The following is a 57,671-nucleotide window of genomic DNA, read 5'->3' on the forward strand; positions in this document are numbered from 1 at the left end:
CCCATCCTTGCTCGTGTAACCATACACGCGTGGAACAAATCAGATCAACCATGCTGTCACTGGTTTTACTAGGCATGGTATGTGGTCGAGTTGACCTGGTTTTTACCGCGTTTAAACCATCCGAACGATAACGAGCAAGAAGTTTTCTGACCCATCTATCCGAAACATGAAACACGCTGGTCGCATCTTTGACGGACGCACCCGACTCAAGAACATAAAGAATAATAGCTATATTACGCGATGAATGATCCATACCCCATCATCACACGCGGAACGATGTCTTGACACACCCCCGAAAAAACCACACCCAAAAACAGCGGAACGATGTCCTGAAACCACACACCCCCGTGCGCACGGATAAATCTTCTCCCTAGCCTAGAGATACAGGCATCGAGGAGATTTCTTTTTTATTGCGTTAGAACAATACGCACCATGGCCACATATTGGCATTCCAAAATCCGGAAACATTAGAAGAGTAAACTCATATAGTGAGAAGGAGATGAATTTTGAGCAAGTATAAGTTTTCACATTGAGGTCAAAGCACTGTAGATGTCCATACATATCCAAATGGCGATAAATTATTAACCATTAAGCGAATAGGTTTGTTGAATTTCTTACTTTTCGGCACGCATAAAGAAACAAAGGTGCTCACCAACACCATCGATGCCGTCAAGTTCACACCATCGCATCACAAGCCTGGCTCTATGAAGTTTACGGTTAACGGCAAGAAAAATCATGACTCCGCTCTCTACTTCTACGGTTCTCAGGAGCAGTCCGATGCCCTCGCACTGTACGACGAGCTGAGCCATCTCATCCAAAAGTAAGTACAAGCACGAAGCAATCAATCACCCTCAATAACGGCGTCGAACTGCCACTGCTTGGTTTCGGAACTTTCCAACCGAGCTGAAGCCGAGCTGGATATCGACCGCGCAGATATTTTCGTTACGTCCAAGCTATGGGTGAGCGATACGAGCTACGACGGTGCGCGCCGCGCGTACGGGTTTGGATTATATCGACCTGTATCTGTTCACAATCCGATGAACGATGTGTTCAGCGCGTGGCGAGCGCTGTCCGAGCTGCTGCAAGACGGTGTTGTGCGCGCGATTGGCGTGAGCAATTTCTCTCGCGCGGCTCGAGGATTTCATCTCGTTTAACGAGGTCGTGCCGCAGGTTATTGAGCGGTGGCTGGTTCAGCGCGGTATTGCGTTGATTCCGAAGAGCACCACGGCCGAGCGTATCGTGCAGAACGCAGATATTTGGGATTTAGTTTGAGCGACGGCGAGATGGAGCTGTGCGCGCTTTGAATACAGCTACCAGTCAGTTCTTTGATTGGTCCGATCCGGCGGTATTTCGCCGGTTAGCACATTTGCCGTACGAAGACTAAAAGAAAGGGCTTCCCTAGGGAAGCCCTTTCTTAGTTTATTGCTTAGTCAGCAACCACACCTTCTTTATCGAAGTAGTAGGTAATTGGCTTAAGCTCTTCACCGTCGTAAGATGCGAAGAATTCTTCTACGCTATCTGGGTGAGTCAGCTTGCCGTTTGCGTTGTAACCAGGGTTAATGGTTTCTACGAACTTACCGTTTTCTACATGCAGTTCAAGCTCTTCTACAGGCAGACCGCGCTTACCGGTAACCTTGACGTCAATCAAGAACGGACGTCCTGCCTACGTTACTTCTACTGCCTTATCGAAAGCAGCTGGCAAATCGTCGGACTTGGTTACTGTTACAGCTTCTACGCCCATACCGCGCGCAATCATTGCGAAGTCCTGATCTTCAATAAAGATGCCTGAGTGTTCTGGGATTGGCAAATCATCTTGCTCAGACTTAATGAAGTTCAAGGATGCGTTCGAGGTAATAATATTAATCACAGGCAAGTTATACTTCTTCTGCGTAATAATATCCTGCATAACCATCGAGAACGCGCCATCGCCAGAAATATTAAAGATCTGACGCTCTGGGAAGCTCAAAGCACCTGCCAAGGAACCTGGCACACCATAACCCATCGAAGCGAACAGGGCGGAAATAGTCCACTTATTCTTTGGAGTTAAGTGCAGGTAGCGGAAGGAGTTAATAATGTTATCGCCAACATCGATGGAGAAGAGAGCATCTTCTTCTGCGATGCGGTTAATTTCCTTATACTGTCTCGAACTCAAGTGGATCGGATGGACGGTTAGTCATCTTGGTCATGTATTCTTGCCAGTTCTTGTTAGCAGCCACAACTGCACGGAAGGATGGCAATGATTCAGCTGGCTCAGACAGCTCCAAAGCCTTCTCAACAAAAGCAGCAGCATCGGACCATACGCCATAATCCAAGAAGCGATGCGAACCAAACTGACCAGAATCAGCGTCGATCTGAACAAACTTAAACTTATGCGTGAGGTAAACGAGGTTTGCAAATGGGAAGTTGGAGCCCAAAGCAATCACTAAATCAGCAGCAGCAGCAGCAAAGGCTTCACCGCAGCCTTGCATGCAGCACGGTTAGCATAACCCAAGTTTCCTTCATACTCTTCAGGAACTAATCCCTTTGCTAAACCAGTCAAAACCAAAGGAATCTGCAGCTCCTTAGACAGCTCAACGAGCTTCTCGCCGCCTGCACCAATACCGCGGCTCACGTGAATAACTGGACGCTTTGCAGCCTTAATAAGGTCGAGAACATTCTTTACTTCCTCATCGGTTGGCAAAGGAAGTGGAGCTGGCTTGCGGTCGGTTGGCGAGGAGCTGGAATATGGCTTATCTGGAATCTACACATAACCGAAATTGTTTGGAATAGCAACCACAGCTACGCCCTTGTGCTTGTAGGCCTCGCGCACAGCCTTATCGACGACGTATGGAAGGCTTTCGGCGGCCATAACAGTGCGGTTGTACACTGCAACATCTTCGAACATTGGGTTCTCAGCGAACTCCTGGAAGTAGTTGTAGTTCATGTTGGTGGTTGGCACCTGACCAATCAGCGCTACTACTGGCGCATGGTCTTCGCGCGCATCATACAAACCGGTCAGCAAGTTCGTAGCACCTGGACCTGCAGAGCCGAAGCACACCTGAACACGGCCGGTCAGCTTTGCATCTGCAGACGCCGCCAAAGCGCTCACCTGCTCGTGACGCACCTGAATGTACTGATACGCTCTTTTTCGGCGTCCAAAGCCGCCATCGTCGAGTTAAAAGAGCCGCCTGGGTAGCCGTATAAATATGCTTTACACCCCATGACTGCAAAACGCGAAGCATTGCTACGCTTGCTGGAACTGTTGCTTGGGTTTCTGGAGATGAAACTGCGTTATTCATTATTTCTCACTTTCGAACTTCATGTTCATACGGATCGTCAGCTTTGTCAATCTCTTACCTCATACGGTTGCACCGCTCGCGAAGTTAGTTCAAACCGCAAACTATTGATATACATCACGTGTGATGTAGTGCACAGGACTTGCTTGTGCGTGCGCTTGATACACTTGGTTTATGGCTGGATCAAAGACTGCACCACTGACCGAGCGAGGCCTCGCAACCCGTAAAAAGTTTACTCTCGCTTTGGCTGATTTATTGTGCTCCTACTCTGTTTCGGAGATTACTGTTAAAGAGATTGTTGTGCGCGCGCATAGTACGCGGCAAACTTTTTACCGCTACTTCACCTCGAAAGAGGATGTGCTGCACGCTTTGCTCGCTGATTTATATGATGAATGCTATGACCGCGTTTTAAACAGCAGTGGCACAACTTTCGAAGATTATTTGGTTGTGTATTTTAGTTTTTGGCGCGAACGCTACGGTCGGTTGCGCGCCATTATGCAACACAACCCGCACTGGCTTTTTAATGAAGTTGCCTACACCTACAATCGCCGTTTTTACCCGAAAATTAAGGGATTATGGGCCACCGAACTGCTTGATGAGCAGGGCGAACAGTATTTCCAAAACTTTATTTTTGGCGGCTTAGCCCACGTACACGCCACGTGGTTTGCGCAAGGCTGCGCGCAAAGCCCGGAAGACATGGCGCATTATGTGGCGCAGTGTTGGACGATTTATAAGCAACCCGAGGAATAAGCATAGAGAAGGCCCGATATCTCGAGAGAGATACCGAGCCTTTTATGAAGAATGTAGCTTCTACTGTTACTTCTACTACTTCCTCATACGACGCATTGCTACGAGGGATACACCTGCTGCGATAGCGAAGCCAGCGACAACAACCATTCCTACGATTGCGGCACCTGTGCTAGCCAACTTAGTCGAAGGCTTCTGAGCAGTTGGCTTTGTTGGCTTTGTTGGAACCTTTGGATCCTCAGGCTTAGGTTCCGGCGTCGGGTCAGCCTTGTACTTCACAGTGAAGTTAATGCCCTTAGGAGCCACAGCATCCGCTTCATCAGCCTGCTGAACGCCATTCCACTGGAATGCAAATGGAATAGTTCGGCTGCCGAGTGTCGCCTCAGAAGAGAACTCACCAGCAACAGTGCCTTCGATGGTGTAGTTGGTGTTTGGCTTGGAATCGGCAGTGAAGGCTACGCCGTGAACAGTAATCATAAAATCACCGTTCTCGTTGCCTGCTTCGTTCACCAGCTTCTTCAAATCACCATAGGTCTTAATATCCTCTGGCTTCGCGATATCGAAATGAACGGTGAGAACATTGCCTTTGAAAGAGCTCTTCTCTTTGTTTACTACAAATCCGTTAGCAACTAAGCCGAGCTTCTCAATATCGGTGTTGGTAAAGGTCATACCCTTTGGCAAAGTGAGCTTTGCATCAAAACCGAACTTGGTATTCTTGAGCACAATGCTATCGAAGGTACCTGCAGAAACACCCTCCCAGTTTTCAATGGACTTCATCTTGGCAAGAACAGCATCTTGAATGTGAAGAACGCCTGCTACGTCCAGAGTGGACTTGGACGAGTCTGCAACATAGACCTGCTCGTGTTCGGTATCCAAATCTTTACTGGTCTGTGCACCACGCAAATCAGCTGGCATATCGATACCTGGCTGAACAGTGAAGTTAATACCCGAGAAGAAGTAACGGTCTTCTTCGCCCTGCTTCTGCTTACCATTCCACTGGAAGGTGAATGGGTAAGTAGTAGTACCAAAGGTTGCGTAAGAGCTGAAGTTGCCAGAAGCGGTTCCCGAAATGGTAAACCATGGCAAGTCTGCCTTCTTCGCTTTTTCAGCGTCGAAACCAACACGAGGAATTGTAATCGTTAAATCAGCATCGAGCTTGTCAATAACCTTCTTCATATCAGCATAGGTCTTAATAGCTGCAGGATCCTTCAAAACAAAATCAACTACAGCTTCGTTGGACGTAAACGAAACCTCATAATCGAAGTCTGGAGCACCCTCAAGCTTCAGGTCGTCCTTATTGGTTGTCGTAAACTTCATACCTTCTGGCAACTTCAACGTAGATCGGAAGCCAACGCGTACGGCATCGAGCTTAATCTTCTCAAAATCAGATTCGTTCTTGCCGTACTTGTCTTCGATTTCCTTCATCTGAGTCTTTACGGATTCGCCCACATGAAGAACACCCTGAACATCAATCGTATCGTTCACGGAAGGAACACGGTAAATATCTCGTGCTGTTGTATCCCAAGCTTTCTGCTTGCCGTCAGCAACAGAGAGACGACCGCGTACGTCCGCAGGAAGATCGCTCTCGATTGGCTTCGCATAGTTTACTGTAAGCAGTAAGCCCGCTTCATTGGCAGCGGTGTACTCGAAGTTAAAGGCACGAGTCGTGCCACCTTTAGTAGCTTCAGAGCTGAAGCCGCCAGTAGCTTCTCCAGTAATGGAATAGTTGGTAGCTGGCTGAGCCGTGTCACTAAAAGTAATATTGTTTACGGTTACCGACAAATCCTTGTCGAGCTTATCGATAGCCTCCTTGAGCTTAGCGAAAGTTGTAATGTCCTCCGCCTTCTTGAAGCCCATAACAATGTTTGCTACCTTGCCCTTAACCTCTGCACTCTTTACCTCGAAGTCTTCAGCACCTGTAAGAGCTACATCGATTGGCGCACGGGTCTGTGCGTCAGCAAATTCAAGACCTTCAGGCAAAGTCAGCTTTGCTACAAACTGGAACTTCGTCTTGCTTAAGGAGATATCGGCGAAATCACTTGGCTTCTCATCGTACTTCTTAATAAGTTCAGCCATCTGATTTTTAGCAAGGTCGTTCACATGCAGTGTGCCGGTTACAGAGAAAACAGACTTTTTGCTCGCTGCAGTGAAAACGCCTGCGTTGGAGATTTTTTTATTTCCGTCGGCGGAGCCCGATAGATTAGCACTAATCGTGCCCTTAATAGTTCCTTCAGGAATAGCATCGGTAGGATTAGTGGACTTCTTCTTGAAGGTATACGTCTTGGTATTGCCATCTCCAGAAGTTGCTTCGCCTACGAACTCATAGCCGTCGATGGTTCCAGCAGCCTGGAAATCGTCGCCTACAACTGGATTTTTAAGAGATTCGCCAGTGTCTGCAACCCACTTTGTAGTCTTCTTCACTGGATCTGGGAAGCAATCCGACATACCTGAAGCCAAAGGCTGCGAAGCATCATCAGTTTTATAAGTTGTTGCACCATAACCAAATTGAGCCATCATGCCACTAGCGTAGAAGGAGAAAGATCCACGTCCAGTAACAGTGGCTGCTTCAAATTGCTGAGCTTGCTGCTTCGTCGTAGCCGTAACCGTGTACGGAATACTTAAGTTTACCGTGTGAGCACCTGGGTCTTGCTGATCGCGCTGGTAAGCGGCATAAACGCCTGCCCAGTTAGTATCAATCAGATACATCTTAAAGTTAACAGTCTGCCCATCTACTGTAGACACAATTCTGTTGCCATTAATAATGGACGATGTATTGCTCGTTGTAACTTGACCTATAGTTACATTCGCAGGGAAAGTGACCGCATACGAGATGTATGCGATTTTGTTTTTTCCTTCCAAACCGTGTGGATAATAGCCGTTTTTTGCAGCCGTTTTCATATCGTCATCATGCCCAGCCAACGCGGTACTCAACGGCACATTAATATTGACAGTACCGTTGTAGGTGGCGCTTGCTGGATTGGTTGCGCAGGTTGCGCTACCAGAAGTCTTAGCATACTGAGCAACCGCCAACGGAGCATCAGCTGCTTGTGCGCTCGCCATAGGGAACGCGGCGATGAGACCCGAAAACAGCATGGCCACGGCCACAACCATGCTTATGAGCCATCCTTTTCTCTTCATTTTTCCTCTTTTCAACGTTTTTCAAGCACAAAACGAGCGCTCAAAGAATACTTCTGTTCTATCGTACAATAGAGGGAGAACTAGCGAAAAACCTACTCTCCGTATACGCCCGTCTTAGCCAACTGCTCCATCAAAACATCGGACTTTACGAGCGGACGCGCAACAATCAAACCAATCAATAAAGCAGGAATCATAAAGAGCATAAACTGACCGAGCGCCACCCAATACTCATTGCCGTACGCGCCAGCAATGGCGGCGTGCATAGCCTTCATACCGTAGCGGAACGGAAGCAGCGGATAGACCCACTGGAAGAAGACCGGCATCAGCTCAACCGGGAAGGTGCCACCCGAACCAGCAATCTGCATAACCATAATAATCACGGCAATCGCCTTACCCACCGCGCCCAGCGCCAAAGTGAGCGCGTACATAAGCGTGGAGAAGAGCAGGCTCGCGCACCAAGCGGCCAGGAAAAGCAGGAGCGGATTATCACACTGAATTTTAAGGTACCATAAATCGCCCATCACCAGCAGCGTGGACTGCAGCAGCGAGAACACGAGGAAAGTAAGATAGCGTCCCCAATATTCGCTACCCAAACCGAGTCCGAACAAGCTGGCGTTACCCGCGGTATGCGGCCGCGAGTTTTTCGGCAGATGCTCATACAGTTCGTCCGTGCTCGCTAAGCCGAGAACACGCGCTTTGCGACGGTCAGACACAGAAATCTTCATCATGGAGACGAGGAAAACGCTGCCCACCCAAATCGCCAAAATCGTGTAGAACGCGGACATAGCGGTGCCGTAATTAGCCACTGCAAACACTGCATGACGCTTGAGCTTCACCGGCGAAGAAAGCATAGCAGCGAACTGTGTGGCGGTTAAATCGTTGCCGGCAATGTCGGAGAGTTTCTCATTCGTCTCATCTACACCGTTCTGCACAGAGGTTGCAATTGCTCGCAACGAGCTGGCCAAGGAGGTAAGAGCATCGCGAGTTTTCGAGAGCGCATCGCTCACCGTTTTTACCGTCGAACGAGCTTGCGTGCCTTCAGAGCGTAGCGAGCCCAGCACAGCGCGCACAGAGTTCGACGCAGTTTGCGCACGCTGGGACACCGTATTCATATCCGAAACAAGCACGGACAGCTGCGGCTTCACGTTCACATTAAACGAGTTTTTCGCGTCAGTCAGCGTTTTCTTTACCGCGCGAATCTGCTCGGCCAGCTGCTTTTTCTGCTGCCCCACCGTCTCCTTCGCCTTCGCCACGTTCGTGCCGGCCGCGCTCACCTGCGAACCGATCGCGGTCACATCGCTAGACGCTTGCTTGAGCTGTGCAATAAGCGCGTCGATATTGCTGATTGTTATCGGATCGCTCACCTGCGCCTTCACCTGCTCGAGAGCGCTACTAATTTGACTGTACGAGTCGGCAGATGATTGGATAGCACTGCCCACCGTCGTTAAGCGCGTGCTGAGCGTATCCACGTTGGCGCTAATCGGCGAGCTGAGCGCATCAAGCTGTGAGAGAACCGCATCGAGGCTCGTGCCTGCGGAGTCGAGCGCACTCGACAGCGAATCTCCTGCCGAGGATGCCGCGTCGCTGAGATTTTTCACCTTCTTTACCGCGTTATTGAGTTCCGCACGCGCATCTGCAGAACCGCTCGAACCGGCAGAAATAATGGTCTGCGAGGAGTTGACTAAATCCGCGCTGGCTTGGATAAGAGCTGCGTAACTGCCCATCTGCACGGCTGCCGCGTCCATATCGCCCGCCACGGTATTGAGGCGCTTCACGACCGTATCCACATACTCCTGGCCTTGCGCACTGCTGGAGAAATCGCTCACATGATGCGCCACGTCCAGCGCTATCGAGGCAATAGTTTGCGCGAAAGTTTCCGAGATTTGCGTAACGACTGTATCGGCTGCTTTTTCGGTGATTTTTGGCGCAATAGCATTCGATTTTTCGTTAATATAATATTCAATTTTCGCGGTAGAACTATTCGCCTCGAAAAAAGTGAGCATGTGCGCACTAAAATCTTCGGGAATAACGATAGCCGCATAATACGAACCAGAATGAACACCATCGATAGCTTTTTTCTTGGATACGAACTGCCAATCAAGCTTCGTATTCTTGCGCAGCGAGGACTCAACATTATTACCCATATTCACAGGCACAGAAATAAGATCCGAACTGTAACCCTTATCGGTGTTAGCTACTGCCACCCTGAGTTTGCTGGTGTTACCGTACGGATCCCAACTAGCGGCAATATTAAACCAGGCATACATGGACGGCACGATCACGAGACCCATAGCTACCACAATGCCAATAACACTGCGGAAGAGGTTGCGCTGGTCTTCGATAAAAATCTTAAACACATTCACAATCGGATGCTGACGGCGAATGGCCGGTTTCTTTTTGTTATTATTGCTCATCATCGCCCTCCTCATCACTCTCATCGCGGATCCAGCGGCGCGCTACTCGTGCCACAACTTGCGTGCGTAGCGCGGATTCAGACAGTTCACTCATACCCAGCTCGCGCTCATACACTTCGCGGATGTATTCGAGCGAAATCAGGTAGAAATCCAGCACCACAACAGACAGCAGCCACAGCATAAGGAAGACAATCTTAGCCTCAACAGTAAAAAGCAAGACGAGCAGGAGCAGCGGAACGGCAAAAATCGCCACCAAACCATAGCTCACCAAACGCGGATAGAGCGCTCCAAAACGAGCCGCTTTCCTTCGCAGAGAGCGCGCGAACTCATCGTGACGCATGAGCATCTGCACCACAGAACCCAAGCGGAAGCGTGCACCATCGTCTCGCGTTTCTTCGCTGAGCAGTAGATCGGTTTCTGCCAGACGACGGTCGAATAGCGCGTTCAAATTAAGCAAATACGGGCGAATAGCAAGTGCCAACACGAAAGCGCCGAGCAGATAGAGCGAGAGCATTCCGAGGTTTTTCGCGTATTCCATGCCGTAATAGCCGGCAACCGTCTCGCGCATGGCATTAATACTGTAGGTGAACGGCAGCCACGGTTCGAGGGCTTGGAAGAATGGCGGCATAATCTCAATCGGGTACGTGCCCGACGAGCCAGGCACCTGCATAACCACCAAAATAACTGCCATGGCCTTACCAATATGACGCAATGTTGCCGCCAGCGCCATAATCACGGTTACGTAGACCACCGAAGCAAACATTCCTGCACACACGAAAGCAACAGGATGTTCCATCTGAATACCGATGATGAGATCTCCCACCGTGGCCACAAAACCTTGAGCCGCACCTAAGAGCGCAAACAACAACCAGCGTCCCATAAAGGCCTCACTATTGCGCACACGAGTGTGCACAGCCGCGGCGAAACTCGATTTAGCCTGCTTATGCTTGCGCGCGCGGCGAGCTGCTTTAAGACTCGAGGCATCCACCTCGATTTTCATAACAGCAATAAGCACAAAACCGCCCACCCACAGTGCGATATTCGTAAAGAATGGTGCGATTGCCGAACCATAATTGTGCACTGGGTACACGCTTTTTTGCTCAAGTTCCACCGGCTTTTGCATAAAACTACCGATAGCATTCGCGTCGAGGTTGGTATCGCGTAATCTTTGGGCCAGAGCACTCGAGTCGAGGGCGGCAAAGTCTGTGCGCACGGTGTTAATATGCGTGCACACTTGCTCAATTGAGTTCTCACTAGCCTGAATTGTTGAGGACGTTTGTTGTAAAAGCGAGCGCAATTGTGCAATCACATTGTTCGACTGCTCAAGCGAGGAACTCACCTGCCCCAAAGAAGCGGCGGATACCGATGCCAGGGAACCTGCTGCATCAATACTGCCGGTTAATGAGGTGCTTAAGCTGCCGTTTAAGCTAGCGGACAGCGATTGGAAGGAGCTGGCCGAACTCAGTGCACTCGACGAGAGCGTGGACGACAAATTCGACACCGAATCTTGAGTCGAGCTTAAAGATTCCTGCGCTTTTTGGCTAAAGTTATTTACCGCATCGTGCTGCTGTTTGTTGAGCGTTTGTAAGTCGCTCAGCGTCGACTCGAGCTGCTTGTACGCATCCGAGTTCTTGTCGAGCGTCGAATTATCGAGCACGCTGCTCAACGCCGCGACAGCCGCATCGTTCTTGGCGAGCAACGTGTTCAGACGCGCGTTAACCGTAGCCACATCCGCACTCGCTGTAGAGAGCGAGGAGCTTATGGTCGTTCCCGCTTGACCCACTTGCACGCCCAGCAAAGACAGCGATGCCGAGCTGGACGCTAGGTTTCCGGCCGCGTTATTCGAAAAACCAGAGGCTGCCGTAGAGCTTGCAGACGCGGTACGCGCGGCCTGATCAGCGGCTTTTCGCGCCGAATCAACCGCGGCTTTCGTATCGTTTACCGCCTGCTGCACACTGTGCGTCTTATCCACTGTCTCATCGAGCGCGGTGCGAGCGCGCTCTAAGCCGTCTTTCGTCTCGCTCAGCGTCGTCATAAGGTCGTCGAGCTTGGAAATAGTCTTCGCATGCGCGCCCTCAATCAAGCTTTTGGCTTCATCGGTTGAGATGTTCAGCTGATCAGAGACAGCCGTGCTCGCCGTACCGATAAACGCGGCGTTGAGCAAGTTATCAAGAGCCGTTGCGCCCGAATCCGTGATTTTTGGCGCGATCGGGTTGAGTTTTTCGTTCACGTAATAGTTGAGCTCCGGCCTGCTGCCGCCGGAGGTGATCATACGCACGAGAGAGCGCGAAAAGTTCTTATCGATAACGACCGCGGCATAATAACGGCCTGACTCAACCCCCTCGACCGCTTCTTTCCTGGTCTTGACGAAGGTCCAGCCGAGCTGATCGTTCTCTTTGAGCTGCGAAACGACCTGCTCACCCACATTCACCTCGCCCGTCAGCTGCGAGCTAGCACCCGCGTCGAGGTTGGCGACGGCCACAGAAATGTGCCGCGTATTCGCGTACGGATCCCAGTTAGAAATAATGTTAAGCCATGCATAGGCAGACGGAAGAATTGTGATGCCAATGGTAATAATGATGGCCACAGGATTCGTGAAAATCTTCTTAAGATCATGCCACAGTATTGCCCACACGTGCGTCCTCTCTCACCGTTGCTCAGCGTTTCTGCGCGTTCTACGCCATACTACTCACAGCAGCGCAAAGCATTTGCTTGTTTTCTCGCGGCTAAAAGGCTCGCGCGACATGTAAAACAAGGCAAATCAAGCGGTCTGAGCGATTTCACAGAATCATCGCAAAGTGTCAGATTACTGGGAAGTGTCACGCTTTGTCGGCTTCCTTGTCGACCGTGAGGAACTCCAACATCGCTACGACCATATCGCGCACAACCTGCGCTTGCTCAGCCTCGAGCTCGTGACGCGCACCGTTCATGCGCACCTTCTTAATCGTCGTGTTCGTTGCGCCCGCAATGAACGCGTCCTGCTGTTCGTCGCTCACCCACGCATCGTTTTCGGCTTGGAACAGCAGCATAGGCGCGGTTATGCGCTCTCGGTTCTGCTGGTTCTGCAGGTAGGCGTTGAGCTTAAGGCTCTGCTTCACCCAGTTATACGAGGCTGCGTACATTTGATTCGTCTCCAGCATCAGGCGGCGCTTGTGCAGCCAGACCGCGCGCGCGTGGCTGAGCCCTTTAGCGTATTCCTCATCGAAAGTTTGATTGAATTCTTTATCCGGGTGCACGAAAATCTGCTTCTTGCTCGCAAAGAACGCGCCCAAGCTCGCGAAAAGCTTGGTAAGTGATGGAGACAGCGGACTAAGCGAGGCGATCATTGGTGCGGTGAGAACATACTTATCGACCAAATCTGGTGCGTGCTCAGCCAGTGCTGCCGCGATACCGCCTCCCATCGAATGGCCGTACACATATACTGGGGCTTCCTTGCTAAAGATAGATTGCGCATGAGGGTGCACAATGGTGCGGATTAACTTTTCGGCATCCGCAACGTAGCGACGGAAATCGTCAATCCAGATAAGGCCGAGATTTGCCACGTCGCGTGGCGAACGACCCTGACCGCGGTGTTCCAGAATGTAGATATCGAAACCCGCCTGCCAGTAGTAGTATGCCACTTCCATAAAATGATCAACCATTTCCGTAAAGCCCGGCAAAATGACGATGGTCGGCGTATTCTCTTGCGGATTTCGGCTCAGGTAGTGCACGTAATGTAGCTTGTTGCCGTTTTCTGCGACGACTGGGGTCGGGGCCGCAGCAAGACCGTTAAAGTCTTCTGAGGTCGCGACATCGAGCCACCCTTCGCGCGTAGACGCTTCGAGCACAGCTTCCACACCACGCATGCCGATACTGTAGGATTCGTCGGACGTGTCGTCCAGGAAAGTGACGCCAAACTTCGCAGCGCGTTCATCTAGTTGCACCATGGTCATCACTACTCCTTGTACTCCATCTCTTTGCGTCTTGTGTGCGTGCTTGCATGTGTTTGCGTACGCTTGCTTGGGCGCTTGCGACACTTGTACGCTTGTGGCGCTCCCACTTCCCTTATGCCTTTTATAATAGCCCGATTTCGATTACGCAATATAAATATTCCAACTATGCGCGTGTTTTTGGTGGATTTTGGTGTGTGAGTACTGGTTGTGTTGTGGTGAGCGTCGCATTACTCACGAGTTGCTCGCCACAGCTTTTCTGGTGGCGTGAAAAGTGAGCTGAAAAGAGAATCGTCTCTTACGGCTGCAAAAACGCGATTTTGGACCAAAATCATGGCGTGGAAAGTGATTGACTTTACGACTCGTCACCCGCGACCAAAAACAGCACCTCACACGGTCGTGGAAAAACGAGCTGTAAAGTCAATCACCCCTCACGCTATCCGCAGACAAACACCACCGCAAATCACCGCGCAACCCAGTAAGTTGTGTTGGGCGTGTAAGAATGCGCGCAAAAATCCCCAACCTCGCGCTTTTTGCACTACAAATGTAAGAAGTTGAGACAAAACGGTGGAGCAGTGCGCGCATAGCATGATAGCCGCAAGGCTCCGCAAACGCGAATAACGCACGCACACCGCGCACCGCATGCAAACGCGTAAGAACTCTATGAAGGGGACACGATGGGATTCCTTGATCGCTTGGAAAAGAGTGTTGAAGGCGCTGTTGAGGGCGCATTCTCTCGTTTCGGCTCCAAAGATTTGCAGCCAGTCGATTTATCCAGCGCCTTGGAGCGCGAAATTGATTCTCAAAGTATGAGTGTGGGTCGAGACCGCACGGTTGCTCCGAACGAGTACCGTATTAAGCTATCTACCCCAGACTTCGATAACATCGAGAAGTGGGGCAGCGAGACCTTAGCCAATGAATTGGCCGACAACCTCACGAAGTATGCAGAAAGTCAGCACTACGCTTTCGTTGGCCCAGTTGTGGTCATCTTCGAGGAAGACCTCACCTTGGCTAAGAGCGACTTCTCGGTGTCCTCCGAATCCGTGCAGGGTAACGCCGCACCTCTAACCACGAATAACAGCACCAAGGACTGCCCAGTACTCGAGATTAACGGCCGTCAGTACCTGCTCACCGCTCCAAAAACAGTTATCGGCCGCGGTTCTACCAGCGATATTGTTATTGATGATCCAGGTATCTCTCGCAATCATTTGGAAATCGATATTACCGATAGCGGCGTTGTTGCACGCGATATGGGCTCTACCAACGGCACATATGTTGAAGGACATCAGACTCCGGCTGCTACACTTCTGGATGGAAATACTATTACTATTGGTCGCACACGCATCCTGTTCTGGTCTAGTGCAGCCACGGAGTAGACTCTTTTAGTACTATGACTGATTTAACTTTTGCCATACTAAAGTACGGCTTTTTGATTGGCTTATGGCTTTTCGTATGGCTAGCCGTGCGTGCGATTAACCGCGATGTTGTGTCTTTAGCACCACATCGTTCGAAACGTCGTTCTAATCGCGAGCGCGATAAACACATGGTAGCGGTGGGAGCGAATGGTCCTGTGGTAGTTCCTGCACAAGATGGTGTGCCATCAAACACACAAACATTAGCAACTCCAGCCACCGCTCACATATCGAATCCAACGAACGCAACGAACGCGCCTGAGCCAGCAGTGCTCACCATTATTGATGGTCCACTGTCAGGCACTACCATGCCGTTAAGCGCTGGATCTATTTCCTTAGGGCGTGCAGCAGATAATAATATTGTGCTGGATGATGAATTTGTGTCCTCTCACCACGCTCGCATTTTCTTCGATACAGCTTCCAATCAGTGGGCTGTAGAAGATTTGAATTCCACTAATGGCACAAAAGTTGCAGATCAGCCGATTCACAGCGTATGTCTACTTCCGCCAGGAGTTCCTGTGCGCATTGGCGCTACCACGTTTGAATTGAGGTAGCCCGTGGCATTACACATGATTTCCACCACAGTCTCCGATATTGGTTTAGTACGCAAAGATAATCAAGATTCTACTTTTGCAGGCGCACGTCTGGTTGCTGTTTGCGACGGTATGGGCGGTCACGCTGGCGGAGACACTGCTTCCACAATTGCTATTCGTTCTTTAGCGCATATTGAGAATATTCCTCTTGTTACCAACCCGTCGAAGGCTGTGGACGATGTAGCAAGTATGCTCACCACCTCCATTATTGCTGCGCATGACGCTATTGTGGGCAAAGCACGCCGTGAAAAAGCCCTTTCTGGTATGGGCACTACTGTTACCGCTATTGCTCTGGTAGGAGAATATTGGGTTATTGCTCATATTGGCGATTCACGCGCTTACCTTGTGCGAGATAGCGAAATTGTGCGCGTTACTAAAGATCACTCTTATGTGCAGCATTTAATTGATGCTGGACGCATTACGATTGATGAAGCCAAATCCCATCCTCAGCGCAATGTTGTTATGCGCGTTTTAGGTGATTTCGATATTGATCCTCGTCCAGATATTTCCATCCGCCGCGCGCAACGGGGCGACCGCTGGCTGTTATGTTCTGACGGTTTAAGCGGCGTGGTCAGCGATGAATCTTTACGCGATATTCTTCTTACTCATCCTCACGCCCAAGAATGCGCGCAAACCTTAGTAGGTTTAGCGGAAAAAAGCGGTAGCACCGATAATATTTCTGTAGTTATTGCCGATTCCTATAGCGCCGATGACGAGAATATTCCTACAGCATTATCGAATTCTTCCGATGAAATGTGCTTAATTGCTGGCGCGGTAAGTACACAACCGCAGCCTATTGCAGATACTCTCAATATGCTCGTAGCCATTGCGCCTCGTTTCGTGCCAGACGATATTTTGCAATCTCCTGCTGTGCGAGCAGCTCAGCTCACCGCCAAAGCGCATGAATCCAAAGAGCAGAACTCCGAAGATGCCGATACCTTATTTGGCGTTGCCACAATTCATGAGCATGAACACAACGACTTAATTGCTGATGATTTCGATGCGCGCTATGAGATTGAGCGTATTGTACGCCCTAATACCATGCTGAATAACGAGAACGATGCCGATGGCATTATGGAAGCAACAGGCGAAATTCCAGTTGTTACGAAGCATGACGGCTCAGTGGTTGACGATCCTCATGATCCCGATGTAAGGGATGCTATGAAGGTGCAAAAAATCACGGATGCTCATAATCAGCATCGCTCTACCCGCATACGCCGTATTATCTGGTTTGTTATTACCGTTGCAGCCATTATTGCAGCAGGTATCGGTTGCTGGCTCACATATAACTGGAGTCAAAGCCGTTACTTTATTAAAGATTTCAACGGTCAAGTAGCCATTTATCAGGGCGTGAATACGGATGTTTTCGGATACTCCTTAAATCACGTTCTCGAAAAAACTAATGTAGACATGCGCGACCTTCCTCAAGGCTGGCAAGATCGCATTAGCAAGGGAATTGAGGCGCAGAACTACAAGGATGCGCGCAATACTATAACAAGCATTCAAAAGCAAGCGTCGAGCGCGAACGAAAACAGTACCGAAAAGAGTACCGAGAACAGTAAAGACACAGATAATAAGAGCAGCGAGCAGGCAGGCACAGATGAAAACTGATAAATCTGAGTTCTTCCATCGCTTAGTACTTCTTCTGCTCGTCACCGCTTTAAGCGTTATGGGCTTTATGCAGATGTTCGAAAAAGTTGCCGGACATATTCCATCGCGCTATGGCATCTCTTTAGCTATTGTCGCCGTGCTCTGCTTGGTGCTGTGGGTTGTGCTGCTTACGGTTAAACCGTACGCCAATCAGAACTTCTTCTTTGGCGTTGTTTTGCTAAGCCTTATTGGATGTATGGAAATCATCCGTATTGACTACGAAAACGTTACGTTAGACCGCGAAACTTCTGCCGGCGCGAACCAAGTTCTGTGGCTTATTTTGGCGCTCGGTTTAGCAAGCGTTCTGCTTTTTAGTATTAAAGACTATAGGGTCTTTAGAAAATTCAGTTATATTTCCATGATTATTGGCTTGTTCTTGCTATTTTCGCCGATGATTCCAGGTGTAGGAGCCTCTATTAATGGCGCTCGTATTTGGATTCGCGTAGCAGGACATAGCATTCAGCCAGCTGAATTTGCCAAGCTTTTTATGGCTATTTTCTTCGCCTCTTATTTGTTTGACCACCGCGACCAGCTTGCTGTGGGCGGTAAAAAGATTGGCGCTATGCATTTGCCTCGACTGCGCGATTTTGGTCCTATTATTGTGGTGTGGGCAGCTTGTATGGGCGTTCTTGTTCTGCAAAAAGATTTGGGAACGGGGCTGCTGTTCTTTGCTATGTTCGTGTGCATGCTGTATGTAGCAACAGGACGTATCAGTTGGATTATTATTGGTCTTATCTTCTTCCTCGCTGCCGCTTTTGCCGCAGTACATCTGTTTAGTCATGTGGAAAATCGTGTTGATGCATGGCTGAACCCCTTTAATCAGCGCGTCTATACAGCTCCTGGCGGCTCTCAACAGCTTGTTACTGGTATTTTTGGTTTAGCATCCGGCGGATTATTAGGCACTGGTTTAGGCGAGGGATATCCGGCATTGACTCCTTTAGCTAATTCTGATTTTATTTTCTCCTCTTTAGGCGAAGAACTTGGTTTAGTAGGTGTTTTTGCTATTTTTGTTATATATATTGCGATTATTGGCACAGGCATTATTACCGCTATAAAAGTTAAGGATGGCTTTGGCAAGCTTTTGGCTTCAGGCCTCGTCTTTACTATGGCTTTTCAAGTATTTACAGTAGTAGGTGGAATTACTTTAGTTATTCCACTGACTGGTTTAACACTGCCTTATATGGCAGCGGGTGGTTCCAGCCTTATTGCGAACTGGATTGTGGCAACTATGCTGCTCATTATTTCTCATCAAGGCAATAAACCTGAAGAAGAAATGGGATTCGATACCCTCTCGCTCGCCCTCGAAGCTGTAAACGAAAAGAAAACACGTGAACAGCAATCAGCGCCTCGCGCCCTAACTTCAGAAACAATCAGCGTTGTACAGAAAGGAGAAGAACAATGAACCGCACAGTGCGTCATATTTACTACGTTGTTATTTCTCTTTTCGTGGTTCTCGGTATCTCGTCAAGCATTCTTATGGTCGTACGATCAGAAGCGCTCAACGCTGATCCACGCAATACCCGCGCTCTATATCATGAATATGCTCAACCGCGCGGCTCTATCTTAGCTAGCGATGGCAGCGTTCTGAGCAGTTCGGCTAAGTCGCAAGATATTTTTAAGTATCAGCGTTCATACTCAAACGGTCCAGTTTATGCTCCTGTTACCGGTTATTTCTCTGTATCTGTACGTGCAGATCGCGGTTTAGAAGCTTCGCGTAATATCCAGCTTACGGGTGATTCAAGTTCGCTGTGGCTCTCTAAATTGCATAACTTGCTGACGGGCGCAAAAAACTCTGGCGCTATTATTACCACATCCATCAATCCTAAGCTACAAACTTTGGCATATAATCTGCTCGAACAAGGCGGTTATGATGGCGCAGTGGTTGCTATGGAGCCAACAACAGGACGTATTTTAGCAATGGCATCTACGCCAAGCTACGATCCGAATGCTCTAGCTAGCCACGACACATCTGCTGTATCCGATACCTATTCGTCGTTGACGCAGAGCGCTTTTAGTCCGCTGATTAATCGCGCTACCCGTCAGCTCTACTCTCCAGGATCAACTTTTAAGGTTGTGGTGGCTGCAGCAGCTTTGGAGTTAGGTGAATACAACCCAGATACCATGATTCCAGCTGGAGCTTCATACACACTTCCAGGAACAGAAACGAACTTGCCAAACGTAACGTATCAAGGTAATGGCGTGAACGGGCAAATTTCTTTGAATGATGCTCTCACCTACTCCTCTAATACTGCTTTTGCGCAGTTGGGAGTAAGTTTAGGTAAAGATAAAATCAACGCCATGGCTAAAAAGCTTGGCTATGGAAACACGATTAATATTGATGGTTCTGACAGCCTTGGCTTGCCTATGACGGCTGTAGCATCTCAATTCCCTACGAATTTGAGCCCTGACAAGCTGGCTTTAAGCTCTATTGGTCAGGCGGATGTAACAACAACTCCATTGCTTAACGCAATGATTGCTTCTACTGTGGCAAATAATGGCGTGATGGTGAAGCCTACTTTAGTTGATTCTGTGCGAGCCAGTGATTTATCGGTTATCTCAGAACGTAGCACCACTGTTTTGTCGAATGCTTTTAGCTCACAAACAGCCGCTAACCTGACTAGCATGATGCGCTCGGTAGTCGATAACGATACGCCAACTCTTAAAATGAATTCTGTACCTATTGCCGCGAAAACAGGAACCGCACAGCTAGGTAACGGAACTAATAATGGATGGATGATGGGCTTTGCTCCTGCTGATGGTAATCCAAAAATTGCTATTAGTGTTGTTTTGCACGGCATATCTGGCTATGGCATTCAAGAGGCGGGACCAATTATGCGTTCTCTTATCCAGGAGTACCTCGCATGAAACTAGTAGAAGGACAGTTAATTCATCGTCGCTACCGCTTAGACAAGCGGTTAGCTCAAGGCGGCATGGGCGAAGTATGGCGCGGTCAGGATATGGAAATTAACCGCGATGTGGCTATTAAAGCAATGCGCGCCGATTTAACCGTAGACGATTCCAAGCTTCGTCGTTTGCGCGCTGAGGCACGAAATTCCGCGAATTTGGCTCATCCTAATATTGCTGCGCTTTTTGAATATTACGAAGACAACGGCATTGGGTATTTGATTATGGAGTATGTGCCTAGCCCAAGTTTGTCGGAGATTTTTAAGAAGCGCGGAGCTATGCCTGCTACTGAGCTTTTGCCTATTTTGATTCAAACAGCTCGAGGATTATTCGTAGCTCATTCTCACGGTATTATTCACCGCGATGTGAAGCCTGCAAATATTATGGTTTCACGCACCGGAGAGGTAAAAATTACTGATTTTGGTGTCTCCTACTCCACTGATCAAGGTCAAATTACGCAAGATGGCATGGTTGTGGGAACTGCACAGTATATTTCTCCTGAGCAAGCTCAGGGACAGCAGGCTACCCCGCAATCTGACCTCTACTCTTTGGGAGTGGTTGCCTATGAAGGCTTGTGCGGACATCGCCCATTTACAGGTAAAACACCGGTTGATATTGCTGCCGCGCATGTGAATGAGCCTGTTCCTCCTTTGCCTGATTCTGTGGACTGGCAGCTGGGCGAATTTATTTTGAGTATGCTTGCGAAGAATCCTGCAGATCGTCCTGAGAATGCGTTAGTTATTTCGCGGACTTTAGCCAAAATTGAGCGTCGATTACTCGACCATGAGGCTTTGGAATCTTCGAAAGATTATGACCCGTATCCGTATGAAAGCTCGCACAAATGGCGCGAAACAACAGCTCCACAAGAGAAAGTACCGCCGCGCATCATACGTAGCGAAGAACATTATCCACGATTCATATATACAACAGACTTAATTCATACAGCAGACGCGAAGGAAGGCGAACGATGAGTATTTTTACACCATCGACTCTCTCCCATGGACGATACACCGTTGGCGATCTGATTGGACACGGTGGCATGGCAGAAGTGCGTAAGGGAATTGACACCCGATTGGGGCGTACTGTAGCCATCAAGATTATGCGCTCAGATTTGGCAAACGATCAGACCTTCCTTAAGCGTTTCCGCTTAGAAGCACGCTCGATTGCTCTTCTGAATAATCCGAATATCGTATCTATTTTCGATACTGATGAGGAAGAGATTACCGACCCTGATACTGGTCGTACCGTGCGTGTGCCGTATATTGTGATGGAATACGTGAAGGGACAAACCCTGCGCGATATTTTGAAAGTAAATGGCGCACTAAACCAGCGCGATGCCAGCCAGATTATGCTTGGTATGCTCAATGCTTTGGAATATTCGCACCGCATGGGCATTATTCACCGCGATATTAAGCCGGGCAATATTATGATTAGCGAGCAGGGCGCGGTTAAAGTGATGGACTTTGGCATTGCCCGTATGCTTGATGATTCCGCCACAACGCTGACTCAAAACCAAGGCGTTGTGGGAACTGCACAATATTTGAGCCCTGAACAGGCTCGCGGCGAAGTGGTAGATACCCGTTCTGACTTGTATTCCGCAGGCTGCGTGCTCTATGAAATGCTGACTGGTCGCCCACCATTTACGGGTGACTCCGCTGTGGCTATTGCTTACCAGCATGTGAGTGAAGTGGCTACGAAGCCAACCGAGGTTATTCCAGCGCTGGCTCCTATTTGGAATGATGTTTGTGCTAAAGCGATGGCGAAAGATCGCACACAACGTTACGGCACTGCAGCGCAGTTCCGTAAAGATATTGCCACTATTGCTGCTGGAGGAACGCCGGTTATTGAGGGTGTGAATACGGTTGCGCCGTTGGCTGCAGCTGGTGCTGGGGCAGCTGGAGTGGGCGCTGGTTCGGGCGCTGGTTCTGGAATGGGCGGCGCGAGCGATGTAAGCGCTACCCAGGCCTTGCCATCGACCCAAACAATCCCGATGAATGCTACATCTTCGTTTAATAGCGATGATATGGCTAATTTAGCGCACTCCACTGCTGCAGCCACCCCGCCTCAGAGCCGTGCACAGCAGAGGCAAGCAGCCCTTGCAGCTAAGCAGAAGAAGCGTAAGAAGCTTATTGCTATCTGGTCTACAATTACTGTTATTGCGCTTATTCTTGCCGGTTTGGGCGGATGGTGGTACGTTTGGTACAATGCACAGAGCATTGTACCAACCATTACGTCTTCTATGACTCAGGCACAGGCTCAAGAAGCGGTGGAGAAAGCTGGGTTCGTTTTCCAAGCTGAAACCGACAACGACTCCACAGCTGATGCGGGAACATTTACGAAACAGTCGCCAGAAGGTGGACAGTCCGCAGCTAGGGGAAGCACTGTTAAGGTGTGGTTCTCGGCAGGGCCGCAGTCTGTGGCTGTTCCAGACGTCACCTCCATGACCCAAGATGAAGCTCGTTCCACTCTGGAAAAGGCAGGGTTCAAGGTAGGCTCGACCTCTGGCGAAGATTCCGACAGCATTGAAAAAGACCATATAACGCGCACAGACCCTGCTGCGGGCACCAACGCTACTAAAGGCACCACAGTGAAGCTATTTGTTTCATCTGGTAATGCTGTGGTTCCAACGGGTTTGACCGGACAGACTCAGGATGCGGCTACGAAGATTTTGTCGGATCACCATTTCTCTGCTGTGGTGAAGGAAGGCGACTATAACGATACGGTTCCAGCCGGCTCGGTTTCCAGCGTAGACCCCGGTGAAGGAACTTCGGTTGCACAGGGATCTTCTGTAACCCTGATTATCTCTAAGGGGCCGAAGCCAGAAGAGAAGGTGAACATTAATCAGACTGACTATGTGGGGCAAACATTCAAGAATGCTAAGTGGGCGCTTGGTGTGGTTGGTCTGACCGGGAATGCGCAGACGGGGGAGAGTCCCGCAGATGATGCGAAGGTTACGCATATCTACTACAACGGTACGGAGATTACTCAAGCAACTGAAGTACCGAAGGGCGCTACTATAACTCTGAGCGCTAAATAAGTAGCATCAAGGAGAAGCTCCTCTTATTCTCAACATTATGAGTAAGAGGAGCTTCTCATATCTCGACCAGTGCACGGGATGTTATACCAAAGCAAGATTGAGGAAGGTCTTGTCGAGTTTTGTGTGCTGTATCTTTCACCGCTATCGATAGCGCTACTCGTTAAAGCTGTTCGGCCCATCAAATCGCAGCTGGTAAAAGCTTTACCTTTCACTGCTAAGCACAGCTATGAAAGATACGGTAGAAAACGCAGAGCGTGGAGGTGCAAGCATCCGCTCACAACCTCCACGCTCTGGCTAGAAATCAGCTTTTAACCTACCGCCACATAATTTGATGACACCTGCAAATACGGCACGTGCACAGATAACCATGGATATCCCCACTGGAACAGCGCAGCAGTAAGAGCCACCACAATCAAAAGTGCCAACACAATACGCACAGGAAGAATGCCCGGCTGAGCACGCATAAACCATCCAAAGAGGCTGAATACCTGGCGCGATTCCTCACGCTCACGATAGCTACGAATAGCAGGCCAGCGCCACGCCACAGCAGCAGCGATGGCAATAACTAAGTAAATAACAAGAATCCACAAGAAAACAGAACTTAGATCAGGAATGCGCGATGCTAAAGATCGCACGGAATCTGTAGTAAAGCTGACCTTACCAGACGCATCTTTCTGCGCCAAAACGCTCGGCACACCGTCAGATACCTTCGACCAGCTCACCAACTTGCCATATACAATCAAGCGATGTGTTGCGGTCGTATATTTTGGCTCACACGTGGTCAAAGTAATATAACGCTCAGTAGGTTCGGCATTAAAATGACCAGGAACTGCAGATAACACTTCTACGCTATCCGGAAGAACTATTTCTGTTTTATCGTATTTGTACACGTACCAGTAGTTTTCAGTACGCATCACAATAAAATCGCCGTTAGTCAGTTTATCCGCGTTACCCAAAGGCTCACCGTATCCAGCGCGGTGACCTGCCACAGCAAAATTACCTAACTGTCCAGGTTTTTGCGTTTCGGAGTAATGTCCCAAACCGTGACGTACCAGTTGAGCATTATCTGTGCCCTCTACTACCGTTCTGCTCCAATCCTGTCCAAAACGTGGCACATAGAGCTTTCCCAGCGTATCGCCATACTTCCAGTTGGTCTGCTCTACAGGCGCGGTATCCGGGGAATTATCAGGAGCAATGCTGACGCTACCGTTTTTGGACGCAGGAGCAGTCCACGAAGATGTCGTGGAATCATGAAGCTGAACTTTCTCCGCTTCAACTCCTGTCCACCATAATTGCCAAGCGATGTACAGCGCGCACACAGCAGCAAAAATAAGCAAAACTTCTCCCACAACACCGAAAATAGTATTCAGCGTGCTCGGCTTACTAGCGTTTTTCTGATTTCGTATATGACTACCGTTAGTTTTCGCCATAATAGGGGTACTCCTTAGGCGTTATTTTTCGTCACGAACAGCAACAGCATACTTCATAGGCTGCGTAGATGTGGTTACTTCAGGAAAATGCAGATTTTGCTTTTCTTCCAGTTGCCACCCCAAGCCGTCTACTTCCACATACTGCTTGTAAATTTTTATTGTCTCCGAATCATTTATTGTAGTGTGCAGTCGGTCTATGTTGCCAATAGCTGAAATTTTGTACGGCGGCGCAAAGTGCTTGCCATTAAGAAGCAAAACATTACCCACACATTTTATAGCTGAGGTCGGTAATAGTCTTTGGTCTTGCACAGTAATAGCTTCAGCACTGCCAGCCCACATTGCATTAACAACAGCTTCAATATCTTGCTGATGAACGACGTAATCATTCGGATTAGCATTTTTATCTTTCGAAGCAGTATCCCATTTAGGAGAATCATCAAGAGTAACTGTTACGCCTTTTCCTGATAAAGCTGGCAATTTATTGACTGCTGCATCAGGATCATTCGTCGTGTTCTCGGTGTCTGTATCGCCTACAACATTTTTGAGCGTTTCAAGTTGAGCAGTTTTTGTATCGATATCTTTTTGCAGTTTTGCAATTTTTTCCTGACGACTGGCAATAACCTCGTCTGTGTTTGAGCGATAAGTATTATCTGCGTTCTGCACGTTTGTGAGGATGATCCACCCGACAAGCGCAAAAGAAACGAAAGTAGCTATAGATCCGATAAGACCTGAACGTCGAGAATGACGACCGCGATGTTGAAAAACTTGATGACGAGGAGTTCTCATGATTAGCAGAACCTCCCATCATAAAGACTCGTTGGCGAATTCCCACGCTTTTACTACTATATCTATTAGCGTAAACTAAAGGAGAAGCTTTCATGGCTGAAAACGAAGAAACCGTAGACACTGTTGAGGAGCTGAACACCTCTGCACCTGAAGCAGCGGACAGCGAAGTTAACGATATTGATGTTGACGATGTTGCTGAGGAAGCAACAGAAGAAGTAGAAGAAGAATTATCTTCTGAGGAGCTTGCCGGTATTCGTGCTGCTGAAGCTCTCAAGAAGACCTTAGATCATCCTGAAACTTTGAGCCCTCGCGTGCAGGCTGCTGTAAAGCGCACCGAAGAGGAAACCCGTCGCGTGGAGAAGGCTGTGGAAGGAACGAAGTCGAATCCATCATGGTTCGTACCTCTGTTTAGCTTCTTCCTTGTTTTGGGACTTATCTGGGTGATTGTTTACTACATCACTCCAAATAATGGTTACCCAATCCCAGGCATTGGTTACTGGAACTTAGCTATTGGCTTTGCCATTATGATGGTTGGTTTTGTGCTCATGATGTCTTGGCACTAAAAAGTACTACGAATAAGCGCTGAACTCTTTGTCAGTTCAGCGCTTTTCTTTTTAGAAGAACAAAGCAAAAACCAAACGTGCAGACCATGCGATAAGCAGAAGAACAGTCATAAAAGTACCGTAAATCGCCATACGCTTGTTAATACTTGCTGAACGCCATATTGGTAAGCCGCGCATCATCAAAGTAGAGAGCGCTGCACCAGTTATAAATCCTCCAAGATGTGCCTGCCATGCTACATTGCCGAAGAAAATAGGCACGAAAAGCATAATAAACAAAAACAGTAACATGCCTTGAGAACGCGAACCTATGCGGTTGTATACGGTCATCATAGCACCAAACAGACCATAAATAGCGCCGGACGCACCCATCACAGCAGATATTGCAGCGCCATGCCATAGCACGTATGCCACGCTACCGCCTAAAGCACTAATCAAGTACATACTCAAGAAAGCCCTGTGCCCCAGTAACTTTTCTAACTCCTTGCCCACAAAATACAAGATGAGCATATTCATCAAAATATGCGTAAATCCTGTATGCATAAAAACTGAAGTGAGCAAAGTCCAAGGATAGAAAAGTGAATAACCAGAAATAAGTGCGGTATAACTCGTAAAAGTAGCACTTGCCACAGGGAAGAGTTTCAAAACCTCTTGCACTACAAAAACGAGTAGATTGAGCGCAACAATAGCTTGCGTAATATTTGGCCCGTTCAAACGCCAATTATTTGACCATACGCGGGTAAAACGCTGCCACCGTTGCGAAAAATTTTGCTGAGGTCTATGAGGGTTACGCGGATCCCACGGACCTGCAGGGCCCGATGCTCCAGGAGTAAAAGGATTTGCCATGTGACTATGGTAACTGGTGCACTTCGCCCTGAGCCGTAAAACACCGTCTTAAAAAAACACAAAAGCACACCACTTTCACAATTAGGGAGTAGAATGTAGAACATAAGTCACCGCTGATGGTGAGTCCTCGGACGGAAGGAGCACTCTATGGAGAACAATCAATCTGGTAATGGCTGGAAGTTCTTCGCGCTGCTTTTTGGCGCTTTGCTCGCAGGCGTCGTAGGTTTGTACATTTACAGGCAGCAGAATCCAGAGTATGACCCATGGGAAGAACCATGGGAGAACTCTTCTTCTCCTGTCGATTTAGGCAACGGCGCAGCTAAAGAAGTTGCTGCAGAATTTGATGAAGTTGCAGACGAAGATACAGACGAAGAGTAGCCAAGAAATCTAGTTGTTACTTTTTTCGGTAATGCGGAGGAGCCCCTCGCTTTTAATTCTTGAGAGCTTGAGATTTATTCGTGGAGGTGACTGAACCATTACCCCAGTCTCGTGAAGAGGGCATTCTGTTACCCAGATTGACGGGATAGTCTGTAAAGACATAAAGGTCGTGAGGTCACAAGGAGGCGTGCGAGCGCCTCCTTTTTGTATTGAGAAGATGTGCCACGACTTTATGCAGTTTAAAGATTTTAAAAATCTTATCTGAACGTCACATACAGCTGCACAATCACACAGCTAATTTTTAACACTAACCTGATAGCTTACACATAAAATGTTAGTTTTCCTGTATTTTTATCAATAATTATGCTATAATTTTTGCGACGTTTATATAAAACGTTACACCATTAACAACGATGTTAAGGAGTTACAAATGAAGAGATCAACAAAAAAGGCATTAAGCTCCGCCTTAATTTGTATGCTTATCTCTCTTATTCCTATATCCTCTGCTTCAGCGGCTGAAGCGTGGCCAAATGAAGGAGGACATTGGATTTATGGAGCGATTTTCCCACAAGCATATTCGAATTACTATCATGCTAATAGGTGTCACGGATCAACTGTAGCAGCTAGCAACAAGCGTCTGAGAACAGTCGATATTGCACCAGGAAAATGGGCTGAAGCCCACATTTGGTGGTATGAGGGAACTGCGCAGTATTACTACCGAGTCTGCTAGTTTCAGAACTTCCTCCATAATTCATTAAGCTTCGTTACATTGTCATATTAAAGAGATTATTATGTTAAAGCATTTTTTCAGATTTGCTGCAGTAATCATGGTTTTACTTATCGCTTTTCTCGGCACAGAAACCATATCCACAGATGAAAATACCTACCCACTCAATACACAGTATTCTGTAACAACTGTGCTTTCATCTACCACAGTAACAAAAGAAGAGATTGCACAACATATCTCTGAAATGTCAACGAAGCTTAATGAACCTATACTTCTTGTGAAAACCGATCCACAGAACCTAGCCCATGGTCTTAATGTCTATTATTTTGGTATTGCGCCTCAGAAATATAAAAATGAGCAAAATATCACATGGTTTACTTTTAATCGCACAGGAAAAATATATTCCTATAACGCTCAGAAGCATAAAACCTTGAATATTTCAGGAATTTATGCATTTAATACCAAACAGGCATGTGAGAATTTCTCACGGTATGCCAAAACGATTGATTCTACGATGCCCAGCTGCAAAGTTAAACCAGCATCTCGTTTAATTATTTTACCCGAGCAGAGCACCAGCGGCACATTAACTCTCTACTCTCTTCTTACGCTTATTATCATGTTGGTTTGGGGTTGGGTCGCTACCCGTAGGCAGTCGCATATTATTCGCTTTACCAATGGTGTAAGCACTGCAAATATTGCGTGGCATGATACTATTGACTTTATAAAAGTCTATGCTATCCCCGCATTCATAGCACTAACTATTGTGAGCATATATTATGCAATATGGCATAATACGCCATTTACTCTTAGCTTCATGCTCTCCTGTTCTATTTCCGTGTTAGCGGTAATAGTTCTTTTAGGGTTGCTTTGTTTCATATTTACAGTAGCCCTCTGCCCTACGATATCTCAAATTGCCCACAGAACAACCGCATATAAACAGACCCAGCTAGGCACCTCACTCATTAAGATCGTGGCACTATTCTTAGTCTTTTTGGCTGTGCCGCAATCCATAATTGCTGTTTCTTCGGCATATACTCAAATGGAAAGTGCAGCTCGATGGAGAAATTATAAAAATGCGGTTGCGGTTCAAGTTGGAGGCATTGAAGAAGATTACGAAAAAACAGTTCCTGCATTCACACGATTTCTCACATCAGCTGATTCTTCTGGGGATCTCAATCTTTCTTACAATGTCTCTTCAGCCCTTATGAGTAGCCAAAATCGCGGAAATATAGAGAATGCTATGTTGCGCGAATCACACAATCAGTTTGATAACATCATCGTAACCAGCCAATCTTTCCTCAATACTATGAAAATAGACAAATCTCATCTTGAGCAAATAACGGAACAAGATGTGGTGTCCCCCTCGCTCAAAAATAGCCTTAAAGGCTATGATTCCATCTGGATGAACAAAGCTAGTCATGATTCTCTTTTCAACCATATGTATGTCTGTAAAGGTTCACAAAAATTCCCAGCATTAGATTCCTCTCAGGGAACAACAGGACGCATTACCTCTAGCACAAAGCCACTCATACTAGTCTTTGATAAGCCTACTGACTACCTATCGGTATCATCTTTCCTGATTCCTGCACTTACTTCTGCCAATATTTTCTTCACGAATGAAAGCGTGGTCAATAAGCTCATTAATGATGCTCACCTGCAAAACCAGATTAGCTCGGTAGTCACTATAGCAGATAGCGCATTATATGAAGCACAAATGTTTGAACAGATGTTTGCTATGAGCCTTTGCACTCTCTTTGCTGGTATCATCGTAATTATTATTGCAGCTGCGCAATCCGCACGCATATGGAGTGCTCATAGGCGCAAAACTATCTTCCTGCTCATGAGTTCAGGTCATTCACGTCTAGAGATTATTTCTCATTCTGTGTGGGTATCAACTGTGCTCATCCTTGCAGTAGAAGGAGTAACCTATGCCATGCAGCAAGCATTCTGGCTCAGTATTCCATATTCCTACTTCATTCTTGCTGCAACTATTACTGCCTGCATTGCTCTCGAATCAATATTCTATCTGCGCGCATGCGCTAAAACCTTCACCAATATGTCGTTAAGGAAGTGGTAAACATGAGCATCATCGCCTCACATATTTCATACAGTATCGGACACAATACTATTCTTTCAGACATATCTCTCAATGCTCAAAGCGGCGATTTTATTGCACTCACGGGGCCGTCTGGATGTGGCAAAACAACACTGCTTAGTATTTTAGGTCTACTCATACGTCCTGAAAAAGGAGAGGTGAAAATTAACCATCGCGGCTCATGGTCTGCAGAAAATCGCAGAAGCTTTTGGAGAGACCGCGCAGCTTTTATTTACCAAGATTATGGCGTTATCGACGATGAAAGCATTGCTTATAACATTACTTTAAGTCATTCAAAGAAAGTACTCAATCCATCTACACCTACAGGTGCCAAACTGCATAAAATTCTTGGCTCTGTTGGTCTCGATAAGATGGCAACTCTGAAGGCCGCTGTACTCTCTGGCGGTGAAAAACAGCGGGTAGGAATTGCTCGCGCGCTGTGGAAAGATGCAAAGTATATTTTTGCGGACGAGCCAACAGCTTCCCTGGATTTAGCAAATAAAGAGCTGCTACTAGGACTTTTGCAAGAAGCAACTCGCAATGGTTCCTGTGTAATTGTTGCAACGCATGATGATTTTCTGATTCAGCACTGCACAAAACACCTCGACTTGAGCCAGAACACACATCTCGCGTAGCCTTAAAGTATGCCAGTTATTAAAGCCGATGACATTCTTGAAGGTGAACGCGCCCTCACAACATGGGCGCAGCAAGCTCGTGACGAAGCATCACAGAACACAGCATTAGAGCATCGCTTAGAGATTGCACCACGTTTAGACCGTCGTAGTATGGCTATGGCTGTGCGATACTCCCTCTATATGTTGGAATTGCGTGCTCCTGGGTCAGGCGTAGAAGTTCGCGTAGCACCTTTTGCCGCTGTCAAGATATTGGAAGGGCCTCAATCAGATCCTCATAATCTCACACCACCCGATGTGATTGAGCTTGATCCTGCTGTATGGTTACGTCTTGTGTGCGGCATTACCAGCTGGAGCGAGGAGAAAAATGCTGGACGTATTAGTGCAGTAGGCGAACGCGATGATTTAAGCGGTCTTCTCCCACTGCCTGTTGAGTAAAAGGCGCAGTGCTTGTTTGCTGTGGAGCGATCTGCGCTGTTTTAGCCTTTACGTATGGGCTTATGGGTGAAAGATACAACGTCCCGCAGCTCACAAGAGATAGTCGTCTGGCACTCACTCTCAACCCGCACATAAAAAGAGGAACTGCCCAGCGAGCAGTCCCTCCCTTGTTTGCGCTAAAAAGCTTTAGTACACCATTCCCATAGCCTCGCGCACTTCATCAAGTGTTTGGTTGGCAATCTCATTGGCTCGCTTATTGCCATCATGCAAAATATCGCGCACGATATCCATGTCTTTAGCCAGCTCAGCGCGACGTTCACGGTGCTCAGCCAGGAAAGTATTCACGGAATCAATCACGAAAGCCTTCAAAGCTCCGCCGCCGCCATTTCCAATCTCTTCAGCAATCTCTCGTGGATCGCGACCGGAAGTCAAGCCTGCAGTAGTCAGCAACGCAGAAACTTGTGGACGATTTACAGGATCAAAAGTAATCATGCGCTCAGAGTCAGTTGGGCTCTTCTTAATCAGTTTTGCAGTTTCTTCTGCAGTAGCACCCAACATAATGGAATTGCCGTACGATTTACTCATCTTACGACCATCCAAGCCTGGGATTTCTGGAGCATCAGACAAAATAGCTGCTGGCTCTGGGAACACAGGATTTTTCTTAGCATAACGCTCGTTAAAACGGCGAGCGATGGTGCGCGTAATTTCCACATGAGGTAAATTATCTTTACCGATTGGCACCACATTAGCTTTGCAGAAAAGAATATCGCATGCCTGATGAACTGGATACGTCAGCAACAAGCCAGTAAGCGCATGCCCGGATGCTTCCATCTCGGACTTTACCGTTGGATTACGATGCAGCTCAGCTTCAGTAACCAAAGAGAGAAATGGAAGCATCAACTGGTTTTCTGCTGCCACCGAAGAATGCGTAAAAATCATGGTCTTCGTTGGATCAATACCGGCAGCCATATAATCCAAAACTAAGTTGAGCACATTATCCTGAATGTTTTCGGTGGTATCGCGGTCGGTAATCACCTGATAATCAGCAATAATAATATTGGTATTAACGCCTTTGTTTTGCATAGCCACGCGCTCTTTAATAGAGCCGAAGTAGTGACCTAAATGTAAACGACCTGTTGGGCGGTCACCTGTAAGCATAGTAAAAGCGCTTGGATTAGCTTCAAGCTTTGCTGCAGTTTTATTGGAACGCTCTTGTGCAGCTAAGAAGCTTGCGCTCATTTCATTTCCAGCAGCAGTCAAATGCTGATCATCGGTCATTATGCCCTACTTTCTTTAGCTTCTAGCCATATTTTAATGCTTTTAGTCTAAAAGTTTTATCCGACATTAAGGGGATAAACTGCTCGCTTTTTGCTTGTTTTTATTTGGTATTATTGTCTTATGCTAGTCCGCGAGTGGGGTCTCGTGAGGGCTTAAAACTTCAAACCGTGTGGAAAATGTGTTACGAAAATACCATGCTAGCTGAGTTCGGTTGCACGTTCACTGGCATGATTCTCCATGACCCTAAGTATGAACAGATAGAGTGCGATGCGTGATAGCTGTGCTACGGGAGACATCATGATAGAAGCGGTCAAGGTTATGCTCGATCCTACTGCTAAGCAGGCGCGTATGCTTACCGAGCATACAGGTGTTGCACGCTTCGCGTATAATCAAGCGCTGAGCCATGTATTCGACCAGCTCAATAATGGGCAGAAACCTGAGTACTCGTGTTACGGATTGCGTAAATGGTGGAATCAGAACAAGAATACACTTGCAGTCGGTGCCGATGAGCGGGTATGGTGGTCGCGTAACAGTAAAGAAGCGTACAACACGGGACTAGAAAACCTTAGTCGTGCTCTACGTAATCATGCTGATAGTAAGCATGGTAAACGCAGGGGCAAGCGCATAGGTTTCCCTCGCTTTAAGAGTCGTTCTCGCTGTGTGTCCAGTATCCATTTCACTACTGGTTACCGTCTTGTGCCAGACGATTCGCATGCTATTCGTTTGCCTCGTATTGGGCGAGTGCATCGCATGGAAAATGTTATGCGTCGTATTGGTCACGCACATGTGTTGCGTATTATTGTTACGCGTAGCGCTGACCGTTGGTACGCGTCTATCGGCATAGAACATGAGACCTCCCCTATACATGCACGTTGTAAAAGGACGAGCATGGGTATTGACATGGGTGTGAAAAACCTTGTCACCTTTGTCGGACGGCACCGCGATACCTAATCCACATCCATTCAAACGAGTGGAAAAGCGTCTTGCTCGCGCACAACGTATGTTGAGTAGGCGAAAGAAAGGTTCACATCGTCGTGATAAAGCGCGTCTCTATGTGGCACGTTTACACCAGCGTATCTACCAGCTTCGGCAGGACGCACTGCACAAAATCACCACTGAGCCTACCCGTGCCTACGCGCATATCAGTATTGAAGACCTTAATGTGGCGGGAATGATCCGTAATCATCATCTAACCAAGAGTCTACGTGACGCTAGTTTTGGTGAGTTTCGCCGTCAAGTCGAATACAAGAGCATAAAAAACGAATGTACACTTCATGTCGTGGACAGGTTCTATCCAAGCAGCAAAAAGTGCTCGGACTGTAGGATGGTGAAAGCCAAACTCTCTCAGTGAGCGTACATACCATTGTGACTATTGTGGTATCAGCATGGATAGAGACTTAAACGCAGCTACCAATATTAATGTCGCGGGAAGTGCTCCCGAGACATTAAACGCACGTGGAGGGAGCGTAAGACCAGTCGGCAATATGTCGCTGGCAGACCCTGTGAAACGTGAACCAAGCCAGCATGATTATGCTGTAAGACTTGGAGCAGACAATCGCAAGACTGTCCTGTAGCAAGTGTTTCAACAAAACAACACATGTTACAACGGTAGTGGTACTCTATGAGAGATGAATTAGATATAGTTGCGCTTTAAGCGCTGATGAGCATGCGAAGGGGGTCAGATGGGCCGCGGACGCCAGAAGGCAAAACAGACAAAAATTGCCCGTAAGCTCAAATATCTGACAACTGATACAGATTACGACGAGCTCGCCAAGGAGCTGAGTCATCACGATGATGCTGCTGTAGAAGCTGAAACAGATGTAGATGTTGACGTTGATGTAGCAGATGACACTTCACAGGACGATTTGGACGATTACGCTGCATGGGCCGCTCAAGCGGCGAAACGTGCAGAGGGAAAGCCTGCAGCACAACCTGTTGCGCATAAACCTTTTCCTAAGATGCCAGTTCCTGGGATAAAGAAGAAGGATTAGTTTTATCTTTTATATAAGAGGCGCTGACCGTTTTTGGTCAACGCCTCTGCTTGTTACTGCTTGTTCTTGAGCAAATCTTCTTTTCTAAACTGTCTGATTGGCTTTTTAGGAGCTAACTTAGGTGCGCGCATAGGGGTTGCTGCAGCCATCGGTTCCTCGCATGGCAGCGAGAAGACATGGGTTGGATGATTAGCAGCTTCTACCTTGTTACCCTCGTCATCCCAGATATCGTCTGGAACTGTGATGACGTATGGCTGCACGCCCGGACGAACAAATTCCACGGTTTGACCAGGAATGATTTTATTTTTAGCTTTGAAAGTTACGCGACCGTCCTGCCAGCTGAGCACATCGCCCACCATCTGCCAGTCATTAATGTAGCCGCCCTTATGAGTTTCCTGACCAGCAGGGTTCTCAGGATAATAAAAAGCAGTGCAATATGGACGATGAACCACCTTAAATGGTTCATCTTTAAGCCACTGAGGAAGCTCAAGATGACTAAAATCGCCCGCTTCGCGCTTTTCTACATACATATTCGTAGCCATCTTGTAGGCGTTGGTGACTACTGCCGAGTACAGCGCGGACTTCGCGCGGCCTTCAATCTTAAGGCTCGTGGCGCCCGCATCAATCAAATCGTCGATGTGCTCGAGCATGTTCATATCTTGCGAATTAAATAGGTATGCGCCATGCTCGGTTTGCTCAATCGGATAGAACTCGCCTGGACGATGCTCTTCGACCACGCTCCACTTCCAACGGCATGACTGCGCGCAATCGCCGTGATTAGCATCACGACCGGTCATGTGCTGAGAAATAAGGCAACGACCAGAGAAAGCCATACACATAGAACCGTGCACAAAGCACTCAATATCGAGATCCGATGGCGTATTCTTGCGAATATCGCGCACAGCATCGAGGCTTAACTCGCGGGCCAAAACTACGCGCTTAGCACCCAATTCATACAGGGAATTCGCCGCCAAATAGTTAACCACACCCGCCTGCGTGGAAATGTGAATTTCCAACTGAGGCGCAATGCGGTGTGCCATCATCATCACGCCAATATCGGAAACAATAACAGCGTCTACGCCGATCTCAGCCAGCTCACCAATATACTTCTCGATACCCGTAATTTCTGGATTCGTTGGCAGTACGTTACAGGTAATAAAAATACGGGCGTTGCGAGCGTGCGCGTAACGCACAGCCTCTTCTAAGTCTTCGTGCGATAAGTTCTTGGGAGCAGTGCGCATACCGAACATTTTGCCGGCGCAATACACTGCATCGGCACCGTAATCAATAGCAAGCTTTACGGTTTGCAAATTGCCTGCAGGAGCTAAAACTTCAGGACGATGACGGCGCATCATCGGATGGCCCATGCTATACGGCGCTTCGTAATCAAAAAGCGTTTCGCTCACACGCACGGCGGGGTCGCCGAATGCGTCACTATTACTTATTTCAGTCATAGTCTTATTGTGCCTGAACCGCCACGACAAGGAGCACTCTGAAACAATCTAGCGGTCGTAGCGCCAGGTCTTATCGGTCAAAATGCGCGCAAAAGCTAAACCAATCGGCAAGCAGACAATCACGAGCATCGCCTTAAAGATCCAATCCATCGCGTTTACGGTTTGCAGGTTACCGAGCTCATACACAGCGCGGTACATATACAAACCTGGAACCATAATAACGATCGACGGCACAGTTAAGCTGATGCGCGGGAAGCCCAAACTGGCGGGTAGTAAGCCCTTACGCACAGAAATGCGCCACGCGGAAGCCAGCAAACCGGCAATCAGAGCGCCAGTAAAAGCGCCAATCTCCAAACTCGCATGACCATAATTAACCATCAGCAAGCGGGCGGTATCCGCGGTCGCTCCAATCGCGGCAGCTACCAAAGCCATGCGCCACGGTGAGTTAAACAGAACCGAGAAGCCCCACACGCCGCCAATCGCGGTAATAAAAATAAGCAGAACGTTAAGCCACACCGGAATATGCGGCGCTTCGAAACCGTTCGGACTCAGGCCCACCATCGTGGCCACGAACCACGCGGCGAGCGTGCCCATGCCCACAATGCAGAGGAAGTACGTGATGCGCTGCAAGCCGGACGGAAAATCGAGTTTGGCAAAATCCAAACCGCCGGTAATAAGCGGGAAGCCCGGAACGATAAACAAAATCGCACCAATATACGCGGTATCGTGACCGAGCGCGGTCGGATCGACGAAGCCGACCAGACGCAGCGTGCCAATCGTAACCAGCGCGGCCACCACCACACCCACAGCCACGCCCAAGAACTGATTGAGATGCTTGCCATTCATGCGACTGCGCACATACTGACCCACACCCGCGCCAATAAACGCGCCGAGCATGTCGTAAGCCGCGCCACCAAGCAGAAACACGAAGCACGAGCACGCCACAGCCGAGCCAAGCGCCTGCATGAGCGGACCATACAGTCGCGCTTTACGCTCAATCGCGTCGAGCTTCGCGTGCGCCTCGCGGACGGTTATGGGTTGAGTGCACTGTTGCGAGTTTTCCTCACGAGAAGAGCGCGCGTCGAAACCGTAATCGCCGCCGTTACTGCGCTGCAGCGAGGCCTCGGTATGATACACACCCTCGTGACCCAGGTTCACAGTCAACCAGTCGGCGAAATGCTCCATATGCCAAATACGCTCGGTATTAACGCCCACGCTCGGCAGGTCGACAACCTCCGTTACACGCTCCTTGCCGTCCGAGCACGACACCTCGATGCTCGTAAGGTTCACGTCGGCGCGCACGTACACGCCGAGCGCATAGCCGATACGGTTCATAATCTCTTTAACGCGGTAGCTACCCGTGCCTGCGCTCAGATCGAGATAGCCCGTACGCACGATGATGCTCGCTTTCGCCGCCAAGCACGCGTCCTGCACCGGCGTATCGAGGTTCGCTTTGATGTCGTCCATGTCTAGCGGGATTGAATGGCGATGATGCTTAGACAGCGGGGAAAACGTTGAGGCGTGGTGGGAGACGGTCGTTTTCTGCTGATTCGGCTCGTTGTGCTGATTCGGCTCGTTTTTAGAGCTGTGCTCGTTGTGCTTGGTGTCTTTCACCCTTCCTATTTTTCGCGCCCGTCTAGACCGCGCGGATTGGGATGGCTGGAGAGGGCTATTGGTTTTGGGTTTGCGATTGGTTTGGGGTTGTTCGCTCACCACGGCAAATCGATCAGGCGCGGCGAGTGTTCTCTCTGAGCGGGCAACTCGCTACGGCTACATCTGGTGGCGTGAATAGTGAGCTGAAATAAGAATCGTCTTCCACGGCTGTCAGATGCCCATTTTCAGCCAAAATCATGGCGTGAAAGATGATTGACTTTACGCCTCGTCACCCACGGCCAAAAACAGAGCCTTACACTGTCGTGGAAAACGAGTCGTACCAACAACTCACTTCCCACGCCATCTGCATATAAAACAGTTAGCCATGCACCAGATAATCCGCCCGCCCACCCCCACGCACAAGCCACCATATGAGACGCCGCCCATGAGACATAGCTCACTTCCTACACAGTTCGGCGTACACTAAAACACGTCAGGTTATCAATACCCGCGTGGCTTTGGGTTCGCAACGTCTGACTTCACATAACTGGGGAGGAGCCCCAGATAGTCAGAAGACCGAGCAACCACAGAGGTGTTGGATGGAGGTCCAATAAATTGACTGAAAAAAATCTGCCAGAACGTCTCCAAGATAATTTGGAATTATGCTTGGATATGTTGCGCAACGTACTCGGCGAATACGATGCCGAGTTGTTAGCTCAGTTCGATGAGCTGCGCGAAGACGTTATTGTGGCAAGCAATACAAGAAACAACGACACTGCCGAAGCTGCTAGCGTAGCTGCTGCGGGCTTGGAGAAGGCATCCGATTTGCTCGACAACTCCTCGCTTAAAGATGCAACTATGCTCTCACGCGCTTTCACCGTGTATTTCCACTTGGCAAATCTGTGCGAAGAGAACTATCGCGTTGCCGTCTTAAAGAACCGTGAATGGGAAGTGGATACACGTTCCGCCACCGATCCAGTTAACGAACTGACCGTGGCTTACAAGCGCCTCATCGACGAAGTCGGTGTTGCTGGTGCAAACGAATTGCTCGAAAAGCTCGAGTTCCATCCTGTTTTCACCGCTCACCCAACAGAAGCTCGCCGTAAGGCAGTCGAAGGCAAGATTCGCCGCATCGCTACCTTCCTCGACGAGCGCGACCGCACCGGCGGTTCCGAGCGCGCAGAAATCGACCGTCGTCTCCACTCCGAGATTGACTCCTTGTTCCGCACCTCCCCTATTGGCCTTAAGAAGCCAACTCCTGTGGAGGAAGCAGACACTGTTATTAATGTTTTCGATACGACTCTCTTTAGCGTTATCCCTAACGTGTACCGTCGCTTCGACGATTGGATTTTGGGTTCCAAGGCCGGAACTGTTCCACCTGTATGCCCAGCCTTCTTCCATCCAGGTAGCTGGGTTGGCTCCGATCGCGATGGTAATCCGAACGTTACCGCAAAGGTGTCGCGTCAGGTTGCTCGCAAGTACTACGACCACATGGTTACTAAGCTTGCCGAAGCCACCCGCAAAACCGCTACCCGTTTAACGGTAGAAAGCGCTACAACTCCTCCAAGCGATGAGATGAAGGCTTTGTGGAGCCGTCAGAAGGAAATGAGCGAGCGCTTAACCAGCCGCGCCGATATTATTTCCACGAGCGAACCTCACCGCGCAGCCATGCTCGTTATGGCCGACCGTTTGGAGGCTACCGTAGAGCGCGATGCCGATCTTATGTACACTAGTGCCGACGATTTCCTCGCCGATTTGCGTGTTATTCAGCGCTCTTTGGCCGAGGCTGGTGCGGTACGTATTGCATACGGCGATATTCAGGCTCTTATTTGGCGCGTAGAGACCTTCGGCTTCCACATGGTGGAGATGGAGTTCCGTCAGCACTCTCTCGTGCATTCGCGCGCTTTGGAAGATATTCGCGAGCACGGTTTGCATGGCGAGCGCGGTCCGCTTCAGCCGATGACCGTAGAGGTTCTCGATACTTTCCGCGCTATTGGTTGGATTCAGCGCCGTCACGGCCGCAAGGCTGCTGGTCGCTACCTTATTTCCTTCTCCAAGTCCGCTCAGCACGTGCGCGACGTGTACGAGCTGAACCGTTTGGCCTTCGCTAACCCTGCAGATGCTCCTGTTTTGGACGTTATTCCTCTGTTTGAGCAGTTAGAAGATTTGGATAATTCTGTCTCTGTTTTGGACGACATGATTAAGATTCCAGAAGTTCAGCAGCGCTTAAAGCAGACCGGCCGTCGCATGGAAGTTATGCTCGGTTATTCGGATTCCTCGAAGGATGCTGGCCCAACGTCTGCAACTTTGGCTTTGCACCGCGCTCAGGAAAAGATCGCGAAGTGGGCTAAGGAAAACGATATCGACGTTACCCTCTTCCACGGTCGCGGTGGCGCTGTTGGTCGTGGTGGCGGTCCTGCTAACCGCGCGGTTTTGGCTCAGCCAGTTGGCTCGGTAAACTGCCGCTTTAAGCTCACCGAGCAGGGCGAAGTTATTTTCGCTCGCTACGGCAACCGCACGCTGGCAACCCGTCACGTTGAGTCTGTTGCGGCTGCAACGCTGCTTCAGTCCGCTCCTTCTGTAGAGAAGACGAACACGGAGATGACCGAGAAGTTCGCTCCGATGGCTCAGGCTTTGGATGAGTCCTCGCACGAGCGCTTCCTCGATCTGCTGCAAAGCGATGATTTCGCTCCATGGTTCTCGATCGTTACGCCTTTGACTGAGGTTGGTTTGCTGCCAATCGGTTCTCGCCCTGCTAAGCGTGGTTTGGGTGCGAAGTCTTTGGACGATTTGCGTACGATTCCATGGGTCTTCTCCTGGTCTCAGGCTCGCATTAACCTCGCCGCATGGTACGGCTTGGGTACGGCGTGCGAGAAGTTTGGAGATTTGGCTACTTTGCGCGAAGCGTACAAGAGCTGGCCACTGTTTAACACCTTTATCGACAATATCGAGATGTCTCTTGCTAAGACAGATGAGCGTATTGCTCGCATGTACTTGAGCATGGGCGATCGCGAAGATTTGAGCGAGAAGGTTCTGCACGAGATGGAGCTGACCCACAAGTGGGTTCTGGCTATTAAGGATGAGGATTGGACTTTGCAGCATTCCCGCACTTTGGGCATGATGGTTAAGTTGCGTTCCCCTTATGTAGATGCTCTGTCGATTGCTCAGGTTCGCGCGCTCAAGACCTTGCGCCGTCGCGTAGATAAGGAAGAGCTGAGCGAATCTCAGATTGGCGATTATATTTATCTCATTTTGTGCACTGTGAGCGGTGTTTCTGCCGGCTTGCAGAACACAGGCTGATACTTATTGTTCTACTCCAACAAGAAGGCTGCGGGTTTCGCCCGCAGCCTTCTTGGCTTCTTCACCTAGTAAGCTGGTGTGTATGAGTGTTTTAGCTGAAGAAAATCAAGCAAATTCTGTCTGGACGCGCATGCTCGAAGGCAATAAGCGCTTTGCACGCGGCGAGGCTGTGCATCCATGGCAAGATAAGGAAACCCGCGAAAGTTTGTGCGCCGGTCAGAACCCAAGCGCTGCTGTTCTCGCCTGCGCGGACTCGCGTGTATCGCCGGAAATCATTTTTGACGAAGGTCTCGGCGATATCTTTACCATCCGCTCGGTCGGCGGCGTTCTCGATCAAGCGGTCATTAACTCTCTCGAATTTGCTGTCGATATCCTGCACGTATCTGTTCTCGTGGTCATGAGCCATGAGCACTGCGGTCTGCTCGAAGCGGCAGTCAACAGCGCTAAAACTGGTAACGTGCCGCCATCGCTAACATATGCGCTCGGCGAGGTTGCGGGCACGATGGAAGCGGCCGAGGATGCGGATTCGCAGGACGATGTAGAGCGCATTCACGTATCAACGCTTATTATGCAGATTGTGGAACGTAGCCCTATTATTGCTCGCGCTTTAGCAGCTGAGGAGCTCAAGATTGTGGGAGCGCGCTACACCATGACTAATGGTCTTGTTGAAGTGCTCAGCTTCTAGGTACGCGAAGGGCTGATTCTTTATGCCGATATGGCTTAACCTTTTCTTTATTTTGCTCTTTATGCTGGTGGGAAGCGTGTTCTCAGGCACGGAAATGGCTTTAGTATCGCTGCGTACCAGTCAAATTGAACGCATGGAACAGGAAGATGACCGCGGCGCTCATGTGGCGCGTGTAGCGCGCGATCCTAACCGTTTCCTGTCTGCTCTGCAAATTGGCGTAACTCTTGCTGGTTTCCTCTCAGCATCTTTTGGAGCCAGTTCTCTGTCTCCACATATCGTGCCATGGCTTGAATCTTTAGGCATGAACGCTGGGCTTGCCAGCGGTTTAACAATGGTGATGCTCACTCTGCTCATCTCCTACCTTTCTATTGTGGTCTCTGAGCTAGTACCGAAGCGCATTGCTTTGCAACAGGGTGAGAAAATTGCGCGTTCCATGGTGCCAATTATCGATGTTTTCGCCACTCTCACCTCGCCAGTTATTTGGCTGATTGGCAAGAACACGAACGGTATTGTGCGTTTGCTTGGTTTCGATCCAAACGAGGTAGAAAGCGAGGTGAGTAACGATGAGTTGCGTGTGCTCGTCTCCTCGAATACTCGTTTAAGCACAGATGAGCGCGAAATCCTTGCGGATGTTTTTGGCGCTGAACAAACAATTGTGGCCGAGGTTATGCGCCCTCGTGCTGATGTGGTGTTCGTGGACGGCACGATGAGTTTAACGGCTGCGGCAACTTTTGTGCGCGATCAGCCATATTCTCGCTTCCCTGTAACCGGCGAGAGCTTTGACGATATTCTCGGCTTTGTGCATGTGCGCGATTTATTGGATATTCGCGATTCGGAAGCGAAAACTGTGGCAGATGTTACCCGCGATATTTTGCAACTGCCAGGAACCTCGCGAATTTTGCCAAGCATGAGCCTTATGCGTCAGCGGGGGATCCATTTGGCTGTGGTTATTGATGAATATGGCGGCACAGATGGCATTGTAACGCTCGAAGATATTACAGAAGAAATTGTGGGCGATATCCACGATGAATACGATTTGCCAGAAGATTCGCTCAATTCCATGCACAACGCGTTTGTAAACGGTGTGCTCACTGTGGATGGTGGGATGACGTTGGAAGATTTTGAGGAAGTCTCCGATATTACGCTTACCGACGGCCCTTATGAAACTGTTGCCGGCTATATGATTGCTCGCACAGGAGAGTTGGGTTATGAAGGTCAGGTTTTGAGCGACGACGATGGCTACGACATGGTGGTTACCGAAGTAGAAGGACGACGTATTCAAACCATAGAAGTGCGCAAACATATTACTTCTGCTGATACTGTGAAATAGATGACACGCATAGCGTAAAACGACACGTTCCACCGTTTTCTTTCTCTTAACAGAGTAAAGTTATAATTACGTGATTTTTTGGAAAGAAGGCAATAATGGCATTAAATTACACTATTGCAGGTTTGAGTGAGTCGGCAAGCGAGAAGATTATTTCCATTTTGCAGAGCCGCTTGAGCCAGGAACAAGACGCTGCTCTTATTTTGAAGCATGCACATTGGAATGTGAGCGGTCCTAACTTTATTGGCGTTCACGAAATGATTGACCCTCAGGTTGATGTTGTGCTCAATCAGGCTGACGAAACTGCTGAACGTATTTCTCAGCTTGGCGGCGGTCCAGATGGTCGTCCAGATGCTGTTGTGCGCAACCGCGATTGGGCTGAGTTTGACCTCACCGGCACAAACTCCACCGAGGCATATATTAAGGCTCTGATTGCTTACTACGATGAGTTCATTATTAATGACCGCAATGCTATTGCAGAATTAGATGAGCTTGACGTTATCAGCTCTAATATTATTCAGGATCATGTGCAAGACCTCGAAAAGTTCCAGTGGTTCTTGCGCGCTCACCTCGGATAATCTAATCTCACAGCACAAACCTTCTCCCCTTCCGGAGAAGGTTTTTCTTTCTCTCGTAGGCTTTTGGTATTCTCGTAGTACTAAGTTAAAGGAGACATAATGCTTACATCACCGATGATTTACACTGTTATAGCCATTATTGCGCTGGCTATTCTCTGTTCCTGCGCATACGTAGTTCCGCAACAGCAGGCTTTTATTATTGAACGTTTCGGTAAATTCCATACTGTGAGCTTGGCAGGTTTGCATTTTAAGATTCCTTTTATCGATCGTATTGCTCATAAAACTGGTCTGCGCGTGCAGCAGTTAATGGTCAAAGTAGAAACAAAAACCCTCGATAACGTCTTTGTGAACGTAGTAGTATCCACGCAGTTCCGCGTAGACTCCTCTAATGTTGCGACCGCATACTACGAGCTGGGAGATCCCGCTGGGCAGTTGCGTTCCTACATGGAAGACGCTTTACGTTCCGCTATTCCTCAGCTGAGCTTGGATGACGCTTTTGCTCGTAAGGATGACGTAGCACGCGATGTTCAGGAAACTGTGGGCGCAGAAATGGCTCGTTTTGGCTTTACTGTAGTAAAGTCCTTGATTACTGCGATTGATCCTTCCGAGCAAGTAAAAGCTGCTATGGATTCCATTAATGCAGCTCAGCGAGAGAAGGAAGCTACCCGCGAACGCGCTGAAGCTAACCGTATTGCCATCGAAGCTCAAGCAGCTGCTGATGCAGAAAAAACACGTCTGCAGGGTGAAGGTCAAGCAAATTATCGTCGCGAAATCGCTAATGGTATTGTTGACCAAATTAAGAGCCTGCAAAACGTGGGCATGAATATTGAAGACGTCAATAATGTTGTGCTCTTCAACCAGTATCTGGATGTTATGCGTTCGCTATCTGAGTCAACTAATGCCAAGACAGTTGTATTACCAGCCTCAACGCCAGGCGGATACCAAGATTTATTCACTCAGATGACCAACGCAATTGCTACTAATAACGGAAACAAGTAAAATGGAGGTATAAGCGTGGGTGGAGAGAAGAAGGTAGTATTTCTCCCGAATGGCGAATAGTTTCCCCACCTCCTTCTATTCGCCACAGGCGAGCACTCGTTGCACATTTCTGTACGTGCAATTAATAACTCCCATAGGAGTTGAGTGCTCGCCTTTTTTGTCGCCAATCAGGAAGATAGCCACTTATTCTATTTCTAAAACCTTCGCCATGACCGCGCTCATACAGGTGGGTCAGTTCATGAACAAGCACATACTCTAATAAATCCTCAGGCACGAAAGCTAAAGCAAGGTTTAAGCGAATACGTCCCGTTGATGGAGTGCATGATCCCCAGCGAGTTTTCATACGACGATATGTGATGCGTGTGGGCTGCCTGCCAATTACTGTGCTCCACTGTGAAAGTAATCGAGGCACTGTGCTTTCCAAAATCTGACGCGCTTCCTCCTCTTTTGCAGGAGTCCATCCAGACAGCAGATTCGGATTCGTATGCTGCGATTGAGTCAACAGAATGCGGTCGCGTGCTGTATCAATCCAGTCTGAACGCTCGCGAATCAACTTTTCTATATCTTTTTGATGCACATAATACGGAGCAGTAACCTCCACGTGAGCCTGAGGCGGTTTCACACGTAAATACATGTTCTTAACGCTTTTAAGGATAACAGTGACCTGAAAGCCATCTATTTCTAGTTCATACACCTGAGGCATGTTCTCAGTGTGCCATATGGACTGTGCAGGTGAACCCATGTTCGCGACACGCGGATAAAGGAAAATTGACTTTAGAGAATATATGGTCTATTGTTTTCTTTTGTTGTGACAAATGGCACAACACCATAAATGAAGAATGGGCCCGTAGCTCAGCAGGTTAGAGCGCATCCCTGATAAGGATGAGGTCGAAGGTTCGAGTCCCTCCGGGCCCACGCTAGAGATAGCGTGTCGCAGTCCTCTCTGTGTGATAGGATATTTCTTCGTTGGGGGTATGGCGCAGCTGGTAGCGCATCTGCTTTGCAAGCAGAGGGTCAGGGGTTCGAGTCCCCTTACCTCCACGTGTATAGGCTTTCGGAAAAATCCGGAAGCCTTTTTTCATGCCGAAAACCGCATGCTTTCAACGTTTTTGGTTATATGCTGGATTTTCCTTTTCCTCGTATAAACCCGCATATGAGTGCTTGTTACCGCCACTTAGGTGAGCATTTAGGTGACGCACCTTGATTCTCACCTCTACAATGGAGGTATGGAGATGCCACGCAAAAAATCACGCCGTAATGATTGGGGTTCGATTGTCGAACGGCGCAACAAGCAAGGAGAAGTCACTCGCCTCGAGGCTCGCTATCCCAATCCCAAGAATCCAAAACAGCGTATAGCAAAATCTTTTAGTGTCAATGAACGTATGAGAGCTCAAGCCTGGCTGGATAAAGAGCGCAAACTCGTTGATGAGTTCGAACGCGGAGTCAGCGACTGGGCACCTCCCAAGGAACGAGAAACACAAGTAGCTCAATCTCACATCACGTTCAGTGAATACGCTGACGAGTACTTAGAAAACTACTCCGTTTCCCTTACTGAAGCAACAAAAAGACAGAAACGAACTTCTATCTCTCATTTGAAGGATGCTTTCGGTTCTATGCTTCTTTGGGAGATTACTTCAGCGCACATTGATGCATGGCTAATATCGAGCCGTAGTTTTGGCTTAACTGCCCAGAGGAACGCTTTCATTGAGTTGAAGGCTATCATGCGTAAAGCTGCTACACCTGCGGGCAGTCAACCTGCTCTCATTGAATCGTCACCAATTATTCAGAAGACTCCACCACGCCCGAAATCTCAACAAGCCAAAATCCCACCAGCAACACCCGAAGAAATCCATGCTATATACAACGCCATGCCCGACTACACGAGAATTAGCATCTACCTCGCAGTCGTATTCTCCTTACGCATCAGTGAAGTATGCGCTCTCCAAGTCAAAGACATTGATTTAACACGTAAAACACTCCACATTCGTCACGCACTCGCCCGAGGTAAAGATGACAAAGGTGACCTGCATCTCGCTCCAACAAAAACCGAGTCAAGCATGACCAGTATGGCTATACCCGACGCCATGATTCCCATACTAAACGCTCACATCCATACATACTGCGATACAAACGACCCAGAAGCGATGCTTATCAAGCCAGTGAACACTCACATCATGAACCCTAATAGTCTTCGTAATCAATTCGACATTGCCCGCAAAAAAGCCAACCGTCCTGACCTACACTTCCACACCCTCCGCGCTACCGGGATTACTGAAGCCGTGTATCAAGGCGCAACCATGAAAGAAACACAAGTGTATGGGCGCCACGCAGACGCCACCGTCAGCTTAGAACATTACCAACGTGCCAAAGAAGGGTCCACCTCAACACTGACCACGAAGGTATTTGATGCGCTCATAGAACCAGACAGTAATCCAGAGCAGATTCGCGCTCGTATAGATTCGATTACAAAGAAAATTCACGAGCTAGAAGCAGAACGCTCCAAACTCGAAGCACTCTTAAAACCGCAGTAGATTGAATTAAATTTTCTTTTTTAGAGGAACGTTACGCTCATCATTCATACAGTGAGAGCGCGTTCCTCTTTTTTATACCCCTTAAATGTATGCCAGACGAACACAAAACGTTGAAAACTGCTCCACAGATAGGGGTTTAACTTAAAAGTTGCCAAAATCGTGCAGATTGATAGGGGTATTCGAGTACAAGGCAACTTTTTATGAGAAGAGTCTCTTTTTTACGTTGCGCAAGAATTTTTGTGCTTTTTGCACGTGCCCCAAATTCTGCCGCACGGATAGGGGTATTAACAACATCAACTAAAGCAAAATTCCAAGGTAGCCAAAATCGCGTCCAAGAGGGGTACCAGCACACACCAAGAACATTTCGCAATGGCATTTCTCGCATTACGTGAACGGCAATGGGCGGTTCCGTGTGTGAAGGAATTTGTCATGAGTAACACTAGTTTTCGTCATGAATATTCACGTGACGAGCTTAAATGCATAATACAACAGTATCAGCGTGATGCTGTAGATACGAAGGATATTGCGCAATATTTTGATGTATCACCAACAACAATTCGAAAATGTAACCGTGCGAGCGAGCTTAAAACTGCTATTGAAAGACGAATAGGAGAAAAGGTCTTTAACTCCGTCTTACCAATTAAGACCCAACAATATATTCTTAAACCAGTCCTTGATTCGCTAGAGCATCGTTCTCGCGTCAAGAAGGGGATTGTGTTCACACTCCCGTTCTTTCTTGCTTATGGCGTTGGGAATCTTGACTCTCAACTTAATGATATTCATCAGGAATCTCAGTCACAATCCCCTATGTGGGTAAGTGCTAATACAGCTTGCCAACGGTTCAATGTAAGCAAGAAAACTCTTTATCGCCATCGCTCACAGTTATCTCATATGACGCTCGGAAAAACTGCAATACGCTACAACTTCATCAACTTATCTGAAGTCTATGGAATAAAGAAAGTTTATGGAATAAATATGACTTCCCTAGCGCAGAGTGACCTTTCTAGCTCGCAATGACCACAAGATGCATATCTGCATGGGATGGAATAAAGATATCTACTTCCGAAACCTTATGAAGCAGATGAAAGGAGACGTTCATGAGAGCCACAGCACAAGAGACTCGTACCATCCCTCAGCTTCTCACCAAAGCTGAGGCGTGCAAGATTTTGTGCTGTGGTCATACCTTCTTGGACTCGCTAATTGCAAACGGCGAACTGGTCACAGTTCATTGTTCTCGAAGGAAAGTCTTAGTGACCGCACAATCGATCACGGATTTCATTGAACGTCGCACTCACAATTAATTGTGACACAAAATTAAGGAGTAATAATGACAAATTTAGTTGTAGCAATTATGTCGCTACTCGACGGACATATCGTTTTTGGTGTTCGCCCTGTTTTTGACCGGAACGCGGAAGATTCTCGTACTCAAAAAGTTCGTAATGGGCTTCCTGAATGGTCGTTCTCAGTTGGTTTTGAATCGGAAACGTTTGGCGGCACAGAGCTTGTTCCTGTGAACGTGAAAGTGCCATTAGACGCCAAAACCGTGAAGTCTATCCGTGTTGGCTCGTATGTCACTTTTAAGGACTTGATGATGCGAACCGGTGAATTTGATGGACGCGCTTACATCTCGTTTAGCGCATCTGGATTAACTGTAGACAATAACGATACGGAGGTGCAATTGTAATGGGACGCAAAATTCGATTCATGGGAAGGCAATTACTACAGTTCTTGAGCGATGCTATACAGTTATTCATACCGAAGACACCTGACCCAATTGATGAAGTAACATCCGCTATCCAGTCCACTTGGATTAAAGAGGGTGTAGCTTACCAGGTTGGTCTCATGGCAACTCGTACTGAATACCCTTACGAGACAAAACGTCGTGAGTTTATGCTTCACGAGTTGGAATCTTTACCTGACAGTGAAGAAAAAGAGTTACACCGTGTAGAGCTTGAAGACCAGCTCGAGGATGCTCGACGTATGTTCCCTGCACTATCAACGGTCAAGCTCAGTCCGTACACGTGCGAGGTCTATATCCGTCCAACGTTCCTGCAAACCACTAGTGACATCCTAGCTAAGCAAGAACAGCTGTCGAACGTGTGGAACGTGTCTATTGCGAATGCACATGTAGACCAGAATCTTAATGTGATATTCACGATTGATGTGCGAGAGAAAGCATCGTGGGCACGCGATGAGTAACCAAACTACCCTCGCAGGCAGCGATGCGTTTGGCAGCCCAGTCTTTATGGATTGGGCTGCGCCCTCACACGCAATCGTTGCTGGTATGACACGCAGTGGTAAATCCGCGCTCCTGTACACCCAACTTAGCCAACTCGCGAATAACGACACCGTGCGAGTGATTGGTATCGACCCGTCAGATTTGCTTCTCGCACCTTTTGCTCAGCGTGGTGAGACCCTTATTATTCTGGGTTCTCAAGGTGTGGACGCAATGATAGACACTCTCGAAGCTATTGTTCATGTGTGTGAGCATCGTATGGCAACTCTTACGCAAATGCGAGCAGACAAAATTGACGATTTCACTGTCGCTCAACCCTTACTTGTATGCGTGATTGAGGAATATCCGGGACTTCTCGAGATAGCAGCCTCGCTCGATGCTATAGACAAGCCTAAAGGCACACGCGCATCACGCATCAAGTCTTTGGTACTCCAGCTCTTAGCACAGTACGCGAAAGTCGGGTTACGCGTCGTTCTAGTAGCACAACGCGCGGATGCTTCTCTCATCGGTGGTATCGCTCGAGCCAACATTGGTACCCGGTTCATTATGAGGTCGGACCCTGACGGCTTGAAGATGCTTGACCCTTCCATGACACCTGAAGAAGCTCAGTTACTGCAACGCTGCTTGCCTGGTGTGTGTCGTTTCATATGCCCGGGACAGTTACCACTCTTCTTTCGCGGTATCGATATGGATTACACCACCTACATGGATACCATTCTCCACCATTTGCCAGGCAACCAATCCTAGCCAGTTGGGAAGTGCGGGAGTGAAGCGTAGCCGGAAGGCGAAGCCAAGCGACCGCATCTTTCCCCTAGAAGTCCTAGTAAGTATTACCTAGGACTTCTGTCGCTAGTCGCAAACCCTGCCAAACATCAATATTTTCAATACTTTTATCAGCTACACGTTTCCCTCTCTCCATGCAGCAGCGTGAAGCACCACTAAAGAAAGGTCCCTCATGGAACACGAGAAAGTAAAAGACGCTCAAAGCCGTGACTGGATGTTCACCCTCAAAATCGAAAACGATTCCACCCTGACAACACTTCTGGGAATGCTAGGCTCGTGGACTGCACTCGAATACGTGTTTCAACACGAACGTGGCTCCAAGTCTACTGACGACAATCCTGACGGCTATGACCACTTCCAAGGTTTCCTTCGCTGTAAGTCCAGTAACCGTTTCAGCACGGTCAAGAACCACTTCATTAAAGCAGGCTTGCCTACTGTCCATATAGAAGCACGTAAAGGCAGCCCACGGCAAGCATACGATTACTGTACCAAAGAAGACACAAGAATTGAAGGTCCCTGGCAGTCCGCGCATATCATGGACAATCTTGACCTAGCAACAGGTAAACGCAACGATATTGAAGACGCCCGTGAACTCATTGAATCAGGATTGACTCCTCGCAAGATTATGCTTGCAGATTCTGAGGGACGCTTCGCTCACTTAACCACCTATATCGAAACCTATTACCAGGCACGCCTTTCCAACGAGTACGCCACCAAAGAACGCGATGTTTTGCCTATCTACCTTTACGGTGAAACCGGCAGCGGGAAGAGCCGGTGGGTAGCCGACAATCTTGGCTACCCAGACGTGTACACAGTCTCGGACTACACCCACCCATACGACGGATACACCGATCAGAAAATTCTTGTCTTTGATGAGTTTCATTCCCAACGTCCCATCGAGGAAATGCTGCGACTTCTTGACCCTTACCCCGTAGAACTTCCTGCCCGCTACCACAACAAACAAGCCTGCTATAGGCTCGTTATCGTCATTAGCAACTTTCCACTTGCCACTCAATACGAAACAGCTGAATATCCACAACGTGCAGCCTTCCAACGTCGTTTCTTCCTTGAAGCCAACCGAAGTAATTCAATTGATATGGCAAAAATGGAATACTTAGTACGTTCTCATCTTCATCTCGAAAGTACACAAATTCCTGAACAGTCTGAAGATGAGCCAGTTGTTCTTTCCCCTGAGATGCAAGAAATCTTTGGGCTACCAGCTCAAGAATGAGACCTCCCCCTGCCTAGTCGTTCCGAAACCATCCCAGTTAAGATAAACCAATGCGTTCAGGTTTTCCTGAATATGCGACATAGAATCATTAGTGGCATGAATCACATCATGAATACCCTGATTGCCACCCGATTGCATTCCTGCTGGGGACTGCTGGTTAGTAGTAATCGAAAGGTTATACTTAGACTCAGGCTCATTATCACCCAAAACAATCAAATTGATATTCGAGTTGGCACCAGTGGTATTAATGGAATCCATTCCTGCGCTAATAACTGAGCGACCTGTAATGAAAACATCAGTTGCCCTGTACTGCGTTCCATCAGGTTTTGTAAGAATCTTGTTCGCATAATTATTCAGCGAATCCTTATATGCTTGTACATTATTTACCGCATTATCGACAGCATACCACTTCTCATCACCCGTTAAAGCAGCTCCTACACCAACTAAACGGCAATTACCACCCCCAGTATCATGGCATCGCTGGAGAGCGATATTTAGAGCGGTCTCAACCTTCGTTGTAGGATCCTTGATTTTTAGAGCGTATTTGCCACCCATCTGCTGGATGAACCATTTTACGCCATCCACTGTTGCAGGATGGTTATTATCATCAATTAACCAAGCTGGGTGTGCCTTAGCTTTTCCACCTCCGCCACCACCGGGCTGCTCACCTGTACCGCCACCCTCTGCGAAAGCCGCAACAGCTCCCGCACTTAATGTAGCTAGTGCAAGACCTCCTGCAACTAGCTTCTTCCACTTCTTATAACTTCCCATAAATATAATCCTCCGTCTACTTTCTAACGAATTTTAGACTCCGCAGAAGCGAACAAATAAAAAGCAAGGAATTCATTCGCCCCCTGCTAATAGAGAAAATATGCTCCGTAAGATAGAGCAGATTAACTATTTTCTAAAGTACGGTATTACACGCCTCACCTTGACAAGGCGTCCCATAAAGCCTATTCCACTCTTCACCAGTCATACCCTCCCAAACTGGTCCTAGAGCACCACTGCCACTATCGCTCTTTGGTTCAGAGCTACCACTACCACTGTTGCTCTTCGGTGCGGAATACCCACGGTTGCTTCGTTTGGATTGTGCTGCCTGAGCTGCCGCTGCTGCTGCCGCCTGGGCGTCTGCCTGCGCCTTAGCCTGCTCACTGCCATTAACAGCGTTGACTGCATCCTCTAAAGCCTTAGCCTTATTGTTGAGGTCATCTACGTTCTGGCTTTTATCATCATAAAGCTTTTGAGCATCGTTGATAGCATTCTGCAGAGTAGTACGAGTATTCTCGTCTGCTACCTTACCGTTACTCTCCCCAAGCTTATTATTCGCCTCATCAAGCTTAGCCTTGAGGTTATTTGTCGCGTCCTGAACATCCTTAGCAGTCTTAGACTTCGCAACTGCTTTCGCATCCTTATCAATCACCTTCAGAACTGCTTCAAGAGCATCAGCACTCTTCCGGTTTGTTGCGGAAATACCCTGTAACGTTTTTGTATCTAAATTCACGCTACATGCCTTCAGCGTGACCGTCTTATAAGATGCATCCTTCGCTAAGGCTTTAACTGTCTGGCTATCCTCGACCTGGTTCTCTTGAATACCTAGCACATCCTTGAGGCTGGCGAGTTTCTTCCCATACTTCACCGTATCCGTCTTATATGTTGCTGTAATGTTCTGGCAATCCTTGACAGCTCTCTCATGCGCCTTATTACGCATGTACACGTGCACTCCAGTACACACACCAGCTATAAGCACAACCGCAACCAGACCAGCAATCACTGCCTTAGCCTTCTTACTCAGACCAGACTCAACCGAAGCATCAGCTATCTTGGCTTCCTTCCCAGCATCAACGACTGGGGATTCACTCTTCTTGTCCTGAGTAGCACTCATAAAAACCCTCTTCACTCTCACCAGACCAAGAACATAACCATATTCTAGAACATCATATCTTTGTGATTCATATCCTATAAAAATACATGTACAAACCAAGGAAATCGGCAATACGACAAATGAGTTCACTCAATTTCTATCGAGTTGCTTTCCGCATCCACCCGTATTTGCCCGTACATAGCTGTAAGATAGGTGATAATAAAGGTGATAAGCATTAGTAAAACGTATGAAAGCCTTGGAAAATAAGGGGTATAAGCGAGTCCCCTTACCTCCACCAGTAGAAATGGCTAGAAACTTAGGTTTCTAGCCATTTTTCGTTGTGCTTTTCGAGGAGCGTACACAACCCACACTCGAAACCGAAAATCTCACTTAACCGATTAATACACCCGTAACGCCACTTGTGATGCGGAAAAACGACTTCACAAGTGGCACAACGGTTGCGCATATCGCCTGCACACACCCACTCTACGCAAGCCAGTAGCGCTCACCGCGGTCATCTCGCTCAACAATCCTCATATCAATGGAATACCTGCGAATGGTTACCACATCTGCCACCACCATACTCAAGCGAGCATTATATTCAGCTTCAGTCAACCATTTTCTGTTCGCAACAGGAACGCTAAACACACGCTCACATATCCTACGAATCACTTGTTTGCGTTCCTCCCAGTTCAGAGGCAGATCGTCAATAAAATCCGTATACAAAAGAGAATAAGGGCCAAGCAACTCATTTAATGCATCTATCTGCTGGGATAATGCCTCTTGAGCGTCATCATCATAAGCAGTATTCAGCCAATCAATGTTCTTAAAAGGCTTATCGATACCGCTCTCTGTTACAGGATTTGCACTGCTGTTGTCATCTTGCTCAGCTAGCAGCTGTGTAAAGCGCTTACGTAATTTAGGTGTGCGTAAACTGGTCAGCATAATTCTGTACTGTTTTAATATCCTCTGCATATCATGCACAAAAGTCATATTACTTCTTTCGTTTATCGCGCAAAACTCGCATAATTTCATGAATAATAGGAATAAGGAAGAAGAATAACGTACTGGTCATTCCCACTCCTAAACCGTATGAATCTGTCAGCCATCCGCAGGCAGGACCCACAATAATCGCAGCACATGCCACAGCAGCAGCCTGCAAAGAAAATACAGTCGCTCTTTCGTTATCGGAAATGGACATATGCAGTGCTCCTGCATACATATTTTGTATCCATCCCAGAAGAATAACGTGCGGCAAATAAAGAATAATTCCCACCCAGAAGCCCGTAGTCCACGCTAAAGCAAGGCATAACACAACATTAATTATGATGACGCTGAGCAGTCTGAAGCTGTGAGCGAGAGAAATTTTTTGACTCAGTTTGCCTGCAATATATCCGGCACTATTCATAACAATTAAACCCGCGAACTGATTCCATACTTGTGTGGTATCCGCGCCGCTGAGTCGAACTTGCCATAATAGATACATGCTCAGCGATCCAGTTTCAACTAATAACAGCATCCACCAATCAATGTTTTTGAAAGTTTTCGCTCCTATATGCATAAATTCACGTGCTAAAGTGCGAACGCGCACAGCATTACTGCTTACTGTATTTACTGTATTATTCATCGGCATTTTCACGAGAAGAATAGTGGCGAGAACGTAAATAAGCGCAGGAAGAAGCCAAATCAGTTTTTCACTCAGACGATAGGCGACAGCACCCACAAGTCCACCCACAAGATAGGTTATGCTACCAAACTCTTGGATTTCTCCCATAATCTTTTCGAAAGAAGATTCATCTTCTTTTCGCTCGTTAATATACAAAGCAGAGGCAGCCCCACTTTCAGTAGCAGAGCCAATTCCCGTAAGAACTTGTCCTACTAATACCACCCAAAAGTTCTGCGGATTAAAAGCAAACAGCAGAAAACCGCAAAGCCGTAACATATTTCCCAGCGCTAAAGTAAGACGTGGAGAAACGCGGTCAAAGAAAAGCGATGTTGGTATTTCCATAATTGATGAGGAAATATCAAAACCTGTACTGGCTAAAGTTATTAATGCAAGGCTTAAACCTGCTTCACGAAAATACGTAATATCGTAGGCAATAAAAATACCTTGCCCGAGCATTAAGAGAATGTTATATATTTTTGACATACTGCCCTCACATAAATAATGTGCCATGATAAGTTGAAAGATGAACAGGTTGACCAATTTTTCTCGAGAACTGTTCGATCCTTTGTAAATCAGAAAAATACGTTGGATCATCAATTCCGATATGTGAAACTGAGCTTTTGACAACAGTAAAACTTTCGGCTTCGCATATTCTAGTAACGAAAAGATTTAAATTCTGTTCATTAAATATTTCAAACATACCCCTGATGCTCTGTTTTACTTTCTTACAGTCGATTAAATACAATTCATCACTAAATTTTTTCGAAGGATGGAAGATATTTTCGAAAGTGTCTAATGCTTTGCCAGAATACCATAAGTTTCTCATATGCATCGGCGTAGGAGAGACATCAATACCGGTTCGCAAAGAAACCAGCATCTGGTTACATTCATTAAATGCCCTATTTGCAGCTGCATTGATTGTAAAATGCGCTCCTGTACCTCGAGAAATAATGCCTGTTCCTTTATCAATAGCCAATACCTGTACTACAGGAATTCTAAAAGGTGATGGCAATAATTCAACTATATAAGTTATTGAAGAATTTTTTTCAATTAGATTTTTCAAATAAGGCGGATATGCATAATCAGGTATTTCAACTGGTTTCGCATCTGTACGCATATAAAACCAATACGCATCACGTTCAATAATCTCCAAACATGACTGTATTACAGCATCTGAATATGTGGCACCTGATGCAGTTCCATTTGTCGATCCTGCACAGATATTTGAATATCTTTCAACAGACAGAGGAGGCATAGAAACTATATCGTTTGGAAGTAAGACAGATCGAGATTCAGTCATTGTTGCATCATATTTTGATGCAACAATCTGACTAGACATGGTTCATACAATTTCAAGTGAGTTATCATATTTAGCTATTGATGAATTCGAATCATTGACTGGAAAACCCCACTCCTTATGAGGATTAACTGCCGGAAAATCCTTCAACATGTCATATGACCCATAAAAATATTCCCCACCTCGAATAGATGAAAGAAAATATCGCTCTATTGCTTCGCCAATACAGGATGCTTTTGCCTGTTCTTCAGTATCCCCTTTACCACCCGCAACATCAAAACCTTCATTTTGGGATAAAAATTGGACTGCGTTATAAAAAGATGTACCCTCAACACTATTTCTCTGCTTTATCGGGGTAGTTGCAATTCCTAGCACACCAAAGAAAATAGAGTTGGAGTCTATAAACTCTTTAGCAGAAGTGCAACGAAAGTCTTGACTGGTCTTAAAATTCCCTGGTTTAAAAGTATTACCAATACCCAAAGATTTTAAATTATAGCTTCTCGATGCATTCTTATGCGAACATTGACGACAACCGATAGCAGGAAGAAGCACTACAGCAGAATCTCCCTCAATACCCGAAATTGCCACAACAAAATCGTCTGGAAAATATTTTAAACGGCTTTTAAGCTCATCAATATTCGAATTAATTTTTTTCGATACACCAAATATCTGACAATATTTTACAAATCTCCACTTCGCGCATTCTACACAACCGAAAACATCTGAAACTTTCTCATGGCTTCGAACGACAATAGGGATACCCTGTATATAATCAACCTTGAAACTCATCAAATCCTTCTAAAAGAAAGAGCACCTCATATACTCGAGGTACTCTTTCGTATTTACAAACAACACATGATTAAGCAACAACAATATGTGTAACTTGGCTATTATTATCTTGCTCCATATCAATGGATGGACTTACAATCATGCTTGGCATAGGATAACTTCTCTTCGCTTGCATTGCTGGAAGAAAATCTCCAGAAACAAAACCACGAGCAAAATCGCTATTTTGCGATTCCAACAAAGCACTATCTTGCGCATTTGACAACATCGTATCGCCTCCTTTCACAAGGACGCGTCAAGCCTATACCTTTGATTTTGGGACATAATAGCAGTCCGCATGATGAGGCTGCTTGCCTCGCGCTCATCTTTAGTTCATTTGAGAGGTCAGCTCTCCCGCAATAGACTTACTCATCCACGAAGCTAATTCACTTCCTCTCAGTCCTTGAGACAGAAGGAAAACAATCTTGGCATAGGTTGCCTCTAAGGTCATATCTCCAGTGCCCACAGCTCCCGCTTGAGCAATCGCATCACCAGTTTCATAATGCCCTAACAGCACCTCAGCCTGTTGGCATTGAGAAGCCACAATAACAGGAACTCCATCAGCAATAGTGTATTGAATAACATCAACTAATCCTGGTTCATCAGAAGGAACATTACCCACACCATACGCGCGCAAAAGCACAGCTTCAGGGCGAGGAGCAATGAGGTGTTCTAAGCGTTCAGCAGTAATGCCAGGAACCATATCGACCACAACAACGTCATGACGCTTATATGGTTGAGGATTACTCCACCCACAGCCGCTGCGATCTACAGGATACCAACGCCACGGAGCACCCGTTCGAGCCAAAGGACCGGTTGCAGGAGAAGAGAAACCTTCAAACGCCCACGAGGATGTTTTGGTTACTCGATTTCCTGGGAAAAGATGATGACCGAAGAACAGCGTTACTCCTTGTGCGCGCTGATACAGAGCAGCGTTCAAAGCGCCTGTAACGTTGGCTGTAGCATCCGTTTCGACCATACCTAAAGGAAGCTGAGAACCCGTCAAAATGACTGGCTTACCAAAATCAGTAAGCGCATAACTTAA

54 protein-coding genes, 2 tRNA genes and 1 pseudogene (1 of these 57 running past the window's edge) are annotated in these 57,671 nt (G+C 47.7%); 33 read left to right on the top strand and 24 right to left on the bottom strand.

The genetic code is table 11. The features are described from left to right. On the bottom strand, positions 1–253 hold a 253-nt coding region (locus G464_RS09935), incomplete at its 3' end, for a helix-turn-helix domain-containing protein (RefSeq protein WP_155237051.1). A 352-nt stretch (positions 254–605) separates the two neighbouring features. Between G464_RS09935 and G464_RS0103910 the strand changes: the two genes are divergently transcribed. Continuing rightward, a complete protein-coding gene (locus G464_RS0103910) occupies positions 606–824 on the top strand; it encodes a hypothetical protein (RefSeq protein WP_145988797.1) in 219 nt (72 codons plus the stop codon). A 54-nt stretch (positions 825–878) separates the two neighbouring features. Beyond that, positions 879–1,154, top strand: coding sequence for an aldo-keto reductase family protein (locus G464_RS10300; RefSeq protein WP_022856815.1), 276 nt, complete (start codon positions 879–881; stop codon positions 1,152–1,154). Between the two features lie 272 nt (positions 1,155–1,426). On the opposite strand, the gene G464_RS10185 is transcribed toward G464_RS10300, so the two are convergent. Genes G464_RS10185 through G464_RS10205 form a run of 5 tightly spaced genes read right to left on the bottom strand, consistent with a single transcriptional unit; the run spans position 1,427 to position 3,103 of the window. Next, positions 1,427–1,648 (bottom strand): hypothetical protein, encoded by a 222-nt coding sequence (locus G464_RS10185; RefSeq protein ID WP_022856817.1) that lies wholly within the window; start codon positions 1,646–1,648, stop codon positions 1,427–1,429. Positions 1,649–1,663: 15 nt separating this feature from the next. Continuing rightward, complete coding sequence (locus G464_RS10190; RefSeq protein WP_022856818.1) at positions 1,664–2,152, bottom strand: thiamine pyrophosphate-dependent enzyme; 489 nt, start codon at positions 2,150–2,152, stop codon at positions 1,664–1,666. Further along, the gene (locus G464_RS10195; protein WP_022856819.1) at positions 2,133–2,468 is read right to left on the bottom strand and encodes a hypothetical protein; all 336 of its coding nucleotides are present in this window, start codon (positions 2,466–2,468) and stop codon (positions 2,133–2,135) included. Before G464_RS10195 ends, G464_RS10190 begins: the two co-directional genes overlap by 20 nt. Then, positions 2,423–2,680 carry a hypothetical protein gene (locus G464_RS10380; RefSeq protein WP_022856820.1) on the bottom strand — a complete coding sequence of 86 codons (258 nt, stop codon included), beginning with the start codon at positions 2,678–2,680 and terminating at the stop codon, positions 2,423–2,425. Before G464_RS10380 ends, G464_RS10195 begins: the two co-directional genes overlap by 46 nt. 60 nt (positions 2,681–2,740) lie before the next feature. After that, the gene (locus tag G464_RS10205; protein WP_022856821.1) at positions 2,741–3,103 is read right to left on the bottom strand and encodes a thiamine pyrophosphate-binding protein; all 363 of its coding nucleotides are present in this window, start codon (positions 3,101–3,103) and stop codon (positions 2,741–2,743) included. Between the two features lie 346 nt (positions 3,104–3,449). Between G464_RS10205 and G464_RS0103950 the strand changes: the two genes are divergently transcribed. Continuing rightward, positions 3,450–4,025, top strand: coding sequence for a TetR/AcrR family transcriptional regulator (locus tag G464_RS0103950; RefSeq protein WP_021617274.1), 576 nt, complete (start codon positions 3,450–3,452; stop codon positions 4,023–4,025). Between the two features lie 75 nt (positions 4,026–4,100). Here the strand turns inward: G464_RS0103950 and G464_RS0103955 are convergent, their stop codons facing one another. The 4 genes from G464_RS0103955 to G464_RS09665 form a co-directional block, all read right to left on the bottom strand. Further along, positions 4,101–7,160: a hypothetical protein gene (locus G464_RS0103955; protein WP_155237052.1), complete on the bottom strand. Its 3,060-nt coding sequence runs from the start codon at positions 7,158–7,160 to the stop codon at positions 4,101–4,103. A 92-nt stretch (positions 7,161–7,252) separates the two neighbouring features. Continuing rightward, positions 7,253–9,577, bottom strand: coding sequence for a YhgE/Pip domain-containing protein (locus G464_RS08825; RefSeq protein WP_022856823.1), 2,325 nt, complete (start codon positions 9,575–9,577; stop codon positions 7,253–7,255). Continuing rightward, positions 9,564–12,209, bottom strand: coding sequence for a YhgE/Pip domain-containing protein (locus G464_RS08830; RefSeq protein ID WP_039777586.1), 2,646 nt, complete (start codon positions 12,207–12,209; stop codon positions 9,564–9,566). The genes G464_RS08825 and G464_RS08830 overlap by 14 nt, the downstream gene beginning before the upstream one ends. Before the next feature lie 184 nt (positions 12,210–12,393). Next, positions 12,394–13,506: an alpha/beta fold hydrolase gene (locus G464_RS09665; protein ID WP_022856824.1), complete on the bottom strand. Its 1,113-nt coding sequence runs from the start codon at positions 13,504–13,506 to the stop codon at positions 12,394–12,396. A gap of 674 nt (positions 13,507–14,180) precedes the next feature. Here G464_RS09665 and G464_RS0103975 point away from each other — a divergent pair. The 7 genes from G464_RS0103975 to pknB are packed head-to-tail and all read left to right on the top strand — an operon-like array spanning position 14,181 to position 23,099. Next, entirely contained in the window at positions 14,181–14,879 is a 699-nt protein-coding gene (locus G464_RS0103975; RefSeq protein WP_021617280.1) for an FhaA domain-containing protein, read from the top strand. A 14-nt stretch (positions 14,880–14,893) separates the two neighbouring features. Beyond that, entirely contained in the window at positions 14,894–15,469 is a 576-nt protein-coding gene (locus G464_RS0103980) for an FHA domain-containing protein FhaB/FipA (protein ID WP_021617281.1), read from the top strand. A 15-nt stretch (positions 15,470–15,484) separates the two neighbouring features. After that, a complete protein-coding gene (locus G464_RS0103985) occupies positions 15,485–17,119 on the top strand; it encodes a PP2C family protein-serine/threonine phosphatase (protein ID WP_026472596.1) in 1,635 nt (544 codons plus the stop codon). After that, entirely contained in the window at positions 17,109–18,560 is a 1,452-nt protein-coding gene (locus G464_RS08840) for an FtsW/RodA/SpoVE family cell cycle protein (protein WP_022856826.1), read from the top strand. The genes G464_RS0103985 and G464_RS08840 overlap by 11 nt, the downstream gene beginning before the upstream one ends. Then, positions 18,557–20,023: a peptidoglycan D,D-transpeptidase FtsI family protein gene (locus G464_RS0103995; protein ID WP_022856827.1), complete on the top strand. Its 1,467-nt coding sequence runs from the start codon at positions 18,557–18,559 to the stop codon at positions 20,021–20,023. The genes G464_RS08840 and G464_RS0103995 overlap by 4 nt, the downstream gene beginning before the upstream one ends. Beyond that, positions 20,020–21,033, top strand: a complete 1,014-nt coding sequence (locus G464_RS0104000) for a serine/threonine-protein kinase (RefSeq protein WP_022856828.1) — start codon at positions 20,020–20,022, stop codon at positions 21,031–21,033. The genes G464_RS0103995 and G464_RS0104000 overlap by 4 nt, the downstream gene beginning before the upstream one ends. Continuing rightward, positions 21,030–23,099, top strand: coding sequence for a Stk1 family PASTA domain-containing Ser/Thr kinase (gene pknB / locus G464_RS08845; protein WP_080651144.1), 2,070 nt, complete (start codon positions 21,030–21,032; stop codon positions 23,097–23,099). The genes G464_RS0104000 and pknB overlap by 4 nt, the downstream gene beginning before the upstream one ends. A gap of 308 nt (positions 23,100–23,407) precedes the next feature. On the opposite strand, the gene G464_RS0104015 is transcribed toward pknB, so the two are convergent. Beyond that, a complete protein-coding gene (locus tag G464_RS0104015; protein WP_021617288.1) occupies positions 23,408–24,529 on the bottom strand; it encodes a class E sortase in 1,122 nt (373 codons plus the stop codon). A 21-nt stretch (positions 24,530–24,550) separates the two neighbouring features. After that, positions 24,551–25,315: a DUF881 domain-containing protein gene (locus G464_RS0104020; protein ID WP_022856830.1), complete on the bottom strand. Its 765-nt coding sequence runs from the start codon at positions 25,313–25,315 to the stop codon at positions 24,551–24,553. Positions 25,316–25,407: 92 nt separating this feature from the next. Between G464_RS0104020 and crgA the strand changes: the two genes are divergently transcribed. After that, the gene (gene crgA / locus G464_RS0104025) at positions 25,408–25,878 is read left to right on the top strand and encodes a cell division protein CrgA (RefSeq protein WP_022856831.1); all 471 of its coding nucleotides are present in this window, start codon (positions 25,408–25,410) and stop codon (positions 25,876–25,878) included. Between the two features lie 51 nt (positions 25,879–25,929). On the opposite strand, the gene G464_RS0104030 is transcribed toward crgA, so the two are convergent. Then, positions 25,930–26,721 carry a rhomboid family intramembrane serine protease gene (locus G464_RS0104030; RefSeq protein ID WP_022856832.1) on the bottom strand — a complete coding sequence of 264 codons (792 nt, stop codon included), beginning with the start codon at positions 26,719–26,721 and terminating at the stop codon, positions 25,930–25,932. A 147-nt stretch (positions 26,722–26,868) separates the two neighbouring features. Here G464_RS0104030 and G464_RS0104035 point away from each other — a divergent pair, with 147 nt between their 5' ends. From G464_RS0104035 to G464_RS0104055, 5 genes are all read left to right on the top strand, one after another. Continuing rightward, positions 26,869–27,099: a hypothetical protein gene (locus G464_RS0104035; protein WP_021617293.1), complete on the top strand. Its 231-nt coding sequence runs from the start codon at positions 26,869–26,871 to the stop codon at positions 27,097–27,099. Positions 27,100–27,529: 430 nt separating this feature from the next. After that, complete coding sequence (locus G464_RS08850) at positions 27,530–27,829, top strand: lactococcin 972 family bacteriocin (protein ID WP_022856833.1); 300 nt, start codon at positions 27,530–27,532, stop codon at positions 27,827–27,829. A gap of 61 nt (positions 27,830–27,890) precedes the next feature. After that, positions 27,891–29,903: a hypothetical protein gene (locus G464_RS0104045; RefSeq protein ID WP_022856834.1), complete on the top strand. Its 2,013-nt coding sequence runs from the start codon at positions 27,891–27,893 to the stop codon at positions 29,901–29,903. A 2-nt stretch (positions 29,904–29,905) separates the two neighbouring features. After that, positions 29,906–30,556, top strand: a complete 651-nt coding sequence (locus G464_RS0104050; RefSeq protein ID WP_021617296.1) for an ABC transporter ATP-binding protein — start codon at positions 29,906–29,908, stop codon at positions 30,554–30,556. A gap of 9 nt (positions 30,557–30,565) precedes the next feature. After that, positions 30,566–30,991, top strand: a complete 426-nt coding sequence (locus G464_RS0104055; protein WP_022856835.1) for a sterol carrier family protein — start codon at positions 30,566–30,568, stop codon at positions 30,989–30,991. A 186-nt stretch (positions 30,992–31,177) separates the two neighbouring features. Here the strand turns inward: G464_RS0104055 and trpS are convergent, their stop codons facing one another. Next, positions 31,178–32,269 carry a tryptophan--tRNA ligase gene (trpS, locus tag G464_RS0104060; RefSeq protein WP_021617298.1) on the bottom strand — a complete coding sequence of 364 codons (1,092 nt, stop codon included), beginning with the start codon at positions 32,267–32,269 and terminating at the stop codon, positions 31,178–31,180. Between the two features lie 267 nt (positions 32,270–32,536). Here trpS and G464_RS10305 point away from each other — a divergent pair, with 267 nt between their 5' ends. From G464_RS10305 to G464_RS0104070, 4 genes are all read left to right on the top strand, one after another. Further along, positions 32,537–33,220 carry a helix-turn-helix domain-containing protein gene (locus G464_RS10305; RefSeq protein ID WP_244264115.1) on the top strand — a complete coding sequence of 228 codons (684 nt, stop codon included), beginning with the start codon at positions 32,537–32,539 and terminating at the stop codon, positions 33,218–33,220. A gap of 19 nt (positions 33,221–33,239) precedes the next feature. After that, positions 33,240–33,620 carry an RNA-guided endonuclease InsQ/TnpB family protein gene (locus G464_RS10385; RefSeq protein WP_276324647.1) on the top strand — a complete coding sequence of 127 codons (381 nt, stop codon included), beginning with the start codon at positions 33,240–33,242 and terminating at the stop codon, positions 33,618–33,620. Between the two features lie 28 nt (positions 33,621–33,648). After that, on the top strand, positions 33,649–33,843 hold the full coding sequence (locus tag G464_RS10390; protein ID WP_420834442.1) for a hypothetical protein: 195 nt from the start codon (positions 33,649–33,651) through the stop codon (positions 33,841–33,843). Between the two features lie 108 nt (positions 33,844–33,951). Next, positions 33,952–34,260: a DUF3073 domain-containing protein gene (locus tag G464_RS0104070; protein WP_022856836.1), complete on the top strand. Its 309-nt coding sequence runs from the start codon at positions 33,952–33,954 to the stop codon at positions 34,258–34,260. 53 nt (positions 34,261–34,313) lie between these two features. Here the strand turns inward: G464_RS0104070 and G464_RS08860 are convergent, their stop codons facing one another. After that, positions 34,314–35,615, bottom strand: coding sequence for a peptidase U32 family protein (locus G464_RS08860; protein WP_080651152.1), 1,302 nt, complete (start codon positions 35,613–35,615; stop codon positions 34,314–34,316). 147 nt (positions 35,616–35,762) lie between these two features. Next, complete coding sequence (locus G464_RS0104080) at positions 35,763–37,181, bottom strand: threonine/serine exporter family protein (protein WP_022856838.1); 1,419 nt, start codon at positions 37,179–37,181, stop codon at positions 35,763–35,765. A gap of 669 nt (positions 37,182–37,850) precedes the next feature. Between G464_RS0104080 and G464_RS0104085 the strand changes: the two genes are divergently transcribed. The 5 genes from G464_RS0104085 to G464_RS0104105 all read left to right on the top strand — a co-directional run bounded on the left by G464_RS0104085 (position 37,851) and on the right by G464_RS0104105 (position 44,196). After that, complete coding sequence (locus G464_RS0104085; RefSeq protein WP_395452025.1) at positions 37,851–40,607, top strand: phosphoenolpyruvate carboxylase; 2,757 nt, start codon at positions 37,851–37,853, stop codon at positions 40,605–40,607. An 82-nt stretch (positions 40,608–40,689) separates the two neighbouring features. Then, entirely contained in the window at positions 40,690–41,292 is a 603-nt protein-coding gene (locus G464_RS0104090) for a carbonic anhydrase (RefSeq protein WP_022856840.1), read from the top strand. A 22-nt stretch (positions 41,293–41,314) separates the two neighbouring features. Further along, positions 41,315–42,622 (top strand): hemolysin family protein, encoded by a 1,308-nt coding sequence (locus G464_RS0104095; protein WP_022856841.1) that lies wholly within the window; start codon positions 41,315–41,317, stop codon positions 42,620–42,622. A 95-nt stretch (positions 42,623–42,717) separates the two neighbouring features. Further along, positions 42,718–43,197, top strand: a complete 480-nt coding sequence (locus G464_RS0104100) for a Dps family protein (protein ID WP_021617309.1) — start codon at positions 42,718–42,720, stop codon at positions 43,195–43,197. A gap of 114 nt (positions 43,198–43,311) precedes the next feature. Beyond that, positions 43,312–44,196: an SPFH domain-containing protein gene (locus tag G464_RS0104105; RefSeq protein WP_026472598.1), complete on the top strand. Its 885-nt coding sequence runs from the start codon at positions 43,312–43,314 to the stop codon at positions 44,194–44,196. 121 nt (positions 44,197–44,317) lie between these two features. On the opposite strand, the gene G464_RS0104110 is transcribed toward G464_RS0104105, so the two are convergent. Continuing rightward, positions 44,318–44,899: a M48 family metallopeptidase gene (locus G464_RS0104110; protein ID WP_022856843.1), complete on the bottom strand. Its 582-nt coding sequence runs from the start codon at positions 44,897–44,899 to the stop codon at positions 44,318–44,320. 138 nt (positions 44,900–45,037) lie between these two features. Here G464_RS0104110 and G464_RS0104115 point away from each other — a divergent pair. The 8 genes from G464_RS0104115 to G464_RS0104155 all read left to right on the top strand — a co-directional run bounded on the left by G464_RS0104115 (position 45,038) and on the right by G464_RS0104155 (position 50,977). Then, positions 45,038–45,111: transfer RNA gene (locus G464_RS0104115), tRNA-Ile, on the top strand. 53 nt (positions 45,112–45,164) lie between these two features. After that, a tRNA-Ala gene (locus G464_RS0104120) sits at positions 45,165–45,237 on the top strand. Positions 45,238–45,422: 185 nt separating this feature from the next. Next, positions 45,423–46,727, top strand: coding sequence for a tyrosine-type recombinase/integrase (locus G464_RS0104125; protein ID WP_022856844.1), 1,305 nt, complete (start codon positions 45,423–45,425; stop codon positions 46,725–46,727). A gap of 429 nt (positions 46,728–47,156) precedes the next feature. Beyond that, a complete protein-coding gene (locus tag G464_RS0104130) occupies positions 47,157–47,744 on the top strand; it encodes a hypothetical protein (RefSeq protein ID WP_022856845.1) in 588 nt (195 codons plus the stop codon). A 310-nt stretch (positions 47,745–48,054) separates the two neighbouring features. Then, a complete protein-coding gene (locus G464_RS0104140) occupies positions 48,055–48,411 on the top strand; it encodes a hypothetical protein (protein ID WP_022856847.1) in 357 nt (118 codons plus the stop codon). Then, a complete protein-coding gene (locus G464_RS0104145) occupies positions 48,411–48,926 on the top strand; it encodes a hypothetical protein (protein WP_022856848.1) in 516 nt (171 codons plus the stop codon). Before G464_RS0104140 ends, G464_RS0104145 begins: the two co-directional genes overlap by 1 nt. Further along, complete coding sequence (locus G464_RS0104150) at positions 48,919–49,710, top strand: FtsK/SpoIIIE domain-containing protein (protein ID WP_022856849.1); 792 nt, start codon at positions 48,919–48,921, stop codon at positions 49,708–49,710. The genes G464_RS0104145 and G464_RS0104150 overlap by 8 nt, the downstream gene beginning before the upstream one ends. A 208-nt stretch (positions 49,711–49,918) precedes the next feature. Then, positions 49,919–50,977 (top strand): replication-associated family protein, encoded by a 1,059-nt coding sequence (locus tag G464_RS0104155; RefSeq protein ID WP_022856850.1) that lies wholly within the window; start codon positions 49,919–49,921, stop codon positions 50,975–50,977. Here G464_RS0104155 and G464_RS0104160 read toward each other — a convergent pair. From G464_RS0104160 to G464_RS0104195, 7 genes and pseudogenes are all read right to left on the bottom strand, one after another. Then, positions 50,960–51,748, bottom strand: coding sequence for a hypothetical protein (locus G464_RS0104160; protein ID WP_022856851.1), 789 nt, complete (start codon positions 51,746–51,748; stop codon positions 50,960–50,962). The two genes, G464_RS0104155 and G464_RS0104160, sit on opposite strands and share 18 nt — an antisense overlap. Positions 51,749–51,881: 133 nt before the next feature. Beyond that, positions 51,882–52,859: a hypothetical protein gene (locus G464_RS09670; protein WP_022856852.1), complete on the bottom strand. Its 978-nt coding sequence runs from the start codon at positions 52,857–52,859 to the stop codon at positions 51,882–51,884. A gap of 465 nt (positions 52,860–53,324) precedes the next feature. Then, positions 53,325–53,783, bottom strand: coding sequence for a DUF2087 domain-containing protein (locus G464_RS0104170; protein WP_162138580.1), 459 nt, complete (start codon positions 53,781–53,783; stop codon positions 53,325–53,327). A gap of 49 nt (positions 53,784–53,832) precedes the next feature. After that, positions 53,833–54,960 carry an MFS transporter gene (locus tag G464_RS0104175; protein WP_022856854.1) on the bottom strand — a complete coding sequence of 376 codons (1,128 nt, stop codon included), beginning with the start codon at positions 54,958–54,960 and terminating at the stop codon, positions 53,833–53,835. A gap of 34 nt (positions 54,961–54,994) precedes the next feature. Beyond that, positions 54,995–56,590: pseudogene (locus tag G464_RS10315) on the bottom strand (YcaO-like family protein). Positions 56,591–56,660: 70 nt separating this feature from the next. Then, entirely contained in the window at positions 56,661–56,855 is a 195-nt protein-coding gene (locus G464_RS0104190) for a hypothetical protein (protein WP_022856857.1), read from the bottom strand. Between the two features lie 99 nt (positions 56,856–56,954). After that, positions 56,955–57,671, bottom strand: the 3' portion of a protein-coding gene (locus G464_RS0104195; protein WP_022856858.1) for an asparaginase. Its footprint extends 288 nt past the window's final position; 717 of the gene's 1,005 nt are visible here — the last part of the coding sequence; its start codon lies beyond the right edge, outside the window — the gene reads right to left on this strand; it ends in the stop codon at positions 56,955–56,957.

The sequence above is a fragment of the Alloscardovia omnicolens DSM 21503 genome (genome assembly GCF_000420505.1).
Lineage (GTDB): Bacteria > Actinomycetota > Actinomycetes > Actinomycetales > Bifidobacteriaceae > Alloscardovia > Alloscardovia omnicolens.

Excerpts from the sequence above, each read along its gene's own strand:
- G464_RS10195 (WP_022856819.1), bottom strand. The coding sequence starts at position 2,468 with ATGCAAGGCTGCGGTGAAGCCTTTGCTGCTGCTGCTGCTGATTTAGTG.
- G464_RS0103950 (WP_021617274.1), top strand. The coding sequence starts at position 3,450 with ATGGCTGGATCAAAGACTGCACCACTGACCGAGCGAGGCCTCGCAACC.
- G464_RS0103955 (WP_155237052.1), bottom strand. The coding sequence starts at position 7,160 with ATGAAGAGAAAAGGATGGCTCATAAGCATGGTTGTGGCCGTGGCCATG.
- G464_RS08825 (WP_022856823.1), bottom strand. The coding sequence starts at position 9,577 with ATGATGAGCAATAATAACAAAAAGAAACCGGCCATTCGCCGTCAGCAT.
- G464_RS09665 (WP_022856824.1), bottom strand. The coding sequence starts at position 13,506 with ATGACCATGGTGCAACTAGATGAACGCGCTGCGAAGTTTGGCGTCACT.
- G464_RS0103975 (WP_021617280.1), top strand. The coding sequence starts at position 14,181 with ATGGGATTCCTTGATCGCTTGGAAAAGAGTGTTGAAGGCGCTGTTGAG.
- G464_RS0103980 (WP_021617281.1), top strand. The coding sequence starts at position 14,894 with ATGACTGATTTAACTTTTGCCATACTAAAGTACGGCTTTTTGATTGGC.
- G464_RS0103985 (WP_026472596.1), top strand. The coding sequence starts at position 15,485 with ATGATTTCCACCACAGTCTCCGATATTGGTTTAGTACGCAAAGATAAT.
- G464_RS08840 (WP_022856826.1), top strand. The coding sequence starts at position 17,109 with ATGAAAACTGATAAATCTGAGTTCTTCCATCGCTTAGTACTTCTTCTG.
- G464_RS0103995 (WP_022856827.1), top strand. The coding sequence starts at position 18,557 with ATGAACCGCACAGTGCGTCATATTTACTACGTTGTTATTTCTCTTTTC.
- G464_RS0104000 (WP_022856828.1), top strand. The coding sequence starts at position 20,020 with ATGAAACTAGTAGAAGGACAGTTAATTCATCGTCGCTACCGCTTAGAC.
- pknB (WP_080651144.1), top strand. The coding sequence starts at position 21,030 with ATGAGTATTTTTACACCATCGACTCTCTCCCATGGACGATACACCGTT.
- G464_RS0104015 (WP_021617288.1), bottom strand. The coding sequence starts at position 24,529 with ATGGCGAAAACTAACGGTAGTCATATACGAAATCAGAAAAACGCTAGT.
- G464_RS0104020 (WP_022856830.1), bottom strand. The coding sequence starts at position 25,315 with ATGAGAACTCCTCGTCATCAAGTTTTTCAACATCGCGGTCGTCATTCT.
- crgA (WP_022856831.1), top strand. The coding sequence starts at position 25,408 with ATGGCTGAAAACGAAGAAACCGTAGACACTGTTGAGGAGCTGAACACC.
- G464_RS0104030 (WP_022856832.1), bottom strand. The coding sequence starts at position 26,721 with ATGGCAAATCCTTTTACTCCTGGAGCATCGGGCCCTGCAGGTCCGTGG.
- G464_RS0104035 (WP_021617293.1), top strand. The coding sequence starts at position 26,869 with ATGGAGAACAATCAATCTGGTAATGGCTGGAAGTTCTTCGCGCTGCTT.
- G464_RS08850 (WP_022856833.1), top strand. The coding sequence starts at position 27,530 with ATGAAGAGATCAACAAAAAAGGCATTAAGCTCCGCCTTAATTTGTATG.
- G464_RS0104045 (WP_022856834.1), top strand. The coding sequence starts at position 27,891 with ATGTTAAAGCATTTTTTCAGATTTGCTGCAGTAATCATGGTTTTACTT.
- G464_RS0104050 (WP_021617296.1), top strand. The coding sequence starts at position 29,906 with ATGAGCATCATCGCCTCACATATTTCATACAGTATCGGACACAATACT.
- G464_RS0104055 (WP_022856835.1), top strand. The coding sequence starts at position 30,566 with ATGCCAGTTATTAAAGCCGATGACATTCTTGAAGGTGAACGCGCCCTC.
- trpS (WP_021617298.1), bottom strand. The coding sequence starts at position 32,269 with ATGACCGATGATCAGCATTTGACTGCTGCTGGAAATGAAATGAGCGCA.
- G464_RS10305 (WP_244264115.1), top strand. The coding sequence starts at position 32,537 with ATGCGTGATAGCTGTGCTACGGGAGACATCATGATAGAAGCGGTCAAG.
- G464_RS0104070 (WP_022856836.1), top strand. The coding sequence starts at position 33,952 with ATGGGCCGCGGACGCCAGAAGGCAAAACAGACAAAAATTGCCCGTAAG.
- G464_RS08860 (WP_080651152.1), bottom strand. The coding sequence starts at position 35,615 with ATGATGCGCCGTCATCGTCCTGAAGTTTTAGCTCCTGCAGGCAATTTG.
- G464_RS0104080 (WP_022856838.1), bottom strand. The coding sequence starts at position 37,181 with ATGGACGACATCAAAGCGAACCTCGATACGCCGGTGCAGGACGCGTGC.
- G464_RS0104090 (WP_022856840.1), top strand. The coding sequence starts at position 40,690 with ATGAGTGTTTTAGCTGAAGAAAATCAAGCAAATTCTGTCTGGACGCGC.
- G464_RS0104095 (WP_022856841.1), top strand. The coding sequence starts at position 41,315 with ATGCCGATATGGCTTAACCTTTTCTTTATTTTGCTCTTTATGCTGGTG.
- G464_RS0104100 (WP_021617309.1), top strand. The coding sequence starts at position 42,718 with ATGGCATTAAATTACACTATTGCAGGTTTGAGTGAGTCGGCAAGCGAG.
- G464_RS0104105 (WP_026472598.1), top strand. The coding sequence starts at position 43,312 with ATGATTTACACTGTTATAGCCATTATTGCGCTGGCTATTCTCTGTTCC.
- G464_RS0104110 (WP_022856843.1), bottom strand. The coding sequence starts at position 44,899 with ATGCCTCAGGTGTATGAACTAGAAATAGATGGCTTTCAGGTCACTGTT.
- G464_RS0104125 (WP_022856844.1), top strand. The coding sequence starts at position 45,423 with ATGGAGATGCCACGCAAAAAATCACGCCGTAATGATTGGGGTTCGATT.
- G464_RS0104130 (WP_022856845.1), top strand. The coding sequence starts at position 47,157 with ATGAGTAACACTAGTTTTCGTCATGAATATTCACGTGACGAGCTTAAA.
- G464_RS0104140 (WP_022856847.1), top strand. The coding sequence starts at position 48,055 with ATGACAAATTTAGTTGTAGCAATTATGTCGCTACTCGACGGACATATC.
- G464_RS0104145 (WP_022856848.1), top strand. The coding sequence starts at position 48,411 with ATGGGACGCAAAATTCGATTCATGGGAAGGCAATTACTACAGTTCTTG.
- G464_RS0104150 (WP_022856849.1), top strand. The coding sequence starts at position 48,919 with ATGAGTAACCAAACTACCCTCGCAGGCAGCGATGCGTTTGGCAGCCCA.
- G464_RS0104155 (WP_022856850.1), top strand. The coding sequence starts at position 49,919 with ATGGAACACGAGAAAGTAAAAGACGCTCAAAGCCGTGACTGGATGTTC.
- G464_RS0104160 (WP_022856851.1), bottom strand. The coding sequence starts at position 51,748 with ATGGGAAGTTATAAGAAGTGGAAGAAGCTAGTTGCAGGAGGTCTTGCA.
- G464_RS09670 (WP_022856852.1), bottom strand. The coding sequence starts at position 52,859 with ATGAGTGCTACTCAGGACAAGAAGAGTGAATCCCCAGTCGTTGATGCT.
- G464_RS0104170 (WP_162138580.1), bottom strand. The coding sequence starts at position 53,783 with ATGCTGACCAGTTTACGCACACCTAAATTACGTAAGCGCTTTACACAG.
- G464_RS0104175 (WP_022856854.1), bottom strand. The coding sequence starts at position 54,960 with ATGCTCGGGCAAGGTATTTTTATTGCCTACGATATTACGTATTTTCGT.
- G464_RS0104190 (WP_022856857.1), bottom strand. The coding sequence starts at position 56,855 with ATGTTGTCAAATGCGCAAGATAGTGCTTTGTTGGAATCGCAAAATAGC.